This window comes from Actinomadura sp. NAK00032, from assembly GCF_013364275.1.
In the GTDB taxonomy this organism is placed as follows: Bacteria; Actinomycetota; Actinomycetes; order Streptosporangiales; family Streptosporangiaceae; genus Spirillospora.
In genome coordinates this window covers 7,698,990-7,753,779 of sequence record NZ_CP054932.1, presented here as the reverse complement: position 1 = coordinate 7,753,779, position 54,790 = coordinate 7,698,990, and the positions used below count along the sequence as shown (strand labels likewise).

At 71.3% G+C, this 54,790-nt stretch carries 60 protein-coding genes, 1 tRNA gene and 1 riboswitch (1 of these 62 running past the window's edge); of the genes, 34 read left to right on the top strand and 27 right to left on the bottom strand.

Annotation, left to right across the window (positions count from 1 at the left end; all coding sequences use genetic code 11):
* Positions 1-53, bottom strand: the start of a protein-coding gene (gene larE / locus HUT06_RS35515; protein WP_176199713.1) for an ATP-dependent sacrificial sulfur transferase LarE. Its footprint begins 766 nt before the window's first position; the window shows 53 of its 819 coding nt (coding positions 1-53); it begins with the start codon at positions 51-53; its stop codon lies off the left edge, out of view.
* Between the two features lie 142 nt (positions 54-195).
* Here larE and HUT06_RS35510 point away from each other — a divergent pair.
* A tRNA-Leu gene (locus HUT06_RS35510) sits at positions 196-280 on the top strand.
* 22 nt (positions 281-302) lie between these two features.
* Here the strand turns inward: HUT06_RS35510 and bcp are convergent.
* Complete coding sequence (gene bcp, locus HUT06_RS35505) at positions 303-770, bottom strand: thioredoxin-dependent thiol peroxidase (protein ID WP_217711592.1); 468 nt, start codon at positions 768-770, stop codon at positions 303-305.
* Positions 771-944: 174 nt separating this feature from the next.
* On the opposite strand from bcp, the gene HUT06_RS35500 reads away from it, so the two are divergent.
* Positions 945-1,259 carry a DUF3618 domain-containing protein gene (locus HUT06_RS35500; protein ID WP_176199711.1) on the top strand — a complete coding sequence of 105 codons (315 nt, stop codon included), beginning with the start codon at positions 945-947 and terminating at the stop codon, positions 1,257-1,259.
* On the opposite strand, the gene HUT06_RS35495 is transcribed toward HUT06_RS35500, so the two are convergent.
* From HUT06_RS35495 to HUT06_RS35475, 5 genes are all read right to left on the bottom strand, one after another.
* Positions 1,210-1,485, bottom strand: a complete 276-nt coding sequence (locus HUT06_RS35495; protein WP_176199710.1) for a zf-HC2 domain-containing protein — start codon at positions 1,483-1,485, stop codon at positions 1,210-1,212. The genes HUT06_RS35500 and HUT06_RS35495 overlap by 50 nt on opposite strands.
* A 33-nt stretch (positions 1,486-1,518) precedes the next feature.
* The gene (locus HUT06_RS35490; RefSeq protein ID WP_176199709.1) at positions 1,519-2,790 is read right to left on the bottom strand and encodes a glycoside hydrolase family 4; all 1,272 of its coding nucleotides are present in this window, start codon (positions 2,788-2,790) and stop codon (positions 1,519-1,521) included.
* Positions 2,787-3,461 carry an SIMPL domain-containing protein gene (locus HUT06_RS35485; protein ID WP_176199708.1) on the bottom strand — a complete coding sequence of 225 codons (675 nt, stop codon included), beginning with the start codon at positions 3,459-3,461 and terminating at the stop codon, positions 2,787-2,789. Before HUT06_RS35485 ends, HUT06_RS35490 begins: the two co-directional genes overlap by 4 nt.
* Before the next feature lie 134 nt (positions 3,462-3,595).
* A complete protein-coding gene (locus HUT06_RS35480) occupies positions 3,596-4,780 on the bottom strand; it encodes an amino acid deaminase/aldolase (protein WP_176201838.1) in 1,185 nt (394 codons plus the stop codon).
* Between the two features lie 58 nt (positions 4,781-4,838).
* The gene (locus HUT06_RS35475) at positions 4,839-5,768 is read right to left on the bottom strand and encodes a PHB depolymerase family esterase (RefSeq protein WP_176199707.1); all 930 of its coding nucleotides are present in this window, start codon (positions 5,766-5,768) and stop codon (positions 4,839-4,841) included.
* Positions 5,769-5,923: 155 nt separating this feature from the next.
* Here HUT06_RS35475 and purU point away from each other — a divergent pair, with 155 nt between their 5' ends.
* From purU to HUT06_RS35445, 6 genes are all read left to right on the top strand, one after another.
* The gene (gene purU, locus HUT06_RS35470) at positions 5,924-6,772 is read left to right on the top strand and encodes a formyltetrahydrofolate deformylase (protein ID WP_176199706.1); all 849 of its coding nucleotides are present in this window, start codon (positions 5,924-5,926) and stop codon (positions 6,770-6,772) included.
* Positions 6,773-6,910: 138 nt separating this feature from the next.
* The gene (locus HUT06_RS35465) at positions 6,911-7,525 is read left to right on the top strand and encodes a DUF6286 domain-containing protein (protein ID WP_176199705.1); all 615 of its coding nucleotides are present in this window, start codon (positions 6,911-6,913) and stop codon (positions 7,523-7,525) included.
* Position 7,526: 1 nt separating this feature from the next.
* Entirely contained in the window at positions 7,527-8,090 is a 564-nt protein-coding gene (locus tag HUT06_RS35460) for a hypothetical protein (protein WP_176199704.1), read from the top strand.
* Positions 8,091-8,438: 348 nt separating this feature from the next.
* Positions 8,439-10,040 (top strand): sensor histidine kinase, encoded by a 1,602-nt coding sequence (locus tag HUT06_RS35455; protein WP_176199703.1) that lies wholly within the window; start codon positions 8,439-8,441, stop codon positions 10,038-10,040.
* Complete coding sequence (locus HUT06_RS35450; protein WP_176199702.1) at positions 10,037-10,708, top strand: response regulator; 672 nt, start codon at positions 10,037-10,039, stop codon at positions 10,706-10,708. The genes HUT06_RS35455 and HUT06_RS35450 overlap by 4 nt, the downstream gene beginning before the upstream one ends.
* 47 nt (positions 10,709-10,755) lie before the next feature.
* Positions 10,756-10,908: a hypothetical protein gene (locus tag HUT06_RS35445; RefSeq protein WP_176199701.1), complete on the top strand. Its 153-nt coding sequence runs from the start codon at positions 10,756-10,758 to the stop codon at positions 10,906-10,908.
* 263 nt (positions 10,909-11,171) lie between these two features.
* Here the strand turns inward: HUT06_RS35445 and HUT06_RS35440 are convergent, their stop codons facing one another.
* Both HUT06_RS35440 and HUT06_RS35435 read right to left on the bottom strand, forming a co-directional pair.
* Positions 11,172-11,528, bottom strand: a complete 357-nt coding sequence (locus tag HUT06_RS35440; protein ID WP_176199700.1) for a hypothetical protein — start codon at positions 11,526-11,528, stop codon at positions 11,172-11,174.
* Between the two features lie 137 nt (positions 11,529-11,665).
* The gene (locus HUT06_RS35435) at positions 11,666-11,863 is read right to left on the bottom strand and encodes a hypothetical protein (RefSeq protein ID WP_217711591.1); all 198 of its coding nucleotides are present in this window, start codon (positions 11,861-11,863) and stop codon (positions 11,666-11,668) included.
* A 228-nt stretch (positions 11,864-12,091) separates the two neighbouring features.
* On the opposite strand from HUT06_RS35435, the gene HUT06_RS35430 reads away from it, so the two are divergent.
* A complete protein-coding gene (locus HUT06_RS35430; protein ID WP_176201837.1) occupies positions 12,092-13,255 on the top strand; it encodes a thiolase family protein in 1,164 nt (387 codons plus the stop codon).
* Between the two features lie 15 nt (positions 13,256-13,270).
* Complete coding sequence (locus tag HUT06_RS35425; RefSeq protein WP_176199698.1) at positions 13,271-13,717, top strand: helix-turn-helix domain-containing protein; 447 nt, start codon at positions 13,271-13,273, stop codon at positions 13,715-13,717.
* Here the strand turns inward: HUT06_RS35425 and HUT06_RS35420 are convergent.
* On the bottom strand, positions 13,685-14,269 hold the full coding sequence (locus HUT06_RS35420; RefSeq protein WP_176199697.1) for a TetR/AcrR family transcriptional regulator: 585 nt from the start codon (positions 14,267-14,269) through the stop codon (positions 13,685-13,687). The genes HUT06_RS35425 and HUT06_RS35420 overlap by 33 nt on opposite strands.
* 91 nt (positions 14,270-14,360) lie before the next feature.
* Here HUT06_RS35420 and HUT06_RS35415 point away from each other — a divergent pair, with 91 nt between their 5' ends.
* Positions 14,361-14,822 (top strand): nuclear transport factor 2 family protein, encoded by a 462-nt coding sequence (locus HUT06_RS35415; RefSeq protein ID WP_176199696.1) that lies wholly within the window; start codon positions 14,361-14,363, stop codon positions 14,820-14,822.
* 3 nt (positions 14,823-14,825) lie between these two features.
* On the opposite strand, the gene HUT06_RS35410 is transcribed toward HUT06_RS35415, so the two are convergent.
* From HUT06_RS35410 to HUT06_RS35370, 9 genes are all read right to left on the bottom strand, one after another.
* Complete coding sequence (locus tag HUT06_RS35410) at positions 14,826-15,185, bottom strand: MerR family transcriptional regulator (RefSeq protein WP_176199695.1); 360 nt, start codon at positions 15,183-15,185, stop codon at positions 14,826-14,828.
* Positions 15,186-15,206: 21 nt separating this feature from the next.
* Positions 15,207-15,956 (bottom strand): SDR family NAD(P)-dependent oxidoreductase, encoded by a 750-nt coding sequence (locus HUT06_RS35405; protein ID WP_176199694.1) that lies wholly within the window; start codon positions 15,954-15,956, stop codon positions 15,207-15,209.
* A 46-nt stretch (positions 15,957-16,002) separates the two neighbouring features.
* The gene (locus HUT06_RS35400; RefSeq protein ID WP_176199693.1) at positions 16,003-16,371 is read right to left on the bottom strand and encodes a type II toxin-antitoxin system death-on-curing family toxin; all 369 of its coding nucleotides are present in this window, start codon (positions 16,369-16,371) and stop codon (positions 16,003-16,005) included.
* Positions 16,368-16,571, bottom strand: a complete 204-nt coding sequence (locus HUT06_RS35395; RefSeq protein WP_176199692.1) for a hypothetical protein — start codon at positions 16,569-16,571, stop codon at positions 16,368-16,370. Before HUT06_RS35395 ends, HUT06_RS35400 begins: the two co-directional genes overlap by 4 nt.
* Positions 16,572-16,622: 51 nt before the next feature.
* Positions 16,623-17,993, bottom strand: a complete 1,371-nt coding sequence (locus HUT06_RS35390) for an L-serine ammonia-lyase (protein ID WP_176199691.1) — start codon at positions 17,991-17,993, stop codon at positions 16,623-16,625.
* Positions 17,994-18,044: 51 nt separating this feature from the next.
* Positions 18,045-19,301 (bottom strand): serine hydroxymethyltransferase, encoded by a 1,257-nt coding sequence (gene glyA / locus HUT06_RS35385; RefSeq protein ID WP_176199690.1) that lies wholly within the window; start codon positions 19,299-19,301, stop codon positions 18,045-18,047.
* Complete coding sequence (gene gcvH / locus HUT06_RS35380; protein ID WP_176199689.1) at positions 19,298-19,687, bottom strand: glycine cleavage system protein GcvH; 390 nt, start codon at positions 19,685-19,687, stop codon at positions 19,298-19,300. Before gcvH ends, glyA begins: the two co-directional genes overlap by 4 nt.
* A 15-nt stretch (positions 19,688-19,702) precedes the next feature.
* The gene (gene gcvT / locus HUT06_RS35375) at positions 19,703-20,806 is read right to left on the bottom strand and encodes a glycine cleavage system aminomethyltransferase GcvT (RefSeq protein ID WP_217711590.1); all 1,104 of its coding nucleotides are present in this window, start codon (positions 20,804-20,806) and stop codon (positions 19,703-19,705) included.
* Positions 20,807-20,972: 166 nt separating this feature from the next.
* A riboswitch (glycine riboswitch) is annotated at positions 20,973-21,068 on the bottom strand.
* Positions 21,069-21,129: 61 nt separating this feature from the next.
* Positions 21,130-21,501: a hypothetical protein gene (locus HUT06_RS35370; RefSeq protein ID WP_176199688.1), complete on the bottom strand. Its 372-nt coding sequence runs from the start codon at positions 21,499-21,501 to the stop codon at positions 21,130-21,132.
* Between the two features lie 239 nt (positions 21,502-21,740).
* Between HUT06_RS35370 and HUT06_RS35365 the strand changes: the two genes are divergently transcribed.
* Complete coding sequence (locus HUT06_RS35365; RefSeq protein ID WP_176199687.1) at positions 21,741-23,039, top strand: RIP metalloprotease; 1,299 nt, start codon at positions 21,741-21,743, stop codon at positions 23,037-23,039.
* Here HUT06_RS35365 and HUT06_RS35360 read toward each other — a convergent pair.
* Positions 23,029-24,126 (bottom strand): PLP-dependent cysteine synthase family protein, encoded by a 1,098-nt coding sequence (locus HUT06_RS35360; protein WP_254715553.1) that lies wholly within the window; start codon positions 24,124-24,126, stop codon positions 23,029-23,031. The two genes, HUT06_RS35365 and HUT06_RS35360, sit on opposite strands and share 11 nt — an antisense overlap.
* Positions 24,127-24,214: 88 nt before the next feature.
* Here HUT06_RS35360 and HUT06_RS35355 point away from each other — a divergent pair, with 88 nt between their 5' ends.
* Positions 24,215-25,354: a hypothetical protein gene (locus HUT06_RS35355; RefSeq protein ID WP_254715552.1), complete on the top strand. Its 1,140-nt coding sequence runs from the start codon at positions 24,215-24,217 to the stop codon at positions 25,352-25,354.
* Between the two features lie 16 nt (positions 25,355-25,370).
* Here HUT06_RS35355 and HUT06_RS35350 read toward each other — a convergent pair whose 3' ends face one another.
* Positions 25,371-27,005, bottom strand: a complete 1,635-nt coding sequence (locus tag HUT06_RS35350) for an ATP-dependent DNA ligase (RefSeq protein WP_176199685.1) — start codon at positions 27,003-27,005, stop codon at positions 25,371-25,373.
* A gap of 122 nt (positions 27,006-27,127) precedes the next feature.
* Between HUT06_RS35350 and HUT06_RS35345 the strand changes: the two genes are divergently transcribed.
* Positions 27,128-27,850 carry a hypothetical protein gene (locus HUT06_RS35345; protein ID WP_176199684.1) on the top strand — a complete coding sequence of 241 codons (723 nt, stop codon included), beginning with the start codon at positions 27,128-27,130 and terminating at the stop codon, positions 27,848-27,850.
* Positions 27,851-28,174: 324 nt separating this feature from the next.
* Here the strand turns inward: HUT06_RS35345 and HUT06_RS35340 are convergent, their stop codons facing one another.
* Genes HUT06_RS35340 through HUT06_RS35330 form a run of 3 tightly spaced genes read right to left on the bottom strand, consistent with a single transcriptional unit; the run spans position 28,175 to position 31,215 of the window.
* Positions 28,175-29,146, bottom strand: a complete 972-nt coding sequence (locus tag HUT06_RS35340; protein WP_176199683.1) for a diiron oxygenase — start codon at positions 29,144-29,146, stop codon at positions 28,175-28,177.
* A gap of 54 nt (positions 29,147-29,200) precedes the next feature.
* Entirely contained in the window at positions 29,201-30,055 is an 855-nt protein-coding gene (locus HUT06_RS35335) for an SDR family NAD(P)-dependent oxidoreductase (protein ID WP_176199682.1), read from the bottom strand.
* A gap of 53 nt (positions 30,056-30,108) precedes the next feature.
* Entirely contained in the window at positions 30,109-31,215 is a 1,107-nt protein-coding gene (locus HUT06_RS35330) for a ferritin-like domain-containing protein (protein ID WP_176199681.1), read from the bottom strand.
* Positions 31,216-31,322: 107 nt separating this feature from the next.
* Here HUT06_RS35330 and HUT06_RS35325 point away from each other — a divergent pair, with 107 nt between their 5' ends.
* Positions 31,323-32,015, top strand: a complete 693-nt coding sequence (locus HUT06_RS35325) for a TetR/AcrR family transcriptional regulator (protein WP_176199680.1) — start codon at positions 31,323-31,325, stop codon at positions 32,013-32,015.
* Here HUT06_RS35325 and HUT06_RS35320 read toward each other — a convergent pair.
* Positions 31,948-32,619 carry a TetR/AcrR family transcriptional regulator gene (locus tag HUT06_RS35320; RefSeq protein WP_254715551.1) on the bottom strand — a complete coding sequence of 224 codons (672 nt, stop codon included), beginning with the start codon at positions 32,617-32,619 and terminating at the stop codon, positions 31,948-31,950. The two genes, HUT06_RS35325 and HUT06_RS35320, sit on opposite strands and share 68 nt — an antisense overlap.
* A gap of 83 nt (positions 32,620-32,702) precedes the next feature.
* On the opposite strand from HUT06_RS35320, the gene HUT06_RS35315 reads away from it, so the two are divergent.
* A complete protein-coding gene (locus tag HUT06_RS35315) occupies positions 32,703-34,166 on the top strand; it encodes an NAD(P)/FAD-dependent oxidoreductase (RefSeq protein WP_176199679.1) in 1,464 nt (487 codons plus the stop codon).
* Positions 34,167-34,241: 75 nt separating this feature from the next.
* Entirely contained in the window at positions 34,242-34,622 is a 381-nt protein-coding gene (locus tag HUT06_RS35310) for a nitroreductase family deazaflavin-dependent oxidoreductase (RefSeq protein WP_217711589.1), read from the top strand.
* A 25-nt stretch (positions 34,623-34,647) separates the two neighbouring features.
* Here HUT06_RS35310 and HUT06_RS35305 read toward each other — a convergent pair whose 3' ends face one another.
* Positions 34,648-35,295, bottom strand: a complete 648-nt coding sequence (locus HUT06_RS35305) for a TetR/AcrR family transcriptional regulator (protein ID WP_176199678.1) — start codon at positions 35,293-35,295, stop codon at positions 34,648-34,650.
* Between the two features lie 131 nt (positions 35,296-35,426).
* The gene (locus HUT06_RS35300) at positions 35,427-36,644 is read right to left on the bottom strand and encodes a helix-turn-helix domain-containing protein (protein ID WP_176199677.1); all 1,218 of its coding nucleotides are present in this window, start codon (positions 36,642-36,644) and stop codon (positions 35,427-35,429) included.
* Positions 36,645-37,104: 460 nt separating this feature from the next.
* Between HUT06_RS35300 and HUT06_RS35295 the strand changes: the two genes are divergently transcribed.
* From HUT06_RS35295 to HUT06_RS35215, 17 genes are all read left to right on the top strand, one after another.
* The gene (locus HUT06_RS35295; protein ID WP_176199676.1) at positions 37,105-38,097 is read left to right on the top strand and encodes an ABC transporter ATP-binding protein; all 993 of its coding nucleotides are present in this window, start codon (positions 37,105-37,107) and stop codon (positions 38,095-38,097) included.
* Positions 38,098-38,150: 53 nt separating this feature from the next.
* A complete protein-coding gene (locus HUT06_RS35290) occupies positions 38,151-38,939 on the top strand; it encodes an ABC transporter permease (RefSeq protein WP_138638956.1) in 789 nt (262 codons plus the stop codon).
* A gap of 1 nt (position 38,940) precedes the next feature.
* Positions 38,941-39,777 carry an ABC transporter permease gene (locus HUT06_RS35285; RefSeq protein WP_138638957.1) on the top strand — a complete coding sequence of 279 codons (837 nt, stop codon included), beginning with the start codon at positions 38,941-38,943 and terminating at the stop codon, positions 39,775-39,777.
* A 1-nt stretch (position 39,778) separates the two neighbouring features.
* The gene (locus tag HUT06_RS35280; protein WP_176199675.1) at positions 39,779-41,056 is read left to right on the top strand and encodes an MCE family protein; all 1,278 of its coding nucleotides are present in this window, start codon (positions 39,779-39,781) and stop codon (positions 41,054-41,056) included.
* A complete protein-coding gene (locus HUT06_RS35275) occupies positions 41,053-42,117 on the top strand; it encodes an MCE family protein (RefSeq protein WP_217711588.1) in 1,065 nt (354 codons plus the stop codon). The genes HUT06_RS35280 and HUT06_RS35275 overlap by 4 nt, the downstream gene beginning before the upstream one ends.
* Entirely contained in the window at positions 42,114-43,310 is a 1,197-nt protein-coding gene (locus tag HUT06_RS35270) for an MCE family protein (protein ID WP_217711587.1), read from the top strand. The genes HUT06_RS35275 and HUT06_RS35270 overlap by 4 nt, the downstream gene beginning before the upstream one ends.
* A 1-nt stretch (position 43,311) precedes the next feature.
* Positions 43,312-44,553, top strand: a complete 1,242-nt coding sequence (locus tag HUT06_RS35265; protein ID WP_176199674.1) for an MCE family protein — start codon at positions 43,312-43,314, stop codon at positions 44,551-44,553.
* Entirely contained in the window at positions 44,553-45,824 is a 1,272-nt protein-coding gene (locus tag HUT06_RS35260; protein WP_176199673.1) for an MCE family protein, read from the top strand. Before HUT06_RS35265 ends, HUT06_RS35260 begins: the two co-directional genes overlap by 1 nt.
* A gap of 1 nt (position 45,825) precedes the next feature.
* Complete coding sequence (locus tag HUT06_RS35255) at positions 45,826-47,076, top strand: MCE family protein (protein ID WP_176199672.1); 1,251 nt, start codon at positions 45,826-45,828, stop codon at positions 47,074-47,076.
* Complete coding sequence (locus HUT06_RS35250) at positions 47,073-47,633, top strand: hypothetical protein (protein WP_176199671.1); 561 nt, start codon at positions 47,073-47,075, stop codon at positions 47,631-47,633. Before HUT06_RS35255 ends, HUT06_RS35250 begins: the two co-directional genes overlap by 4 nt.
* The gene (locus HUT06_RS35245) at positions 47,630-48,229 is read left to right on the top strand and encodes a hypothetical protein (protein ID WP_176199670.1); all 600 of its coding nucleotides are present in this window, start codon (positions 47,630-47,632) and stop codon (positions 48,227-48,229) included. Before HUT06_RS35250 ends, HUT06_RS35245 begins: the two co-directional genes overlap by 4 nt.
* Before the next feature lie 19 nt (positions 48,230-48,248).
* A complete protein-coding gene (locus tag HUT06_RS35240; RefSeq protein WP_217711586.1) occupies positions 48,249-48,971 on the top strand; it encodes a hypothetical protein in 723 nt (240 codons plus the stop codon).
* A gap of 18 nt (positions 48,972-48,989) precedes the next feature.
* Positions 48,990-49,541: a hypothetical protein gene (locus HUT06_RS35235; RefSeq protein WP_176199669.1), complete on the top strand. Its 552-nt coding sequence runs from the start codon at positions 48,990-48,992 to the stop codon at positions 49,539-49,541.
* A 344-nt stretch (positions 49,542-49,885) separates the two neighbouring features.
* Positions 49,886-50,563 (top strand): hypothetical protein, encoded by a 678-nt coding sequence (locus tag HUT06_RS35230; protein ID WP_176199668.1) that lies wholly within the window; start codon positions 49,886-49,888, stop codon positions 50,561-50,563.
* Positions 50,564-50,649: 86 nt separating this feature from the next.
* Positions 50,650-52,758: a hypothetical protein gene (locus HUT06_RS35225; RefSeq protein ID WP_176199667.1), complete on the top strand. Its 2,109-nt coding sequence runs from the start codon at positions 50,650-50,652 to the stop codon at positions 52,756-52,758.
* Between the two features lie 181 nt (positions 52,759-52,939).
* A complete protein-coding gene (locus HUT06_RS35220; protein WP_176199666.1) occupies positions 52,940-53,584 on the top strand; it encodes a hypothetical protein in 645 nt (214 codons plus the stop codon).
* Positions 53,585-53,880: 296 nt separating this feature from the next.
* A complete protein-coding gene (locus HUT06_RS35215; protein WP_176199665.1) occupies positions 53,881-54,693 on the top strand; it encodes a hypothetical protein in 813 nt (270 codons plus the stop codon).
* The last annotated feature ends 97 nt before the right edge of the window (positions 54,694-54,790 follow it).

The following is a 54,790-nucleotide window of genomic DNA, read 5'->3' as shown; positions in this document are numbered from 1 at the left end:
CCGGGCAGCGCGGCCAGCGCCCCGCGCAGGCGCGACAGAGCGTCGTCGGCCATGGGCATCTCCTTCCAGCGTCGTCTGCGCAGGACGCTAGAAGGCGCGCACGGACCGCGAATCCGTCAGATGACCGGCCGCGCTTTTCCCGTTGCCGCGCCGGGCGGGGAGGCCGCTAAGCTGAACGCGCCCCATCGGGGCCCGGCGGGCGTGGCGAAATCAGGTATACGCGGCAGGTTTAGGTCCTGTTGGTGGCGACACCGTGGGGGTTCGAATCCCCCCGCCCGCACCGGAGTGCCGCGTATGCGCCGCTAGACCCCCAGGTCGCGGCGGAGGCGCTCGACGTGGCCCGTGGCCTTCACGTTGTAGTAGGCCTTCTCGACCTTGCCGTCCGCGTCGATGACGAACGTCGACCGGATGACGCCGACGACGACCTTGCCGTACAGCTTCTTCTCCCCGTACGCGCCGTACGCCTTCAGGACCTCGGTGTCCGGGTCGGACAGGAGCGGGAACGTCAGCCCCTCCTTCTCGCGGAACTTCGCGAGCTTCGCCGGCTTGTCGGGGGAGACGCCGACCACGGTGACGCCGCCGGCCTCCAGCTCGGCCAGGCTGCCCTCGAAGTCCACGGACTCCTTGGTGCAGCCGGGCGTCATGGCGGCCGGGTAGAAGTAGAGGATCACGCGCCTGCCGCGCAGCGAGGCCAGCGAGACCGCGGCCCCGTCGGCGTCGGGAAGCTCGAAATCGGGGGCGACGTCGCCCGGCTGCAGCCGCTCGGACACCCTGTCCCGCCTTTCGCTCGGATCGTGGGAACCCACGGTACCGGCCGGGGTTGGCCGGACGCGCCCGGCCCGGACCTGCCACACTGTTCGGATCATGCTTCGCTCGCGGCCGCGCGCCGCCGCGCCCGCCGCGAGCTCGCCCGACAGGATGGCCCGACAGGATGAGGACACGGCATGGCTGACTGGAGCGGCAGCGACCCGGAGGAGGTCGAACGCTACATCGAGCGCACCCGCCGGGAGCTGGCGCGCAACGTCGACGAGCTCGCCGACCGGGTCAATCCGAGGAACGTCGCGAACCGCGGCGTCGAGCGGCTGAAGCAGGAGGCGGACAACGTCGCCAAAGCCGTCGGCGCGATGGTCCGGCCGGCCGGCGACGACGAGGACGGCGAGGGCGGCGGGATCGACAAGCGGGTGCTGCTCGCGGGCGTCGGGGCCGCGGTCACCGTGACCGCCCTGGTCCTCTGGCGCCGTAGGCGCAAGCGCCGCTGAGACCCATCCGGGAGGCGCCGGTCCGCGGTCCGCGGCCGGCGCCTTCGCGCGTCCGGGCCGAGTGGGCGAGCAGTTCCGCGACGTCGCGCAGCTCGGCCAGCTCGGCGCGGCACGGCGGGCAGCCGCGCAGGTGCGCCGACAGCGCGGCGGCCTCGGCGCCGGCGAGCCGCCCGAGGGCGTAGACGCCGAGGCCGAGGCGGTACGCCCCGCAGTCCGTTCGTGCCACGTCCTGCAGTACGGGACGGCGCACCCGCCGCGTTCAGGCGAACTGGGGCAGATGGTCGCGGTGGGCGGCGAGGCCCTCGTCCAGGATCTTCTCGGCGGTGTGCTTGCTCCGGACGAACGGGTGCGCCATGAGCGCCTGCAGCGCGGTGCGGCGGTCGCCGGTGACGGCGGCGTCGGCGGCGAGCCGCTCGTAGGCGTGGATCGCCTGGGTGAGGCCGCGCACCGGGCCGGGCAGCGGCCCCATCGTCAGCGGAACGGGCCCGGACCGTCCGACCAGGGCCGGGACTTCCACGATCGCGTCGTCGTCCAGCGACGAGACGGCCCCGTTGTTGCGGGTGTTGACGATCATCCGGCGGCCCTCGTCGCGGTGCATGGCGCAGATGACGTCCACCGCGAACTCGCCGTGCTCGCCGCCGCCGCGCTCCCGCGACGGGTCGGGGTCGGGCCTGCGCGACTCGGCGGCGACCTGCTCGTAGTAGCCGGGCAGCATGGCGAGGATGTCCTGCGCGCGGGTCGTGCCCTTCGCGCGCAGCTCGTCCACCACCTGGTCGTGGAAGAAGTAGTACTTGGCGTAGGAGTTCGGCAGGAAGCCGAGCGCCTTGGCGAGCTCCGCCATGCGGGACGGGTCGCGCCACGGCGTCGCGCCGCCGCCGGGGACCTCCAGGTCGTCCAGCAGGAGCGGGAGGTCGAGTTCGCGGCCGTCGAGCCGGACCCGCTGCGCCCAGGTCGCGTGGTTGAGGCCGATCCAGTCGGCCTCCAGCCCGTCGAACGGCAGCCCCAGCAGGTCGGCCCACATCTCGGTGTCGCCGATGAACTGGTCGCACAGCCCGATGATCCGCGCGCCGGTGTGCCGGGCGACGGCGTCGGTGACCACGTTCGTCGGGTTGGTGTAGTTGACGATCCACGCGCCCGGGTCGGCCTTGGCGGCGATGTCCAGCAGGACGGGCACCGACCGCAGCGCCATCAAGAACCCGCCGGGACCCGCGGTCTCCTGCCCCACGACGCCGTGCTTCAGCGGGATCGACTCGTCCAGGTGCCGCGCCGCCAGCCCGCCCGGACGGAACGTCGTGAACACGTAGGACGCGCCGTCCAGCGCCGACTTCAGAGCCGTATGCGACGACACGGTGAAGTCGGCGCCCCGCGCGGCGAACATGTTGCCCGCCAGCCGCGTCATGACGTCCAGGTGCGCGGCGTCGATGTCGTAGCAGGCCAGCTCCGTCCCGGCGAGGTCGTCGGCGCGGTGCAGCAGCCCCCGGACGACGCCCGGCATGTAGCCGCTGCCGGCGCCGACGATCGCGACCTTCACCGCGGCTCCAGGTCGGGCTGCGTCACGGTGAACCGGGCCTCCACGGCGGCGCGGACGACCTGCGTCTCCGGTTCCAGGTCGATCGGCTCGGGCTCCTCGGCGGCGCCGCCGACCCCGCCCCCGTACGCGGCGGCCAGCGCGACCGGCGCCTCGCGCATCGTCCGGCCGAGCCCCTCGTCCGACAGCTCGACCAGCCCGGTGAGCCGCGACCCCAGCGCCTCGGCGTAGCTGCGCGCGCGTGCCACGGCCTCGTGCGCCGCCTGCCGCGCGGCCCGCCCGTAGACCTCGCTGTCGCGCCGCAGCTCCCACTCGGGCCCGTTGACGTACGTCCGGTCCAGGTCCCCGAGCCGCGTGACCAGCTCGCCGAGCACCCCGAAGTCGGCCACCGTGATCTTGATCCAGACGGTGCCGCGGTAGGCCCGGATGTCGCCCTCGCGCCGCTTGTACTTCAGCAGCGGCGCGATCGACAGCCCGCCCGTCTCGACCTTCTCCACCGCGTCGCCGTAGGACTCGACCAGGTCGAGGCACCGCCGGTTCCGCTCGGTGAGCCGGTCGAGCGCGGCGCGCCGGTCGGACTCCTGCGACTGGACGTGCACCGACAACCGCGCGATCTCCGGCTCGGCCTCCACCACCGCCTCGCCGCGAACACTGATCAGGGGAGCGTCGCTCATCCCCCCAACCTACGCGCTACCGGCCTTCCCAGGGCTCCCCCAGCCCACCGGGCGGCGGGCTGTTTCACGAGACGCGCCAGCGGATCGGGAAACGGTCCGCCGACCGGGCGGGGATCGAAGGGGGTCGCCCCCCTTCATAGAAACGTTCGGTTCTCGCCTCTGTAGGTGGGGACGGTGCGGATGTGTCGGCCGTCCTCGATCAGGTGCAGGGCGTCGAAGCGTTCGCACAGTTCGCCGGCCTTGGTGTGGCGGAACCACACCCGGTCGCCTACCGACAGCAGGTCGGCGGCGTGGCCGAGCAGCGGTGTCTGCACTTCGCCCGCGCCCTCGTTCGGGTCGTAGGACAGCCCGGTCGGCAGGTACGGCTGCGGCAGGCGCACCGCGTCGGCCGGGCCGGACGCCAGGTAGCCGCCGCCGAGGCAGGTCGCGACGCCGCGCGCGGGGCGCCGCACGACGGGCAGCGCGAACAGCGCGGCGGGCCGTCCGCTGAAGTTGGAGTACTGGTCGAACAGGTGCGGCTGGTAGAGCCCGGAGCCCGCCGCGACCTCGGTGACGGCGCGCTCGGCGGCGGTCTTCTCGACGCTGCCGGTGCCGCCGCCGTTGACGAACTCCAGGTCGGTCAGCTCGCGGACGGCCCGCACGATCGCCGCGCGCCGCCGGGCCAGTTCCAGCCGCGACTGCCGCTGCATGGCGCGGATGACGCGGCCCCTCGCGGGACGTCCGGGCGGGACGTCCCCGACGCCGGCGATCTGCGACTCGTAGGCCATCAGCCCGACGAGGTCGAGCGAGGGCCGCTTGAGGATCCGCTCCGCGAACGCGCTCACCTCGGCGGGGGTGCGCAGCGCCGAGCGGAGCGCGCCGATCCGGACCCGGCCGCCGAGCGGCCGGTAGGAGGCGTCGATGTCGACGCAGACCCGGATCCGCCGGTCGCCGGCGGCGTCCTCGATCATCGCCAGGTGCTCGGGGGAGTCGACCATGAGCGTGATCGTGCGGGCCGCGGCCTCGTTCTCGGCGAGCGCCGCGATGGCGGTGCGGTCGGCGGTCGGGTAGGCGACGAGGATGTCGTCGCTGACGCCCTCGGCCGCGAGCCACAGCGCCTCCGGCAGGGTGAACGCCATGATCCCGGCGAACCCGTCCATCGCGAGGACGTCCTCCAGGAGCGCCCGGCAGCGCACCGACTTGCTCGCCACGCGGATCGGCTTGCCGCCGGCCCGGCGCAGCAGGCCCTCGGCGTTGGCGCGGAAGGCCGCCAGGTCGACGGCGGCGAACGGCGCCTCGATCCCGGCCGTCGCGGCGTCATAGCGGTCCCGGAGGTTCATGCTCGTCACACTGCCACACTACCGGCTAATGTGAAAAGCTCTCACGTACCGCTTTCGGTCAGCCCTTGCGCGGGTGGGAGTCGAAGAAGTCCCAGAGCATGGGGCTCGCCCCCTCGGGCCAGTTGTGGGTGCCGCCCTTGATCTTGCAGAACGTGACCGCGACGCCCTGGTCGCCCTTGCCGGTGCTCGTGCAGTCGGTGCCCGCGCTGCGCGCCTTGACCTGCTTGCTGGCCTCGGGGAGGCCGGCGCGCTGGCGCCAGAAGTCGACCGCCTTCGAGACGGGCGGGAACGGCCGCTTGTCGTTGAAGTCGCGGTCGCCGCCGCCGTTGAACGGGACGTTCCGGTCGGCCGTTCCGTGGAAGATCATCGCGGACACCGGGCGGCTCGGGTCGCACTCGGTCACCAGGGCGCCCTCGACCACCCCGATCGCGGCGACCTTGTCCGGCTTCTCGCAGGCCATCCGGTACGCCATGCCCGCGCCGTTGGAGAACCCGGTGACGTAGACGCGCTTCGGGTCGGCCAGGCCCGCGTCGGTGAGCTTGTCGATCAGCTTGGTGAGGAAGCCGACGTCGTCGATGTTCCCGACCTTCGCGGCGCCGCAGCAGTCGCCCGCGTTCCAGGTCGTCATGAACCCGTCCGGGTACGCGACGAGGAAGCCGTGCTCGTCGGAGAGGTCGTCGAAACCGGTCAGGTCCTCCATCTTGCTCATGTTGGCGAGCCCGCCGTGCAAGGCGATGACGAGCGGGGGTGCATCGGCGGGCCTGCCGTCCTCCCATTTGCCGCCCGTCACCTTGGACGGGACGTGCAGCAGGAACTCGCGGTGCCCGAACGTGCCCACGTCCATCTTCTGCTTGTGCGTGCCCGCCGAGGTGGGGATGCCGTCCACCTTGGCCGGGCGCTGCTCGTCCCCGCCCTTGTCGCCGGTCTGCTCCGTGCAGGCGGCGAGGACGAGGGCGACGGCGAGGACCAGGAGCGCGATGCGACGCATGGAGGCAAACGTAACCCCAAGGAAGCACCTCAAACTACTCATGAGTAGACGAGCCCGCTCCCGCCGATGCGAAAGGACGGCGGTGGGACGGGCAGGGGCCGCGTAAGCTCGTAGCGACCCGTTTGAGCTGCCGCGTCGCGATAAGAGTGAGACCGTTGAACGAATTCGTCCTGACCCTCTCCTGCCCGGACCGGCCCGGCATCGTCGCGGCCGTCTCGGGGCTGCTGGCCGAGCGCGGATGCAACATCGTGGAGAGCCAGCAGTTCGGCGACGGCGAGTCCGGCACGTTCTTCATGCGGGTCCAGTTCGCGGCCCTGGCCGACACCGACCCCGACGAGCTGCGCGGCGCGTTCGCCTCGCTGGTGCCCGAGCTGGCCCTGGAGTGGCGGCTGCACGCGCTGGCCGAGCGCCCGCGCGTGCTGATCATGGTGTCGAAGGGCGGGCACTGCCTGAACGACCTGCTCTACCGGACGCGCTCGGGCCTGCTCGACATCGACATCGTCGCGGTCGCGTCCAACCACCCCGACCTGCGGCCCCTCACCCAGTCGTACGGGATCGACTACCACCACCTGCCGGCCGGGCCCGGCGGCAAGCCCGCGCAGGAGGCCGAGATCCTGACGCTGGTCGAGCACTACCGCGCCGACCTCGTCGTCCTCGCCCGGTACATGCAGATCCTGTCCGACGACTTCTGCGCGAAGCTGCCGGGGCAGATCATCAACATCCACCACTCGTTCCTGCCGAGCTTCAAGGGCGCCCGCCCCTACCACCAGGCGCACGCGCGCGGCGTGAAGCTGATCGGCGCCACCGCCCACTACGTCACCGCCGATCTGGACGAGGGGCCGATCATCGAGCAGGAGGTCGCGCGCGTCGACCACACCCACAGCCCCGAGGAGCTGGTCGCGGTCGGCCGCGACGTCGAGTGCCTCGCGCTGGCCCGTGCGGTGCGGTGGCACGCCGAGCACCGCGTCCTGCTCAACGGCGACCGGACGGTCGTCTTCCGCTGACCCGCGCCCGGCCGCGCCGCGCTGATCTTCTGACCTGCGCTTTCCCGTGAGATGTCGGCATGGCGAGTTTCACTCCGCGTGATTTCGCGTCACCATGGGTGACGATGTCGGGCGTGCCGATGGCTCACGGGGGTGGCGATGGCCGAAGCGATGGTCAAGGACCTGATCGATGAGGCACGGGACAGGCGCGGCGCGCGCCGGCTCGCCGTCCGCGAGTTCCGGCCCCGCCGCGCGGTCGCCGGGGTCGCCGCCGCGCTGCTGGTGACGGCGGCGGGCGGGGTCGCCGCGATCGAGCTGCTGGCCGCCGCGCTCGGCTCCGCCGTCCACCCGGTGCCGGGCGTCGCCGCGCTGGCGGACGTCCTGCGCGGCCGCACCTGGGACGACCCGGACGTGATCGCGGTGGCGGCGGCCGCCGCCGTCCTCGGTGCCGCGCTCCTCGCCGCCGCGCTGCCCGGCCGGCTGCGCGGCGTCCCGCTGGACGGCACCGACCCCCGCCAGGCCGGCCTCATCGGACGTGCCGCGCTGCGCCGCACGATCGCCGAGGCGGTGCTGGACGTCCCCGGCATCGAGCGGGTCCGCGTCCGCGGGCTCGGGATCGTCCGGCGCGGGCTGGTCGTCCGGGCCGGCACCGACTACCGGAACCCGGCGAACCTGCCGGAGCTGGTGCGCGCCGCCGCCGAGGAGCGGCTGGACCGGATCGAGCCGATGCACCGGCCGCCGGTCGACGTCCGGCTCCGCTGGCGGAAGGACTGAGATGCGGATCGCGATCGCGATGACCGGGGCGGTGCTGCTGCTGGCCGGCGCGTCCGCCGCCGCGCTCGGGCTGGGCGCGTTCGACGCGTTCGGCGCCCTGTCGGCGGGGCCGCTGCTCGCCCCCGAGGTGATGCGCTTCGCCGGCGGCACCGACTGGTTCCTGCCGTCCGCCGCGGCCGCCGCCGAACTGCTGGCCCTCGCGGGGCAGCTGTGGCTCGTCCTGCAGCTGCGGACCCTCGTCCACCAGTGGTGGCCGGACCTCGACGCCGAGACCCGGGCCCGCGCGCGGGCCGCCGCCGGCGAGCTCCGGCGGGACGTGCGCGGGCTGCCCGGCGTCGAGGACGCCCGGATCCGCCTCACCGGCACGGCCGACCGGCCGCGCCTGCTGCTGAACGTCTCCTGCGCGGGCGACACGCTGGTCGGCGAGGTGTACGGGGAACTGGGCGCGGGCCCGGTCGAGCGGTACCGCCGCACGCTCGGGATGCCCGACCTGCCGGTGGTGATCCGCTTCCGCCCGCTGTCGGCGCGCCCCCGGCGCCGCCGCACGCAGCCCGAGACCGCCTGACACGCCCGGCCGGGGTGACCGGCGGCCGCCCGGTGCCGGGAGCGGGGCGTGGTCCGGGCACCGGGCGGCCGGCTTTCCGAGGCCCGTGCCCGGCCGCTGCCAACGGGGGGAGCGGCGCCCGTCCCGGTCGATGCGGGACGGGCGCCCGCTACCCGGCGGAGCGCCCATGCGCCTGGACGGCAGGCACATGCACACGGCGGGCGCGCCGCGGTGGGGGAGGCCGCACGGAAGCAGGGTCGGCGGGGGCTGCGGCCGCCGCATCCGTCACTATGCGCGGTCCCGTGGTAACGGTCACGCTTGTGTACATTTCGTTCACGGCGTGTTCCGCGAGGGAGGTGCGATCGTCCGATGCGGCGTCCCCGCTGGGCGGCTCCCGGCGACTGGAGCGTGGCCCGCCAGCTGCTGGTGCTGCAGGCCGCGATCGTCGGGCTGCTCGTCGCGGCCGGGGCCGTGCTCGCCTACTGGGACGCGGGCCGCGCCGCCGACGACGCCGCCGAGCAGACCGTCTCGGCCGTCGCGGCGAGCATCGCCGACGCGCACAACGTCCGGGAGGCGCTCGGCGCCCGCGACCCGAGCGCGCTGCTCCAGCCGTACGCCGAGCGCGTCCGGCGCGACACCGGCGTGGACTTCATCACGATCATGACGCCGGCCGGGATCCGCTACACGCACCCGAACCCGTCCCGGATCGGCGGGCACTTCGTCGGCAACACCGCGCCCGCCGTCGCGGGCCGCACGTTCACCGAGACCTACACCGGCACGCTCGGCCCGTCCGTGCGGACCGTCGCGCCCGTCTTCGACGACCGGCACCGCGTCGTGGCGCTGGTCGCGGTCGGCATCACGGTCCGGGTGATCAGCGCGGAGCTGCGGCAGCGGCTGCTGGCCCTCGGCGCCGTCGCCGGCGTGGTGCTCGCGGCCGGGATGGCGGGCAGCTACCTCGTCTCCGCCCGGCTGCGCCGCCAGACGCGCGGGACCGCGCCCGGCGAGCTGCGCGAGATGTTCGAGTACTACGAGGCGATCCTGCACGCCGTCCGCGAGGGCCTGCTCATCCTCGACCGGTCGGGCCGGGTCGTGCTGTGCAACGACGCGGCCCTCGAACTGCTGGACCTGCGCGAGCATCCGCGCGGCCGCCCGGTCGCCGACCTCGGCCTGCCGGGCGAGCTGGTCGCCACGCTGAAGTCCCCGAAGCCGCGCTCGGACGAGATCCACGTCGGCGACACCCGCGTCCTCGTCGTGAACACCTCGCCCGTCCGGTCCCGCGACCGGGCGAGGGGCAACGTCGTGACGTTCCGCGACCACACCGAGCTGCAGAGCCTGACCGGCGAGCTGGACACCGTCCGCGGCTTCGCCGAGTCGCTGCGCTCCCAGGCGCACGAGGCCGCGAACCGCCTGCACACGGTGGTGTCGCTGGTGGAGCTGGGCCGTCCCGACCAGGCCGTCGCGTTCGCGACCGCCGAGCTGGCGACCGCGCAGCGCCTCACCGACCGGGTCGTGGGCTCGGTCACCGAACCCGTCCTGGCGGCCCTGCTGCTGGGCAAGTCGACCGAGGCCGCCGAGCGCGGCGTCGAGCTCGTCATCAGCGAGGACACCGCGATCGAGGGCACGGTGGAGGCCCGCGACCTCGTCACGATCCTCGGCAACCTGATCGACAACGCGGTGGACGCGGCGATCGAGAACGCCTCCGTCCGGCCGCCGCGCGTCACCGTCAGCGCCCGCGAGGACGCCGGCGCCCTCCTGCTGGAGGTGGCCGACAGCGGGCCGGGCGTGGACCCGTCGGCGGTGCCCGAGATGTTCCGGCGCGGCTGGACGACCAAGTCGTCCGGGGGCCCGGTCGGGCACGGGCTCGGCCTCGCGCTGGTCGGCCAGGCCGTCCGGCGGCACGGCGGCGACGTCCGGGTGGGACGCGACGCCGGCGCCGTGTTCACCGTCCGGCTGCCCCTGGAGCGGCGATGATCGAGGTGCTGATCGTCGAGGACGACCCGGTCGCCGCCGAGGCGCACCGCACCTACGTCGAGCGCGTCGCCGGGTTCACCGTCGCCGGGGTCGTCCACTCGGGGGCGGACGCCCTGCGCTTCTGCGAGCGCACGCCCGTGGACGTCGTCCTCCTCGACTTCTACCTGCCCGACACGCACGGCCTCACCGTCTGCCGCGCGCTGCGCGCCGGCGGCCACGACATCGACGTCATCGCCGTCACCTCCGCCCGGGACCTGGCGGTGATCCGCTCGGCGGTCTCGGTCGGGGTCGTCCAGTACCTGCTGAAGCCGTTCACGTTCGCGTCCCTGCGCGACAAGCTCGACCGCTACGCCCGCTTCCGCGCGCAGACCGTCGGCACCGGCGAGGTCAGCGGCCAGGCCGACGTGGACGGCATGCTCGCCACCCTCCGCACGCCCGACCACCGCGCGCTGCCGAAGGGCATGAGCGGCGAGACGCTGCAGGCCGTCACCGAGGTGCTGTCCCGCGCGTCCGACGGCCTGTCCGCCGCCGCCGCGGCCGACCTGACCGGCGTCTCCCGCGTCACCGCGCGCCGCTACCTGGAGTACCTGGCCAAGAACGGCCTGGCGCACCGCAAACCCCACTACGGACAGGTAGGCCGCCCCGAAGTGCGCTTCTACCCGGGCTAGACGGGGTACCTAGGGGACGACAGTGAAGCGACATCGGGGGAGTTGTCGTGACGGACAAGCCTGGCAAGCCCAAGGGCACGGAGAACGAGCGCGAGCGCGAGAAGGACCAGCCTCGCGCGGAGGAGGCGAAGGCCGCGCCCCAGAAGAAGAAACCGGGCGACGCGGCCCGCAAGATGCGCGCCATGTTCAAGGGCGGCTAGCTTTGACGACACCTTTGAGCCCCATTGAGAGGAAAAACCTCCCTATGGGGCTAATGTCCGTAGTGAACGCAACGTCGAGGGGATGAAGGAGGAATGCTTGTCCGACCGTAATGTCGCGGGCGGCTCCACCACGGGGCCCTTCGACGCATGGAGGGAACGGACGTACCACGGCATGGGCCCCTCCCGCTGAGCGGCCCGACGGGCCCGGGGACCGCAAGCGCGGCCCCCGGGCCCGCTCCATGCCGCCCTGTCCCCCCCCACCGCTAACCCCGCACCAGAAGTGCCGCCAATGGAGGCCCAAGCGCCAGCGAGTAGGCGAACCCCCAGACGTAGACGGCCAGCAGAGGGCTGGTGACGTCCTTGCGATCCCGCTGCCCGGCGCGCAACCGGGGTGGTGCCGCGTTGCTCCGGGACAGCTGCCCGGTCGGCCCGGACGGCGCGTAGACCAGCTCCGCCGGCTCGTCCGTCCCGGCGGAGCCGGAGTGCACCACCGCCAGCGGCCCCGCGATCTCCTCCGAAGACCCGCCGCCCTGCACCGCGCGCACCGTGTACGAGGCGTCGCGGAGCACGAGGATGCTCGTCCCCCACTCCACCGGCACGGACTCACCGTTCACCGTCACTTCGGGCAGATACTCCTCCCGGTACGCCCGAGAGTTCCGCCGGCCGAACGGCCAGGCATAGCGCAGTACGAGCTGCTGCCCGCCATCCGCCCGCACGGTGGGCCCGAACCAACCGTTCTTAGCAGCCATCGACCCGCCTATCCCGTCACTTCGTTCGCCATGACCAGCAGGACGAACGCGGCCACCAGGACGAGCGCCAGCCGCACATTCCAGTTCCGAAGCCCCGTCGCGGGCGGCGGCACGGGCGCGGAGACAACGATCGGCACCGCCGCACCAGGCCGCACCCACACGTTGAGGACCCGGACGCGGCCCTTCACCACCGTGGTGCTGAACACCGCGGTGGCGTCGCCGCCACCAATTCCCGCACCACGCGACCATCCGTTCTGAGGGAGCACGGACACCCTGCCATCCGGTGCCGTGCTTGCGTTCTCCGTGCTGGAACCTGGCCGGAACTCGCCAGGCGCGTGAGTGTGAGGTGGGGCACGGGGTGGGGTGGGTTGTGTTTTCCAACTTGGTGTGGGGATACTTCGGGTTAGTTGGAGAACACAACGGAGGTGGTGGACGTGCGGGACGCGGTGATCGTGGAGGCGGTGCGGACTCCGGTCGGGAAGGGGAAGGCGAGCGGGGGGCTGCATGATGACCATCCGGCCGACCTGCTGGCTCGCACGCTCAAGGCGCTCGTCCAGCGGGCCGGGGTCGAGCCCGGGGAGGTGGACGACGTCATCGGGGGCGTCGTCACGCAGGTCGGGGACCAGGCGCTCAACCTCACCCGGACGGCCGTGCTCGCCGCCGGGTTCCCCGAGAGCGTCCCGGCGATGACCGTGGACCGGCAGTGCGGGTCGTCCCAGCAGGCGCTGCACCTGGCGGCGCAGGGCGTGCAGAGCGGCGCGTACGACATCGCGATCGCGTGCGGCGTCGAGTCGATGTCGCGGGTGCCGATGGGGTCGAACGTGCTGCCCGGCAGCAACCCGTTCGGGGAGATGCTCGGCGAGCGGTACCCGGACGGGCTCGTCGGGCAGGGCATCAGCGCCGAGCTGATCGCCGACCGGTGGGACCTGGCGCGGGAGGAGCTGGACGCGTTCGCCTACGAGTCGCACCGCCGCGCCTCCGAGGCGTGGAAGAACGGCGAGTTCGACCGGGAGGTCGTCTGGACGGGGCAGTGGGACGAGACCGTCCGTCCCGGGACGTCCCCGGAGATCCTCGCCGGGCTCAAGCCGGCCTACTACGACGAGCGGACGGCCGAGCGGTTCCCGCAGATCGGGTGGAAGGTCACCGCGGGCAACGCCTCACCGGTCAACGACGGCGCCGCGGCCGTGCTGGTCATGGGGGCGGACGTCGCCGAGCGGCTCGGGCTGCGGCCCCGGGCGCGGTTCCACGCGCTCGCGGTGACCGGCGACGACCCGCTGCTGATGCTCACCGCGATCATCCCGGCGACCGAGAAGGTGCTCAAGCGGGCCGGCCTGGGGCTGGACGACATCGACCTGTTCGAGGTGAACGAGGCGTTCGCGCCGGTCGTCCTCGCGTGGCAGCGGGAGACGGGCGCCGACCTGGCGAAGGTCAACGTGCGGGGCGGCGCGATCGCGATCGGGCATCCGCTGGGGGCCAGCGGCGCGCGGATCATGACGACCCTGCTGCACGCCCTGGAGGACCGCGGCGGGCGGTTCGGCCTGCAGACCATGTGCGAGGGCGGCGGCCAGGCCAACGCCACCATCGTCGAGCGGCTCTGACATAGGCTGCGACGTATGCCGAAGGACGCCGCTCCCCGCGAGTGCTCGGTCGCCGACACCCTGGACCTGGTCGGCGAGCGCTGGAGCTTGCTCGTGATCAGGGAGCTGTCCTACGGGGTGCGGCGCTTCGACCAGATCGTCCGCAACACGGGCGCGCCCCGCGACATCCTGACGTCGCGGCTCCGCAAGCTGGAGGCGAACGGCATCGTCCGGCGGGAGCGCTACAGCGACCGTCCGGCGCGCTTCGAGTACCACCTGACGCCGTCGGGCCTGGAGTTGTGCGACGTCCTGCTGGTGCTGATGGCGTGGGGTGACCGGCACCTGCACCCGGACGACCCGCCCGTCCAGTGGCGGCACTCGTGCGGCGAGACGGTCACCCCGGTGGTCGTGTGCCGGCACTGCGGCAATGAGGCCCGTGCCGGCGCGCACTCACCGACGGGCCGCGGCGCCCTGACCTCCTAGCAGGGCCTGGGCGCCGGCCCGGGCCCGCTCGGCGGCCGACGGGTCGCCCTGGACGCCCGCCACCACGATCGCGCCTTCGGCGAGCAGGTAGACCGCCTCGGCAAGCGACGCGTCGACGGCCGAGACCAGCTCGACCACCTGGTCGTGGAAGGCGTCCTTGTGCGCGCGCGCCACGGCCGTGATGGCAGGCGCGGACGGTCCAAGCTCCCCGTGGGCGTTCACCCACGCGCACCCGCGAAACCCCGGCTCGGCGAACCACGCGCCGAGCCAGTCGAACATCGCCAGGACCCGCTCGCGAGGATCGGGCACCGCCCCCACATACTCGGCCAGGCTCCCGCGCCAGCGCCGGTCGCGCCGCTCCAGCATCGCGACGACTAGGGCCTCCTTGGTGGGGAACAGCCGGTACATGCGCTTGAGGGGCAGCGCTGAGGCGGCGCGCAGTTCGTCCATGCCGACCGCTTGGACGCCCTGCCGGTAGAAGAGGTCCTCGGCGACGTCCAGCAGCCGCCGGCGGTCGGACTCCTGCTGCTCCTCGGTGATCGCGGCCGGCATTCGACGCTCCTGGCTTGACGTTGAGAACGGTCGTTCCCTAGATTAGTGGACGCCGATAGAGAACGTACGTTCTCAACACGAGGAGGATCCGATGGCCGACGACCGCCCGCCCTACCCGCCGTTCACCGAGGAGACCGCGCTGCAGAAGGTCCAGGCGGCCGAGGATGCCTGGAACACCCGCGACCCTGAGCGCGTCGCCGCCGCCTACACGCCCGACTCCGTCTGGCGGAACCGCGACCGGTTCGTCACCGGCCGGGACGAGATCATCGCCTTCCTCACCGGGAAGTGGGAGCGCGAGCAGGACTACGCGCTCCGCAAGAGCCTGTGGGGCTTCCGCGGCAACCGGATCGCCGTCCGCTTCCAGTACGAATGGCACGACGCCGCCGGCCAGTGGTGGCGCAGCTACGGCAACGAGCTGTGGGAGTTCGACGACCGCGGCCTGATGCGCCGCCGCGAGGCCAGCATCAACGACGTGCCGATCACCGAGGCCGACCGCCGCATCCACGGCCCCCGCCCCGCCGCCGAGCACGGCCAGGACATACCGCTCCAATAACAGTCAGACGCGACGCCCGGTCGCCTCCCGCAGCACGGCGGCGAGGCGGTCGCGGGCCTCGGTCTGGGCGGCGATGCGCGCGTCCAGCACCGCGAGCCGGTCGAACGCGATCCGCAGGTTCTTCTCGGCCGGCGGTGCGGCGGCCACATCGCCGTCCAGGCACGCGGAGAACGCCCGGACGTCGTCGAGCGTGAGCCCCGCCGCCAGCAGGTGCCGGATGTTGCGCACGCGCACGACCGCGCCCTCGTCGTACATCCGGTACCCGTTGGACGCCCGCCGCGACGAGATCAGTCCCGCCTCCTCGTAGTGCCGCAGCGCGCGCGGCGTCGTCCCCGCGGCCCGGGCCAGCTCCCCGATGCGCATGGCACGATCATCACATGCCGGTCACCCCACGACGGCGCCGCCGTCCACCGGGAACACGACGCCCGTCACGAACGACGCCTCCGGCGCGGCCAGCCGCGTGATCGCCCACGCCACCTCCTCGGGACGCCCGATCCGCCCGAGCGGCGTGTGCTCGACCTGCCATTTCCGGACGGCGGCGAGCTGCTCGTCCGACAGCCCCTGGTGCCTCCCGATCGGGGTGCCGATCGCGCCGGGCGCCACCGCCACGACGCGGACGCCGCGCGGCGCGAGCTCCACCGCCCAGCTCCGGGTGAGCACCTCCAGCGCCGCCTTCGTCGCCGCGTAGAACGCGTTCCCCGGCCACGCCCGCTGCCCGACGGACGTGCTGACGTTGACGATGACCCCGCCGTCGCCCAGCACCTTCAGCGCCGCCTGAGCCAGCAGCACGGGCGCCACGAGGTTCGTCGCGAGCTGCGCGTCCATCGCCTCGGGCGTCGTCGCCTCCAGCGCCCCGCTCCGCACGATCGCGGCATTGTTGACCAGGACGTCCAGCCGTCCGTGGACGTCCCTCACCTGCCGCACGATCTCCTCGGCGGCACCCTCCCCGGTGATGTCGGCGGCCAGCGGGTGGATCAGGCCGTACCCCTCCGCGGTCTCCGCGAGCGGCTCGGCCCGCCGCCCGACGGCCACCACCCGCGTCCCCTCGGCCGCGAACATCCGCGCCGTGGCACGCCCGATCCCCGTCCCGGCTCCGGTAACGAGGGCAACTCTCTCCTGCGAACGCATCTCCATGCGCCCAAGGCTCGAACCCTGCCCCCAACGTCAAGGTCAAGCCGGGTCAGCCCGGCACAACGTTCAGCGCCGCCGCCAACTCCGCGATGGTCGTGTCGGCGCCGGACGCGGCGACGCGGACGACGAGGTCGAACGCCTCGTCCTCGGACAGGCCGGGGCGCTCGCCGTGCAGTGCGAGCAGGACCCGTGCCGCCGTCCAGCCGACGCGCTTGTTCCCGTCCACGAACGGATGGTTGCCGAGCACCGCGTGCAGCAGCGCCGCCGCCTTCTCCGCGGTGGTCGGGAACGCCTCGACCCCGAACGTGACGGTCGACGGCCGGGCGGCGGCGGCCGCGACAAGCCCGGCGTCCCGCACCTGCGCCTCACCGCCGTGCAGGGCCGCGTTGATGGCGACGAGGTCGGACGGGGTGATCACGCGTCCCCCAGCCGGGCGAGCAGCCGCGCGTCCTCGGCCATGACCTCCTGGATCAGCTCCCCGACGCGGGCGCGGTGCGCCTCGTGCCGCTCGAGCCACTCGGTCACCGCGCGGGCGGCCGCCTCCTCCACGGGGATGCCCTCCGCGCCGGCGGCGTCCGCCAGCGCGGTGGTCAGCGCAGCGGGCAGTCTCAGGTCCATGCGGCGAATGCTACGGAGGCGCGGCCCGCGGCTCGACGCGTTTTCAGCGGGTCAGCATTCGATGACGTTCACGGCCAGGCCGCCCCGGCTTGTCTCCTTGTACTTGTCGAGCATGTCGCGGCCGGTGTCGCGCATGGTCTTGATGGCCTTGTCGAGGGTGACGAAGTGGCGGCCGTCCCCGCGCAGAGAGATGCGGGCGGCGCTGATGGCCTTGATGGCGCCGACCGCGTTGCGTTCGATGCAGGGGACCTGGACGAGGCCGCCGACCGGGTCGCAGGTGAGGCCGAGGTTGTGCTCGATGCCGATCTCGGCGGCGTTCTCGACCTGCTCGGGGGTGCCGCCGAGGACCTCGGTGAGGCCGGCGGCGGCCATGGAGCAGGCGGAGCCGACCTCGCCCTGGCAGCCGACCTCGGCGCCGGAGATGGAGGCGTTCTGCTTGAACAGGACGCCGATCGCGCCGGCGGTCAGCAGGAAGCGGACGACGCCCTCGTCGTCGCTCGGGAGGAACCGGTCGCAGTAGTGCAGGACGGCCGGGATGATGCCGGCGGCGCCGTTGGTCGGGGCGGTGACGATGCGGCCGCCGGCGGCGTTCTCCTCGTTGACGGCGAGGGCGAACAGGGTGACCCAGTCCATCGCGTGGAGGGGGTCGGCGGGCTTCTCGGTGGAGAGCTGGCGGTGCAACTGGGGGGCGCGGCGGCGGACCTTCAGGCCGCCGGGGAGCAGGCCCTCGCGGGTGCAGCCGCGGGTGACGCAGGCCCGCATGACCTGCCAGAGGTCGAGGAGGCCCGCGCGGATCTCGGCGGGGGTGCGGCCGAACGCCGTCTCGTTCTCCAGCATGAGCGCGGAGATCGACAGGCCCGTCTCGCGGCAGCGGTCGAGGAGTTCGGCGGCCGTGTCGAACGGGTGCGGGAGGACGGTGTCGTCGGGTTTGATGCGGTCGGCGCCGGTGGCGTTCTCGTCCAGGATGAAGCCGCCGCCGACGGAGTAGTAGACCTTCGCGCGCAGTTCGGCGCCGGTCTCGCCGAGGGCCGTGAAGCGCATGCCGTTGGGGTGGCCGGGGAGCGACTTCTTGCGTTCGAAGTGCAGGTGCTCGTTGACGACGAACGGGATGTCGTGGTCGCCGAACAGGCGCAGGGCGCCGCGTTCGCGGATGGACGCCAGGCGCTCGTCCACGGTGTCGACGTCGACCAGTTCGGGCTTGTCGCCCTCCAGGCCGAGGATGACGGCCTTGTCGCTGCCGTGGCCCTTGCCGGTGAGGCCGAGCGAGCCGTAGAGGACGACCTGGACAGACGCCGTCTTCTCCAACAGCCCGTCGCGTTCCAGGCCGCGGGCGAAGCGGTGCGCGGCGGCCATCGGGCCGCCGGTGTGGGACGAGGACGGGCCGATACCGATCTTGAACAGGTCGAACACGCTGATGGCCATTGCTACCTCGTTGTAGCTGCGCCCCCTCCCGGGGGAGGGGGCGCGGGGACGTCACAGGTTCGGATACAGGGGGTGCTTCTCGGCGAGGGCCGTCACGCGGGCCGCCAGGGCGTCCCGGTCGAAGGACGGCTGCAGGGCCAGCGCGATGACGTCGGCGACCTCGGCGAAGTCCGCGGCGGTGAAGCCGCGGGTGGCGAGGGCCGGGGTGCCGATGCGCAGCCCGGAGGTGACCATCGGCGGGCGCGGGTCGTTCGGCACCGCGTTCCGGTTCACCGTGATGCCGATCTCGTGCAGCCGGTCCTCGGCGTCGCGCCCGGTGAGCTCGGAGTCGACCAGGTCGACCAAGACGAGGTGGACGTCCGTGCCGCCGGTCAGCACCTTCACGCCGGCCTTGGCGGAGTCCTCGGCGAGGAGGCGGTCGGCGAGCAGCTTCGCGCCCTCGACGGTGGCCGCCTGCCGGGCCTTGAACTCCTGCGACGCGGCGATCTTCAGCGCGACGGCCTTGGCGGCGATCACGTGCTCCAGCGGGCCGCCCTGCATGCCCGGGAACACCGCCGAGTTGATCTTCTTGCCGTACTCCTCGCGGGCGAGGATCAGCCCGCCGCGCGGGCCGCCGAGCGTCTTGTGCGTCGTCGTGGTGACGATGTCGGCGTGCGGGACGGGCGAGGGGTGCAGCCCCGCCGCGACGAGCCCCGCGAAGTGCGCCATGTCGACCATGAGCAGCGCGCCGACCGAGTCGGCGATCTTGCGGAACTCGGGGAAGTCGAGCTGGCGCGGGTACGCCGACCAGCCCGCGACGATCATCTTCGGCCGGTGCTCGGCCGCGAGCGCGGCGACCTCGTCCATGTCGACCAGGCCGTCCTCGGCGCGGACGTGGTACGGCACGACGTTCAGCGTCTTGCCGGAGTAGTTCAGCCGCATCCCGTGCGTGAGGTGGCCGCCGTGCGCGAGGTCCAGCCCGAGGATGGTGTCGCCGTGCTGCAGCAGCGCGAAGTACACGGCCGTGTTGGCCTGCGCCCCGCTGTGCGGCTGGACGTTCGCGTGCTCGGCCCCGAACAGCGCCTTGGCGCGGTCGATCGCGAGCTGCTCGGTGACGTCGACGAACTCGCAGCCGCCGTAGTAGCGGCGGCCGGGGTAGCCCTCGGCGTACTTGTTGGTCAGGACGGAGCCCTGCGCCTCCAGCACCGAGACCGGCGCGAAGTTCTCCGACGCGATCATCTCCAGCGTGGACTGCTGGCGGCGCAGCTCCGCGCCGACGGCCTCGGCGACCTCGGGGTCGGCGGCGGCCAGCGACTCGTAGAGGCTCATGACTCCTCGATCAGCTTCTCGTAGGCGGCGGAGTCGAGCAGGTCGCCGGGCTCGTCGGAGATCCGGACCTTGAAGATCCAGCCCTCGCCGTACGGGTCGTCGTTGATGACCTTCGGCTCGTCCACCACGGCGGAGTTGATCGCGGTGATCTCGCCGCTGACCGGAGAGTAGAGGTCGCTGACGGACTTGGTGGACTCGACCTCGCCACAGGGCTCGCCCGCCTCGACGGCGTCGCCCTCGGAGGGCTGCAGCTCGAGGTAGACGATCTCCCCGAGGGCGTCGGCGGCGTGCGCGGTGATGCCGACGGTGACGATGCCGTCCTCACCCCCGATGCCGGACACCCACTCGTGCTCTTCGCTGTAGCGGAGCTGCTCCGGAACGCTCACGATCTCTTCTCTCTCTCAGGAACGCTTGTAGAAGGGCAGGGCCACCACGTCCACCGGCTCGGGCCGGCCGCGGACGTCCACGGCCAGGTCCGTCTCCTCGACGCCGCTGTCGAGGTACGCCAGGGCGATCGGCCTGCCCAGTGTGGGGGAAGGGGCCCCGCTCGTCACGACCCCGCACGGCGTGCCGCCGGACGTGACGACCTGGTACCCCTTCCGCGGCGCGCGACGCCCGCGCGCGACCAGCCCCACGAGCCTACGGCCCGGAGGCGTCGCGGCCTGCGCCGCCAGGGTGGTCTTGCCCACGAAATCGACCGTCTTGTCCAGCTTCACGACCCGGCCGAGGCCCGCCTCGAACGGCGTCGTCTCGGCGGTCAGCTCGTTGCCGTACAGCGGCATGCCCGCTTCGAGGCGCAGCGAGTCGCGCGCGGCGAGGCCCGCCGGGACGACCCCGTCGACCGCGGCGAGCGCCCGCCACAGCGCGACGGCGTCGGCGGCGTCCACGAACAGCTCGAAGCCGTCCTCGCCGGTGTAGCCGGTGCGGGCGATCAGCGCGTCGACGCCCGCGACGCGTCCGGCGAGGATCGCGTAGTACTTGAGGCCGCCCACCGGCGCGTCGGTGAACTCTTCGAGAATTCCCTGCGAGCGCGGGCCCTGCAGCGCGATCAGCGCGTACGCGGCCGAACGGTCGTCGACGGCCGCCTCGAAGCCGGTGGCGCGCTCGGCCAGGGCGTCCCGGACGACGTCGGAATTGGCCGCGTTCGCGACGACCATCCAGGTCTCGTCCGCCAGCCGGTAGACGATCAGGTCGTCGAGGACGCCGCCGTCCGGCGCGCAGATCATCGTGTAGCGGGCCTTGCCGACCGCCATCGGCGACAGGTTCCCGACCAGCGCGTAGTCGAGCGCGGCTCCCGCGTCCGGCCCGGAGAGGAAGATCTCCCCCATGTGCGACAGGTCGAACAGGCCGGCCCCGGTGCGGACGGCCTGGTGCTCGGCGGTCTCGCTCTTGTAGCGCAGCGGCATCAGATAGCCGGCGAAGTCGACGAGGTTCGCGCCGAGGTCCTGGTGGACGTCGTGCAGCGGAGTGGTCTTCGGTTCGGCGGACATGGGTTCGGCGGACATGGGTTCGGCTCCTTCGTCACGGGCGCGCGTGGTCCATCGTCCCACTCGCGCACCGGGCGTTTCGGTGCCTCCCCCTCTGTCATCGGCGCCTGAGAGCTTCACCCGCCGCCGGGCGGCGGGTTTTCACCTTCGGCGGGGGACCGGGTCCCCGCTTTCCAGAGGTCGCCTTGCCCGTGCGGTCCGTGGGCCTGAGAGGTTCCGGGGAGGATTTGCTCCTTCGGCGTCCCACACCGGCTGCGTGGGACTCTCCCGCACGGGGTCAACGGCTTTCCGCCAAATCTAGCAGCGGCCCCGCCCGGCGACCACCCGGCGACCGCCCGCCCTCACTCCGTCGGCGGCGGCGACGCCGACATCGACTTCACGCAGGTCCGCAGCGCCGCCTTGATCTTCTCCAGGTCCTTCTTCGCGGGGGTGTACGTCGGGTTCGGCGACGGCAGCTCCACGCCCTGCTCGTGCATGCAGTCGTTGAACGCCTTGGTCGCCTTCGACACCCCCGGCGGGACGGGCGTGGCCGTGGCGTTTCCCTTGTCGGACGCCGTCCCGGACGGCGCCGAAGCCGGTGCCGAGGCCGCCGGCGTGGGCGGCGCCGACGCCCCCGCGTCCCCGCCGCCGTCGTCGGAGCCTCCGCACCCGCTGAGCGCCAGACCCAGCGCCAGCACCGCTACAAGACCGCGCTTCAAGGTGACTACCTCCATGGACCGGGGTGAGATCGCTCATCATGCGCGCGTCGGCCGCCCCGCCGCTATCAAGGCGCATGCCAATGCCGCCGCCGCGACTTAGCACCTCTCCTCAAATCGGGCGCCCCGATCGGACGTCCCCGCGGCACCGGTTCGTTGATTGTCTTAAACCAGGACAGGACGGGTCGCGTACTCTGAGTTGGTCGTTGGAGATCACCCGCGGTGGGCGCGGGCGGACGAGCTGAGGGGCATGCCGGATGGTCTACCTGGCAGGGATGCTGATCCTGTTCTTCGGCCTGCTGGTGTCCATCGCGCTGCACGAACTCGGGCACTTCTCGTTCGCCAAGCTGTTCAAGGTGCGGACCACCCAGTTCATGGTCGGGTTCGGCCCGACGATGTGGTCCAAGCGCAAGGGCGAGACCGAGTACGGGGTGAAGTGGATCCCGCTCGGCGGCTACATCCGCATGATCGGGATGCTGCCGCCGCGCAAGGGCGACGCGCCCGGGCAGGTGCGGCAGGTCAGCACCGGGCCGTGGCAGGGCCTCATCGAGTCGGCGCGCGGCGCCGCGCTGGAGGAGATCCGCCCCGGCGACGAGGACCGCGTGTTCTACGCCAAGAAGTGGTGGCAGAAGCTGCTCATCATGTTCGGCGGGCCCGCGATGAACCTGCTGCTGTCGGTGATGTTCTTCGCCATCCTGCTGATGGGCATCGGCACCATGCGGGCGCAGCCGGTGATCGGCGAGGTCCTCGAATGCATGGTGCCCGCCAGCCAGTCCCAGACGAAGGAGTGCCCGGCGAACGCCACGCCGACCCCGGCCGCGCAGGCGGGGCTCAAGCCCGGCGACGAGATCGTCGCGTTCGGCGGCAAGAAGATCGACGACTACGACGAGCTGCGGGTGCTGATCCGCGACAACGGCGGCAAGACCGTCCCGATGACCGTCGAGCGGGACGGGCGGGACGTCCAGCTGAACGTGCCGGTCACCCGCAACCAGATGTACGACCTGGAGGACCAGGACAAGATCGTCAACGTCGGGTTCCTCGGCATCACCCCGACCAGCGCGATCGAGCGGCAGGGCCCCGGCGCGGTCGCGAGCACGATGGTCGACCTGACCAGCCGCACCGCGGGCGCCCTGGTGCGGATGCCGCAGAAGATGGTCGGCGTCTGGAACGCCGCCTTCAGCGACGAGAAGCGCGACCCGAACGGCCCGGTCGGCGTCGTCGGCGTCAGCCGGATCGGCGGCGAGGTCGCCGCCTCCGACGACTACACCAACGCGGAGAAGGTGTCCTTCTTCGTGATGCTGCTCGGCTCGCTGAACCTCGCGGTCGGGCTGTTCAACCTCGTCCCGCTGCTGCCGCTGGATGGCGGCCACATCGCCGGCGCGCTGCTGGAGGCGGTGAAGAAGGCGTTCGCGAAGGTCTTCCGCCGCCCCGACCCCGGCTACGTGGACGTCGCCAAGGCGCTGCCGGTGACGTACGTGATGGCGGTCGTGCTGATCGTCATGGGCGGCCTGCTGATCTACGCCGACCTGGTGAACCCGGTCACCGTCACGGGGTAGCGGGCAGCTCGCCGGTCTTCAGGAACGCGTTCAGCGCGGCCAGGTAGGGCGCTATGTCGAGGCCCTGCCCGGCCAGCCACGCGTCCGACCCGTAGGTGCCCGCGTAGCGCTCGCCGCCGTCGCAGATCAGCGTGACGACGCTGCCGCGCTCGCCGCGCGCCCGCATCTGCGCGATCAGCTCCGCCGCGCCCCACATGTTCGTGCCGGTCGAGCCGCCGACGCTGCGGCCGCTGACCTCGCTCGTCCAGCGCATCGCCGCGACGGACGCCGCGTCCGGCACCTGGATCATCCGGTCGATGACGGTCGGCAGGAACGACGGCTCGACGCGCGGCCGGCCGATGCCCTCGATCCGCGAGCCCGCCGCCGTCCGCTCCGGGTCGCCGTCGGCGAACGAGCCGTGGAACGCCGAGCCCTCCGGGTCGACGACGGCGAGCCGCGTCTGGAACATCCGGTACCGGGCGTACCGGCCGATCGTCGCGGACGTCCCGCCGGTGCCCGCGCCGACCACCACCCAGGACGGCTCCGGGAACCGCTCCAGCCGCATCTGCTCGAAGATCGACTCGGCGATGTTGTTGTTGCCGCGCCAGTCCGTCGCGCGCTCGGCGTAGGTGAACTGGTCCATGAAGTGGCCGTTGCACTCGGCCGCGAGCCGCCGCGACTCGTCGTAGATCGAGGACGGGTCGTCCACCAGATGGCAGCGGCCGCCCTGGAACTCGATCAGCTGGATCTTCTCCGGGCTGGTCGAGGCGGGCATCACCGCGATGAACGGCAGCCCGAGCAGCCGCGCGAAGTACGCCTCCGACACCGCCGTGGACCCGCTGGACGCCTCGATGACCGTCGTGTCCTGCCGGATCCAGCCGTTCGCGAGCCCGTACAGGAACAGCGACCGGGCGAGCCGGTGCTTCAGCGAACCGGTCGGGTGGACGGACTCGTCCTTCAGATAGAGGTCGATGCCCCATTCCGGCGGCAGCGGGAACACGTGCAGGTGCGTGTCGGCGCTGCGGTTGGCGTCGGCGTCGACGAGCCGGATCGCCTCGGCGATCCACGCCCGGTATCCGGGATCGCAGCGGTCCACGGTACGGCTCACGGCGGCCTTCCCCTCGATCGTCGCTGATCGGCCGGGTCCCACGATATCCGTGCATGTCGCGGTGCATGATGGAGGCATCGGGGGGCAGATGATCGAGATGTTCGACGAGCGGATCACGGCGGCCGGGCGGCTGCCGCTGTTCGGCTTCTTCGTCGCGTTCCTCGTCACGTTCGTGCTGACGCGGATCAACGTGCGGCTCATCCGCGCGGACGTGCGCTGGTGGTTCCGCAACATCACCGCGGGCGACCTGCACATCCACCACGTCGTGTTCGGCGTGGTGCTGATGCTGGCGGGCGGCGTGGGGAGCCTCGCCGTCCCGGACGCCTACACCGGCCTCAACGTGGCGGCCGCCGTCGTCTTCGGCATGGGCTCCGCCCTCGTGCTGGACGAGTTCGCCCTGATCCTGCACCTCAGCGACGTGTACTGGACGGAGAAGGGCCGCGCGTCCGTCGACGCGGTGTTCGTCGCGATCGCCGTCACGGGCCTGCTCCTGCTCGGCATCCGCCCGCTGGGCTACGAGGGCATCGCGCCCGACCCCGGCACCGGCATCCTCACCCGCGTCTACGTCGCGTCCCTCGTCGTGAACCTGGTGTTCGCGGTGATCACCCTGCTCAAGGGCAAGATCTGGACGGGCCTCATCGGCCTGTTCATGCCCGCCCTGCTGATCGTCGGCGCGATCCGGGTGGCGCGGCCGGGCTCACCCTGGGCGCGCTGGCGCTACGCCCCCGACTCGCGCCGCCACCAGCGGGCCGTCCGGCGCGAGCGGCAGTTCCGCCGCCCGCTGATCCGCGGCAAGATCTGGGTGCAGGAGTTCATCGCGGGACGGCACGACCTCCTTCCGCCCGAGCTGCTGCAGCGCGGCGCCGACGCCGCCGAGCGCGCCCGGCTGCGCCGCCTCGAACGGGCGGAGCGCCGCGCCGGCGCCCGCGCCCAGCGCAAGGCCAGGGCCCGCGCCGACCGCCGGGCCGAGCGCCGCGCCGCCCGCCGCGCGGCCCGCGGCGTCCGCCGCCAGTTCGCCGCGCGCGGCGGCGCCGCCGCCCGCCGCGAGACGACCCGCACCCTGCCCGGCGTGGGCAGCCGCGCCGCGTCCCGCATGCGCGCCCGCGCCGCCGCCCGCCGCGCCCGCCGCCCGCGCGACGACTTCGCGGGGCGCCTGCGCCCCGGCGGCCGCGTCCCGCCGCCCCCGGAGAAGCCCGCCGCCCCGACCCCGGGCAAGCGCGACGCCTAGTCCATGACGGGAACGCCTAGTCCATGACGGGGGCGACGGCGCGCACGGTCTCGATCGTGTCGGCCTCGCCGGCGCTCTTGTCGGGCCGGTACCGCAGCACCCGCGCGAACCGCAGCGCGATGCCGCCCGGGTAGCGCGGGCTGTGCTGCACGCCGTCGAACGCGATCTCCACGACCAGCTCGGGCCGGACGTGCACGACCCAGTCGTCCTCCCGCACGGCCAACTCGCGGAGCTTCTTCGTCTGCCACGCGAGCAGCTCGTCCGTGAGCCCCTTGAACGTCTTCCCGAGCATCACGAACCCGCCGGTCTCGGGATCCCGCGCACCCAGATGCAGATTGGACAGCAACCCCTGCCGCCGCCCGTGCCCCCACTCCACGGCCAGCACCACGAGATCGAGGGTGTGCCGGGGCTTCACCTTGATCCACCCGGCCCCGCGCCGCCCGGCCGTGTACGGCGTGCCGAGCGACTTGACCACAACCCCCTCATGCCCCCGCGCCACAGCCTCGTCGAACACTTCCTTGGCCCGCACAGGATCCCCGGTGACGACCCGCGGCATCCGCAACCCCTCCGGCACGACCCGCGCCAGCGCCGCGTTCCGCTCAACCCCCGGCGCATCCAGCAAATCCCCGCCGGCCACAGACTCCCCGCCGACGTCGTCGGCAGCACCGTCGGCCACCTCACCCGTGCTGCTTGTGCTGCCTGGAGTGCTTGGGGCGGGTTCGGTGGGGGTGGGGGTCTCCTCCAGGTAGAGGACGTCGAAGATGTAGATGCTCAGGGGGACCTGGTCGGTGGTCTTCGTGGTGCGGGTGGCGGTGCGGGCGGCGGTCACTTGGAAGGGGTGGGGGGTGCCGTCCGGGCGTAGGGCTATCAGTTCGCCGTCGAAGACGGCCTTGTGGACGGGGAGTGCCTTCACCGCCTCCACCACCTCGGGGAGGCGGGTGGTGATCTCGTCCAGAGTGCGGGTGAAGATGTGTACTTCGCCGTCGGCTATGTGGATCTGGGCTCGGATGCCGTCGAGCTTCCATTCGACCGCCGCTTCGGCCTTGAGCTTGGCGAACGCCTCGTCGGTGGACGGGGCCGAGGCGGCCAGCATGGGTTTGACCGGGCGGCCCACCTCCAACGTGAAGGCGCGGAGGGCGGCGACGCCGTCGGCCAGGGCGGCGGTGGCCACTGGGCCCAGGGAGCCGCGCAGCATGAAGGCGCGCCGGACCTCGGCGGACGGCACCTCGGCCGCCGCTGCGATCGCTTCGGCCATCACGCCGTCCAGGGCGCCCTGGCGGAGTTCGCCTGCCAGGAGGCGGACGAGGAAGTTCTGCTCGGCTCGGGTGGCGCGGGCGAAGAGGGCGGCGACCAGGTCGCGGCGGCGGGCGACGGAGCCGGGGCCGGAGACGGCGCCGATCTCGGTGAAGGACGCGTCGACCTCGGGGACGGTCAGCGACGGCTCGGCGGCGGGCGGTGGGAGATCCCGCAGGGCGGCGTAGCCGACGCCGATCTGGCGTTGCGGCAGCTCACCCGACAGGTAGGCGACCACGGTGGCGGCCTCGCCGGCGTCGGCCCGGCGCAGGCACCCGGCGAGCGCCGTTACCTTGGCCTTGCGGCCCGAGGTGCCCGCCACCGCCTCCGACGTCCGGGCGATCTCCGCTATCAGCACCCTCCCAGTGTGACTCCGGGGTCTGACAATCGGCACCGCCGGGGGGCCTGGTCAGCGGCGGCGCGCCTGACTACGTTGACGGGAGGCGGGCCATGACGCGACGGGGGAGTGAGGAGCGGGACGTGGGGCTGCACCCTCCGGCCGAACCGTTCCACCGGCCGTACGCGGGGCCGGAGCCGCCGTCTCCGGCGCGGCGGCCCAAGCGGCTGATCGTGCTGCTGGTGGCGGCCGTCGCGTTCGCGGGTGCGGCCGTGGCGGTGTTCCTCGTGGTGCCCGGCGGGAAGACGGAACGGGCCGCGGTGACGCCCAGTACGGCCGCGCCCTCGCCTGCTGAGACGGTGCCGGGAGTCGTCCGGGCGCTGCCGCCGGCGTGCGGGACGGTGGCGGCGCAGACCGTGGCCAAGGCGGTCCCGAAGGCGGCGCAGCGGCAGAGCGCGAACTCGACGCTCACCACGTGCACGTACACCTCGAAGGAGTCGGCGTTCCGCTGGCTGCGGGTGGAGGCGCGGCTGTACGCGCCCGCGCACACCGCGACGCCGGTGCGGGACGCCGAGAGCTACTACGACGCGCAGTGGACGCAGGCGCACGACGCCCCGCTCGTCCGGACGATCGCGCTGGAGCGGGAGCAGGGCGTGGGGGACGAGGCGTACCGCTGGTTCATGGCCGACCAGGGGCAGCCGACGCTGGTCGGCCAGGTCACGGCCCGGGTCCGGAACGCGGTAGTCACGGTCAGCTACAGCGAGGAGGCGCCGCGCGGCGGCGGCCAGGCGGCGCGGGAGCGGGCGGTGCTCGGCACGGCCACGGGCGTGGCCCGCGAAGTGCTCACCGCGCTAAACGATTTCTGACCTGATTTGGCCGATCATGGCATATTTACTGTCAGCACCTTCTAAGGTGATTCGGTAATGGGGAGGCAGTATGCCGATCATGCTCCCGCGCCAGGCATGTGATCGGGGTGCTGAGACGCCTGGGAGGAGGAGGTCGACGACGTGAACGCGCGATCGGATGGAGTGTCCTGGGTGAGATAACCCCAGGCAGATGGCCGTGTTCGTCGATGGGCCGCGGAGTGGACCCCGCTCCGCGGCCCTTTTGTCGCTCTTGTCTGGACCATTGGCCGGTATTCACGAACCGCTTTCTAATAAGCGTTTCGATGTCAAGATAAATGGGGTGGGTCAGGCGTGCAGGAGGCCGGCGTTGATCCACACCTCGCGCGCCCGGCCGTCCAGGAACCCGACCTCGTCGAAGAAAGCGGTGCATTTCCGGAACGACCACGCCAGCGTGGCGCGGCGGTGCGGGCTGCGCGCCGCCACGCGGCGTGCGAGCTTCGGGTCCAGCCCCACCGCCGTGTAGCAGGACGGGTGGATCATCTGCGTGGCCAGCAGCCGGGTCGCCTGCGCCATCCAGTAGGCCGCCGCCCGCCGCTGGAGCGCCGAGGCCTTGACGACCAGCCGCTTCAGCTCCTCGCGCGCGTACTTGATGTGCCGCGCCTCCTCGATCACGTGGATCCGGGTGACCTGCCGGATCAGCGGCTGCATGTCCTCGTCCGGGAACGTCAGCCGCTGGAACGCGTCGGTCAGCTCCTCCACGACGAGAGTCCCGGCGAACATCGGCATCGGGTCGTACACGGCCCCGAACAGCTTCGCGGCGTGGTACTCCAGGGCGCGCGGCCGGTGCGTGCGCAGCCCGCAGGTCCGCACCATGCGGCCGAACATCTTCGAGTGCCGGCACTCGTCGGCGATCTCCGTCAGCGCGTACGCGAAGTGGCCGCTGTCGTAGCGGTGCCGGTAGGCGTGCATGAGCAGCGACTGCATCAGCATCATCTCCGACCAGATGCCGAAGGAGGCGATGCTGCACATCTCCCGCTTGCTGAGCTCCACGCGCTGCCGGTGCGTGAGGCCGTCCCACAGCGGCGTCTCGTAGAGCGACACGAGCTGCGGCGGGATGTAGAAGACGTCCGGGTCCTGGGGCGCGGCCCAGTCGACGTCCGCGTCCGGATCGAACGAGTGCTTGCGGGACGTCCGCAGCAGCCGTTCGGCGACGACCTCGCGGTCGGTCAGCTCCAGCGTGTGGTCGCCGTCCTTGCAGCGGATCTGGGCCGTCCACGTGCGCGGACGGCCGTCGACCAGCAGTGCGTCGGGGGGCATGGATCCTTCTCCTCTTACGGCATGGAGGGTCGGGGGCCGCGCCCGGCGCGGACGTCAGCCCTGGGGGGTGGGGATTCTGGCCAGCAGGCGCAGGGACGCGGGGGACACCCGGGACAGGGTGTGCAGGAGGTGGCCCTCGAAGTTCACGGGGACCACGGCCTTGTTCTTGACGATGGCGTTGACGACCCGCTCGGCGACCTTCTCCGGCGGGTAGTTGCGCAGCTGGATGGCCTTCTGGCCGCGCTGCCGCAGCTTCTCGGGGGACCCGTCGACGTAGGTCCCGTTCTTGACGAGGTCGGTGCTGACGAAGCCGGGGCAGACGGCGGTGACGCCGATCCGCGACCCCGCCAGCTCCGCGCGCAGCGACTCGCTGAGCATCAGCACGGCGGCCTTCGTCGTGCAGTAGGCGGGCATGCCGCGCCACGGCGCGAACGCGGAGGCGGACGCGATGTTGACGATGTGGCCGCCGAGGTTCGGCTTGTCGGGCTTGTTGGGCAGGGCGTTGACGCGGTCGCGCATCTGCCGGCCGAACAGCCGGCAGCCGTGGATGACGCCCCACAGGTTGACGCCGAGGATGCGGTCCCAGTCCTCCGGCTCGGTGTCCAGGAACGGCCCGGCCAGCGCGATGCCCGCGTTGTTGACCACGATGTCGGGGACGCGGTGCGCCTCCTTCACCTCGGCGGCGAACGCCTCCATCGCGGCGGCGTCGGAGACGTCCACCCGGTAGGCGGTGCCGCCGGCGCCGACGGCCTTCGCGCGGGCGGCGGTGCGCTCCGCCGCGGCCAGGTCGATGTCGGCCGCGATGACGCTCGCGCCGCCCTCGGCCAGGGCGAGCGCGGTGGCGCGGCCGATGCCGCTGCCGGCTCCGGTGACGACGGCGAGCGCGCCGTCGAAGTGCGCGAGTGGCATCCAGACCTCCGTGTGCGGACGAGTAGCTCTCGGATCGAGTGATCCAAACGTACTCAGCCCGCCGCCGCGTCGGCGATGACGGCGTCCACCTCGGCCTTGCGGTCGGCCTCCTCGGCGGCGAACCGCTCGGTGTCGAGCTTCTCGGCGATCTCCTCGTCCTGCCTCATGAGCGCGTCGAGGTCGGCCTTGGACATGTCGAGGACGCCCATGTCGTCGTAGGTCTCCTGGACGCGCTCGCTCCACAGCCCGATGTCCTTCACGCACGGGACGATCCGGCTGAACAGCAGGCTCTGGAACATCCGCATGTAGGGCGAGTTCTCCACCAGCTCGTCGACCTCGGCGGGGTCGATCCCGAAGTTGGTGTAGATCTCCCGGCCGCGGATGCGGTCGCGCATCAGGTAGCAGCCCTCGATGACGAAGTCCTCGCGCTCGCGCAGCTCGGCGGCCGAGAGCTGCTTGTAGTAGTCGCGCAGCGCGAGGCGGCCGAACGCGACGTGGCGCGCCTCGTCCTGCATGACGTAGGCGAGGATCTGCTTGGGCAGCGGCTTGGTGGTGATGTCGCGGATGACGCCGAACGCGGCGAGCGCGAGGCCCTCGATGAGCACCTGCATGCCGAGGTAGGGCATGTCCCAGCGGGAGTCGCTGAGCGTCTCGTCGAGCAGGTCCTGGAGCTGGGTGTTGATCGGGTAGACCATCCCGATCTTCTCGTGCAGGAACCGGGTGAACAGCTCGACGTGGCGCGCCTCGTCCATGGTCTGGGTGGCGGAGTAGAACTTGGAGTCGAGGTCGGGCACCGACTCCACGATGCGGGCGGCGGTGACCATCGCGCCCTGCTCGCCGTGCATGAACTGGGAGAACTGCCAGGACGTGTAGTGCCGCCGCAGCTCGCCGCGCTCCTTGACCGAGAGCTTGTCCCAGTGCTTCGTCCCGTAGATGGCGAGCGACTGGTCGGGGACGCCGAGGACGTCGTGCGGGTCGACCTCAAGGTCCCAGTCGATGCGCTTGACGGAGTCCCACTGCTTGTCCTTGCCCTTCTGGTAGAGGGCGAGGAGGCGGTCGCGCCCGTCGTCGTACTCCCAGGTGAACCGGGCGTCGCCGGCCATGGGCACGGTCCAGTTCCCGGTGGGGACGGGGTCGGTGTAGAGGTCGTGGGTCGACATGGTGCACTCCTCCCCGAGCGCGGACGTACGATGTACGTCTACGTACAATGTACGTACCGTGTCATGGGACACTTATCGGTGTCAACGGCGGGAAAGGGGCGGGTTGCATGACCAAGGGCGTGACCCCCGACACACCGCGCCCCGCGCTGACCCGCGACCGCATCGTCCGGGCGGCGGTCGCGCTGATCGAGCGGGAGGGCGCGGACGCGCTGTCGATGCGCCGCGTCGCGGCCGAGCTGGACGTCGCCGTGATGTCGCTCTACAACCACGTCCCGAACAAGACCGCCCTGCTGGAGGGCGTCGCGGAGCAGGTCGTCGCCGGCCTGGAGCTGACCGACGACCCCGCCGAGCCCTGGCAGCAGCGGGCGCGGGCGCTCGTCCGCGCGTTCCGCAAGGTCGCGCACGACAACCCGCGCTGCATGACGATCGTCTTCACCCACAAGGTCGACACGGCGGCGGGCCTGCGGCCGATGGAGCGGGCGCTCGCGCTGGCGGACGCGGCCGGGTTCGACGGCGGCACCGCCGTGCGGATCATGCGCGCCCTGCTGGCCTACGCGATTGGCGCGCAGATGCGCGAGATCGGCATGGAGAAGATGCTCGGGCACCTCGCCGAGACCGGCGCCGAGTCGTGGAACCACCTCGACCCGGAGGAGTTCCGGCACGTCATCGCCTACGGCCCCGAGCTGGCCGAGCACGACCCCGAGAGTGACTTCGAGTTCGGCCTCGACCTGCTCATCGCGGCGCTGGAGGCACTTGCCCGCCGCCGGCCTCCTCGGGACGAGGGTCCAGGTACGGGCTGAGGCCCTGCCGGCAGAAGTCGGTCATGTAGCGGGCGGCGTCCTGCGCCGACACGTCGGGACGGGTGGCCTGCCACAGCGCGACCCGCTCGCTCGCGCCCATGATGATCTGCGTGTACGCCTCGATCGCGGCGTCCGGCGCGCCCGGCGCGAACATCGCGAGCACGCCCGCGATCAGCGTGCTCTGCTGCCGCCGGGTCGCCTCGACGGCCTCGGCGGTCTCCGGGGACGGGACGACCGGCTCGCGCAGCAGCATCGCGAAAGAGCCGCTGTGCGCGTCCACGAAGGAGAAGTAGGCGAGCATGCCGCGCCACAGGATGTCCTCGGGGGTGGTGGCGCCCGCCATGGCCTTCTGGGTGACGTCGAGCAGTTCGGCCTTGGACCGGCTCACGCACGCCACGAGCAGGCCGTCCTTGGAGCCGAAGTACTCGTAGAGCATCGGCTTGGAGACCCCGCAGCGGTCGGCGATCTCGTCCATGGAGGTGCCCTGGTAGCCGCGCTCGCCGAACACCCCCTCCGCCACGTCGAGCATCTGCTGCTCCCGTTCGGCCCGCGACATCCGCCGTCGGCGGGCCGGAGGTCGGGGCTGCGGTGTGGCGCCACTCACAGGAGAATCCTATCTGTTGGACCTACCGTCAGTAACCTACTCGCGGTAACTTACCCGGAGTAGGTTATCCGAGAGGAGGGGTCATGAGCGAGCGCGCCCCCGCGATCGTCATCATCGGCTCCGGCTTCGCCGGCCTCGGCATGGCGATCCGGCTCAAGCAGTCCGGCTTCCACGACTTCACCGTCCTGGAGAAGAGCGACGCGCTCGGCGGGACGTGGCACGACAACACCTATCCCGGGTGCGCCTGCGACGTGCCCTCGCACATGTACTCCTTCTCCTTCGAGCTGAACCCCGGCTGGTCGCGGATGTTCGCGCCGCAGCCGGAGATCCGCGCGTACATGGAGCGGACCGCCGACAAGTACCGGGTGCGCGACCACATCCGGTTCGGCGCGCGGGTCGACTCCATGGAGTACGACGACGAGGCCAGGCGCTGGAACGTCACCCTCACCGACGGGACGGTCCTCACCCCCCGCGCCATCGTGTCGGGCATCGGCGCGCTGCACGTCCCGTCCTTCCCGGACCTGCCGGGCATGGAGCGGTTCCAGGGCACCGCGTTCCACTCCGCCGAGTGGGACCACGGCTACGACCTCGCCGGCAAGCGCGTCGCCGTCATCGGGACGGGCGCGTCCGCGATCCAGTTCGTCCCGAAGGTCGCCAAGCAGGCCGGTGACCTGGTCGTCTTCCAGCGGACGCCGCCGTGGATCCAGCCGAAGCCGGACGTGCCGATCCCCGCGCCGGTGCGCAAGGCGTTCGAGAAGGTGCCGGGCGCCGCCCGCGCGTTCCGCAACGGCATCTACTGGGCGCTGGAGGCCCGCGCGGTCGGCTTCACGGTCGACCCGCGCCTGTCGGGCCCGCAGGAGCGCGTCGCCCGGCGGCACATCGCGAAGCAGATCGCCGACCCGGAGCTGCGCGCCAAGGTGACGCCCGACTACACGATCGGGTGCAAGCGGATCCTGCTGTCCAACGACTACTATCCGGCGCTCGCCCGCCCCAACGTGCACGTGGAGACCTCCGGCGTCGCCGAGGTGCGGGAGAACTCGGTCGTCACCGCCGACGGCCGCGAGTACGAGGTCGACTGCATCATCTACGGCACCGGCTTCAAGGTGGTCGACGCCCTCAACGACCTGCGCGTCACCGGCCGCGGCGGCACCAAGCTCCAGGAGATCTGGGCGGACGGCATCGAGGCGCACCGCGGCACCACGATCCCCGGCATGCCGAACTTCTTCATGCTGCTCGGCCCGAACACCGGCCTCGGCCACAACTCGGTCGTGTTCATGATCGAGGTGCAGATCCAGCACGTGCTGAACTGCCTGCGCCTCCTCCAGGACGCCGGCGGCGAGGTCATCGAGCCGAGGCCGGAGGCCGCGCGCCGGTTCAACGACCGGCTGCAGAAGCGGCTGCGCCGCGCCGTCTGGAACGAGGGCGGCTGCGACAGCTGGTACCTGGACGACAAGGGCGTCAACCGCACCCTGTGGCCGGGCTTCACGTTCGAGTACTGGGCGGGCTCCCGCAAGGCCGACCCCGCCGAGTACATCGTCACCCGCTGACTCACCCGCTGATAAGCGCGGCCACGTCCGGGCGCTCGCCATGCGGTGGGCGCCCGGACGTGTTACTCATGGGGCATGCCGAAGCCGCTGATGCCGAGCTGGCTCCCCAGCTTCAACAAGAAGGTCACGAACCGGATCCAGGGCGTCTACGCGCCCTACCTGCCGCCGCTCGCCGTGGTCGTGCACCGGGGGCGCCGGTCGGGCCGCGAGTACCGGACGCCCGTCACCGCGTTCCGCAGCGGCTCCCGGCTGATCATCGGGCTGCCGTACGGGCGCGACACCGACTGGGTCCGCAACCTGCTGACCGAGGGGCACGGCGGCGTGGAGCGGTTCGGCCGCGCCCGGCGCATCGCGCACCCGCGCGTGGTGACGGCCGCCGAGGCCGACGTCCTGCCGCTGCCGGCCCGCTCCGCGACCCGCTTCATGGACGTCCTGGTGGCCGACATCGAGGACTGATCCGCCCCGCGACGGCTCCTCAGCGCTACTTCTCGGGTGCGAACATGGGCCGGAACCCCGCGAGGAGCTGCCGGATCACGGGCCGCTGCTCGGCCGGGCTGCGGCCCCGCAGCTCGTGGATCGGGTCGAGGCCGTCGTAGTACGGCGCGAGCGCGAGGAACGGCAGCAGGGTCATCAGCCAGGTGGCGAGGACGGCGGGGTCGGCGTCCTCGCGGATGGCGCCCTCGGCCTTCCACAGCTCCAGCGTCGGGTGGATGACCTGGAGGTAGTGCTGGTTCGCGGTGTCGCGGACGACGGACCGCACGCTGTTGTCGAGCTCGAAGTTGGTGGCCGCCGTGACGCCGCGCTCCAGCGGGTGGTCGGCCATGTACTCGGTCCAGTCGCACAGGACGTCGAAGAGCCACTCGTCGAAGGACTGGTCGAAGGAGACGCGCTCGATGCGGCGCTCCATCTCCTCGCGGATGCGGCGGGACGTCTCGTCGCAGACGAACGCGAAGAACTCCAGCTTGTCGCTGAAGTACTGGAACAGCGACCCCTTGGCGATCCCGGCCTCGCGCGCGATGGTGTTGAGGCTGCCGGTCGAGTACCCGTGCTCCCCGAACTCGCGCATCGCCACCTCGAGCACGCGCTCGCGCTTGGCGACGTTGAGGCGGAACCAGGTCGAGGTCGGCATGGACTCCTTCGACTTCCCGTCAGGAGGCGGTAACCAGAAGGTCAGGATAACGGCCCCTGCCGTCCCGTGTGACCCAAAACGTCACCGGCGTTCCGCGGAAAGTCACAACAGCGCCGCAACCGCCGCTCGCGTCACGGTTTCCGGCGGCCGAGCCGGCGGCGCCGGTACAGGCTCGCGGCGCGCAGGGTGGCGTCGAGCGAGAACCGGGTGTCGGCGTCGTCCAGGCTGTCGCCGAGGTAGCCCTCCAGCTGGCGGAGCCGGTACCGGACGGTCTGCGGGTGGATCTTGAGCCGCTCGCCGATGTCGACCGCGGTGGAGCGGGTGGTGACGGACTCGGCGAGGGTCTCCACCAGGCGCTTGCGCTGCCCGTCGGAGACGTCCTGCAGCGGCTCCAGGTGCCGCCTGGTGAGTTCCTCGATGAGCGGCGGATCCGACAGCAGCCACATGGTCATCAGGTGGTTCTGGCACGGGATGAGGGAGCCGTCCGGGATGATCCCCTCCTCCGCGAGCGAGAGGACGCGGCGCGCCCAGCGCAGCGAGTGCGTGGCCCGTTCCAGCGGGAGGGTGAGGCCGAGGACGCAGCTGGCGTCCGACAGGGCGGCGCGCAGCATGCTCTTGCGGTCGGCGGTGAGCGGCCCGGGGACGAGCAGGCACGGCTCGGCCGAGTCGAAGTCGGTGAGGACGTCGGTGTCGAGCGCGGAGCGCGTGCAGGGCGCCTCGGGGTGGACGGCGATGAGCGTGGCCTCGGCGGGCAGCGGCCACCAGCCGGTGGACTTGGCGAGGTCCTCGATGGCCTCGGGGACGACGGCGGGCCGCTGCAGGATGAGGTGCAGCAGCCGGCGCCGCTCCTCGCGGCGGCGCATGTCGGCGTGCCCGGTGGCCTGCTGGTAGCCGAGGCGGGCCTGGGCGACCGATTCCTCCAGGTAGACGAGCATGGCGTCGACGGCGGCGGCCACGACGGAGGTGGGCACCTGCTCGCGCTCGGCGAGGACGGCCGTCCGGCGCCAGGCGACGTGGAAGGCGATCCGGGCGGCGGCCTGGAGGTGGTCCAGGGACCGTCCCTCGATGGCCTCGAAGCGCCCGAGGGTGCGGCAGGTCTCGTCGCGCTGGGCGGTGGAGGCGCCGGGGTCGGAGACGCGTTCCAGGAACGTCGGCAGCAGCATGTCCGAGCAGAGCCGGAGCGTCTGGTCGTAGGACGGGTCGGGCCGGTCGTACTCGGGGATGTTCTGCTTGATCTCCGCGACGATCTCGCTCGTCACATCGGCCAGTTCGGTCCGCAGCAGCTCGAGGAAATTCCGGAAGTCGATCTGACTCCTGCCGTGTTCGGACAATTCCAATGCCTGGGACATGGAAAGGAAACCTCCGCATCGAGCCGGCCGGTACGGGGTGGCCGTCCCGGCGGGACGACGGCTCCGGACGGGGGTGTGCCGGACGGGAAGCGAGCACCGTGGGCGAGTTCGAGAACACCGCGAACATAAAGTCGCCAGTCCCGGCTGGCAAGGGGCTGCGCCATGATCGGCCGTAGCGGGCCCCCGCTTTGCGCGCGATGTGACAAGAATGACGTTCGGTTGCTGGATCGGTGACAACCACAGCGGCCGGCTGTGCGTCGCCGCGCGGCCCGCCGACACCATGTTACCCGGTGGTAGTCACTCGCGACGGGTTCCCGGAGATCGAACACTAAGTCGGTGACAAATTCCGGCGGCCATTTACCGAATTGTGCCGAAGATACCGCGAGCCCCTATTGAATTCCGTGTCTACTGGGCCGTAACGTCCTCGCAACCTCCTGCCCTATCGCGAGTGGTGGTGTCGTTGGGAATTGAAGTCGTCGTCGAGGGGCTGACGAAAGTGTTCGGCCGGCAGACGATCTGGCGGGATGTCACCCTCACCCTCCCGCCGGGAGAGGTCAGCGTGCTGCTCGGGCCGTCCGGCACCGGCAAGACGGTGTTCCTCAAGTCGCTCGTCGGTCTGCTCAAGCCCGAGGAGGGCCGGGTCATGATCGACGGTGTCGACATGGTCAACGACCGCGACCGCGAGGTCTTCGAGGCCCGCAAGCGGTTCGGCCTGATGTTCCAGGACGGCGCCCTGTTCGGGTCCCTGCCCCTGTACGACAACATCGCGTTCCCGCTCCGCGAGCACACCCGCAAGAAGGAGTCGGAGATCCGGCGGATCGTGCTGGAGCGGATGGAGATGGTCGGCCTCGCCGGCGAGGAGCGCAAGCTGCCCGGCCAGATCTCCGGCGGCATGCGCAAGCGCGCCGGCCTGGCCCGCGCGCTCGTCCTCGACCCGGAGATCATCCTGTGCGACGAGCCGGACTCCGGCCTCGACCCGGTCCGCACCGCGCACATCTCGCAGCTGCTCATCGACGTCAACGCGCGGATCGACGCGACGATGCTGATCGTCACGCACAACATCGACATCGCCGCGACCGTCCCCGACAACATCGGCATGCTGTACCGCCGCGACCTCGTGGCGTTCGGTCCCCGCGAGGCGCTGCTGACCAGCGAGGAGCCGGCCGTCCTGCAGTTCCTGCACGGCGACACCCACGGCCCGATCGGCATGTCGGAGGAGAAGGACGCGGCGCTGCTCGCCGCCGAGGCCGCGGCCCCGGCGCGCACCCACCGCACCCTGGAGATCCCGCCGCAGCTGCGGCCCACGCCCGGGATGCCGCCGCGGCAGGGCGAGCAGCGGCATGCGATGGCGGTCGACGCGATGATGCCGCGGCTGTCCTACGCGGCGCAGCAGGCGATCCGCGCCAACCGCGCCCACCAGCAGCAAGAAGGCGGCTTCCATGGCGCGAACTGAGCACCTGACCGCACGGCGCGGTGACGCGCGCGTGCCCCTGGAAGGAGACGCGCGTGGCCGCACCTGACGCCGCGGTCCCCGGCGCCGGCGCGCTGCGCCAGACCGGGCGGCTGTTCGCGCTGGCCGGGACGGTGCTGGCGCTGTCGTTCCGGCGCCCGTTCCAGCTCCGCGAGCTGGTCCAGCAGTTCTGGTTCATCGCGTCGGTGTCGATCCTGCCGACCGCGCTGGTGTCGATCCCGTTCGGCGCGGTCATCTCGCTGCAGGTCGGGTCGCTGGCCAAGCAGCTCGGCGCGCAGTCGCTCACCGGCGGCGCGAGCGTCCTCGCGGTCGTGCAGCAGGCGAGCCCGCTGATCGTGGCGCTGCTGATCTCCGGCGCGGCCGGGTCGGCGATCTGCGCCGACCTCGGCTCCCGGACGATCCGGGAGGAGATGGACGCGATGGAGGTGATGGGCGTCTCGCCCATCCAGCGCCTCGTCGTCCCCCGGGTGCTCGCCTGCATGGCGGTCGCGGTGCTGCTGAACGGCCTGGTCTCGGTGGTCGGCGTCGCCGGCGGCTACTTCTTCAACGTGCTGCTGCAGGACGGGACGCCCGGCGCCTACCTCGCCTCGTTCTCCGCGCTCGCGCAGCTCCCCGACCTCTACATCGGCGAGTTCAAGGCGCTGATCTTCGGGTTCATCGCCGGGGTCGTGGCCGCCTACCGCGGCCTGAACCCGAGCCCCGGCCCGAAGGGCGTCGGAGACGCGGTCAACCAGTCGGTCGTCATCACGTTCCTGATGCTGTTCTTCGTCAACGTCGTGCTGACCGCCATCTACCTGCAGGTCGTCCCCCCGAAGGGAGCGTGACATGGCGGTTCCCGGGGCCCGCCGGCTCAAGCCGGTGAAGCTGGTCTCCTGGCTGGACCAGCCCGGCGACCAGCTCGGCTTCTACATCCGGGCGCTGCTGTGGACGCCGCGCGCGATCCGCCGCTACCTGGGCGAGTCGCTGCGGCTGCTCAGCGAGGTCGCGTTCGGCAGCGGCGCGCTCGCCGTCATCGGCGGCACCGTCGGCGTGATGATCGGTATGACGATCTTCACCGGCGTCGTCGTCGGCCTGTCCGGCTACGCCGCGCTCGACCAGATCGGGTCGGCGGCGTTCACCGGGTTCATCTCGGCGTACTTCAACACCCGCGAGATCGCGCCGCTGGCGTCCGGGCTGGCGCTGTCGGCGACGGTCGGCGCCGGGTTCACCGCGCAGCTCGGCGCGATGCGGATCAACGACGAGATCGACGCCCTGGAGGGCATGGGCATCCAGTCGGTGCCCTACCTGGTGACCACGCGCATCATCGCGGGCACGGTCGCGATCATCCCGCTGTACGGCATCGGGCTGCTCAGCTCGTATCTGGCGTCCAGACAGGTGACGATCTGGTTCAACGGGCAGTCGGCCGGCACCTACGACCACTATTTCAACCTCTTCCTCGCCCCCGAGGACGTGCTGCTCTCGTTCGCGAAAGTGCTGATCTTCAGCGTGATGGTGGTGCTGGCGCACTGCTACTACGGCTACCGCGCGGTCGGCGGCCCCGCCGGCGTGGGCGTCGCCGTCGGCCGCGCGGTCCGCACCGCGATCGTGCTGATCAGCGTGACGGACTTCTTCGCCAGCCTCGCCATCTGGGGCGCCACGACGACGGTGAAGGTGACGGGCTGACATGGCGAGACGAACGACCCGGCACGTGGTCGGGCAGCGCCTCACCGGGGTGGTGTTCCTGCTCGTCCCGGCGCTGCTGATCTGGCTGTCGATCGCGATCTACGACAAGCAGTTCACCGACGCGACGCGGGTGACGCTGCGCACCTCGACGGCCGGGCACGAGATGCACCCGATGGCGGACGTGAAGGTCCGCGGCGTGGTCGTCGGCGAGGTCCGCTCCATCAAGGCGGACGGCGCGGGCGCGAAGCTGGAGCTGGCGCTGAAACCGGGGATGACCGACCGGATCCCGGCGGACGTCCAGGCGCGGCTGCTGCCGACGACGGTGTTCGGCGCGCGGTTCGTCTCGCTCGTCCCGCCGCCCGGGTCGGCGGGCCGGCCGATCGCCGACGGCGACGTCATCTCCGAGGACCGCAGCAAGAACGCGGTGGAGCTGTCGGAGGTCCTGAACCACACGATGGACCTGCTGAACACGCTCCAGCCCGCGAAGCTGTCGGCGACGCTGAACGCCATGTCGCGGGCGCTGGAGGGGCGCGGCGACCAGATCGGCCGCAACTTCGAGCAGCTCGACGCGTTCCTGACCAAGATGAACCCCGAGGTCCCGGCGCTCACCCGCAACCTCCAGGAGCTGGCGGAGTTCAGCCGGCACGCCTCGGACGCGGCGCCCGACCTGCTCCAGGCGCTCACCGACTTCACCGTGACGAGCCGGACGATCGCCGAGCAGCGCACCGCGCTCGCGACCCTGTACGACGCGGTGTCGGGGTCGTCGGCCGACCTCCAGGACTTCCTGGACGCCAACTCCGGCAACATCATCGCGCTGGCGACCGAGAGCCGGGGGAGCCTGGAGCTGATGCGCCGCTACGCCCCGGCCGCGCCCTGCACGTTCCGCACCCTCGCCGACTTCATCCCGACGATGAACAAGGTCCTCGGCAAGGGCACCGACAAGCACGGCGTGCACGGCGTGGTGGTGCCGCTCAAGAGCAAGGGCCGCTACGTGCCGGGCAAGGACGCGCCGCGCTACGACGGCGGCAGCGGGCCGCACTGCCCGAGCGTCCCGTACCTGGCGACCGGGAACGGCGTGCGGGTGCTGCCCGCCGGCGGCGCCCCCGGCAAGGCGGGCGCGGCCGGCAGCGGCCTCGGCCCGGCGAACTCGGCGTCGGAGAACGACCTGGTCAACGAGCTCGCCGGCCCGCCGCTGGACGAGGTCCCCGAGGAACTGCCGGACTGGTCGAGCGTGCTGGTCGGGCCGATCTACCGGGGCACGGAGGTGACGGTCAAGTGAGGCTCACCGGCCAGGGGATCAAGGGCATGGGCTTCCCGCTCGTCAGCTCGCTGATCTTCATCGTGGTGACGGTGCTGGCGACGGCCCTGCTGGCGTCCAGCATCACCGGCGCCACCAGCGGCGACCGCGTCACCTACTACGCCAAATTCACCGACGTCGCCGGGCTGCACCCGGGGCACGGGGTGCGGATCGCGGGCGTCGAGGTCGGCCAGGTCGAGGAGATCAAGGTCAGCGACCGGCGGCTCGCCCGGGTGAAGATCTCCGTCGACCGGGACCGGCAGATCCCGGCGTCGGCGACCGCCGCCGTGAAGTACCTGAACCTGGTCGGCGGGCGGTACATCGCGCTCGGCCAGGGCACCGGCTCGCCCGGCCAGGCGCTGAAGCCCGGCGGGACGATCCCCGTCGAGCACACCGCCGGGACGCTCAACCTCACGCAGCTGTTCCAGGGCTTCCAGCCGCTGATGCAGGCGCTCTCGCCCGGCGAGGCGAACAAGCTGTCGGAGTCGATCGTCAAGGTGCTCCAGGGCGAGAGCGGCACCGTCGAGAGCCTGCTGCGCACCGTCGGGCAGCTGACGAGCACGCTGGCCGCCAAGGACCAGGTGATCGGCCAGCTGATCACGAACCTGGACAGCGTCGTCCGGACCATCAACGGCCGGGACCGGCAGCTCGTCGACCTGGTCACCACGCTGCGCCGGTTCACCTCCGGCCTCGCCACCGACCGCAAGCCGATCGGCGAGGCGCTCGGGTCGATCGCCGACCTGACCACCGCCACCGCCGGGCTGCTCCAGGTCACGCGGGACCCGCTGAAGGACGACATCGTCCAGCTCGGCCGGCTCAGCGACAACCTCAACCGCGACGAGCCGCTGCTGACGCGCTTCCTCCAGCGCTCGCCCGGGAAGATGGCGGCCTTCGGGCGCCTGGCCTCCTACGGCTCGTGGGTGAACTTCTACCAGTGCGAGGTGAAGTTGATCGGCGTCAGCTACGCGGGCTCCGACCTGTCGAACCAGCCGCCGCCGACCGGCCTCCCCATCAAGAAGGATGACTCGAGGTGCCGCGGATGACGCCCCCGACCCCGCCGCCCGGCGGCCCGCCCTCCCTCCCCCCGGTGGGCGGGCCGCCTCCCGGCGGACCTCCCGCAGGCGGCCCCCCGGCCGGTGGGCCGCCCGCGGGCGGGCCGCCGCCCCGGCCGCTGCCGCGCGCCCTGCCGCGTCCGAAGAAGGGCCGGCCGCGACTGAAGCCGCTGCGCGAGCGCAACCCGATCGTGGTCGCCGTCGTCGGCGTCGTGATCCTGCTCGTCCTCGGCACGCTCGCCTACCGCGCCGACCGGCTGCCGGTCATCGGCGGCGGGACGACCTACAGCGCCTACTTCTCCGAGGCCGCCGGGCTGAAGGAGGGCCAGGAGGTCCGCGTCGCCGGGGTGAAGGTCGGGAAGGTCACCGACGTCTCGCTCAAGGGCAACCGGGTCAAGGTGACGTTCCGGGTCAAGGACACCTGGATCGGGAACGCCACCCGCGCCACCATCATGATCAAGACGCTGCTGGGGTCGAAGTACCTCCAGCTCGACCCGCTCGGCTACCGGAAGCAGAACCCGGAGCAGACGATCCCGCTCGACCGGACCGTGGCCCCCTACGACGTCACGACGGCGTTCCAGGACCTCGGGCGGACGTTCCAGGACCTCGACACCGCCAAGCTCGCGCAGAGCCTGGAGACGATCTCCACGACGTTCGAGGACACGCCGCCGAGCGTCCGGGTCGCGCTGCACGGCCTGTCGTCGCTGTCGAACACGATCGCGTCGCGGGACGCCGAGCTGTCCCGGCTGCTCGCCGGGACCAAGCAGCTGTCGGGCACGATCGCCGCGCAGAACTCCCAGTTCGAGACGCTGTTCAAGGACGGCAACCTGCTGCTCGGCGAACTGCGCCGGCGCCGCGACGCCATCCACGCGCTGCTCGTCGGCACCAACCGCCTCTCCAACGAGCTGGTCGGCCTGGTGAACGACAACCGCCGCACCCTCGGGCCGACGCTGGCGTCCCTGGAGCGGGTCACCACCACCCTCGAACGCAACCAGAAGAACCTGGAGCGCGTGCTGGAGACCGCGGCGCCCTACGTCCGCGTCCTCGGCAACGCGACCGGCAACGGCCGCTGGGTGGACGGCTACCTGTGCGGGACCGTCCCCAAGGAGTACTTGGTGAACGGCAGGTGGCAACCGGAGAACCCGGACCACTGCAAGCCGCCGCACCTGACGGGAGGCCGGTGACATGGCGTCCTCCACGACGCGCACGGCGAAGCTGCCGAAGCTCGGCTCACCGATCCGCGACCATCGGACGCGGGTGGTGCAGGCGCTGATCGCGGTGTTCGTGCTGCTGGTCGCGATCGCGCTCGTCCCGCTGCTGAGCGGCGGACCGACCCACAAGATCACCGCGTACTTCGCCACCGCGATCGGCGTCTACCCGGGCTCCGACGTCCGTGTCCTCGGCGTGAAGGTCGGGGCGATCGACTCCATCGAACCGCTCGGCGACAAGGTCAAGGTCGAGATGCGGGTGGACGACGAGATCGACGTCCCCGCCGCCGCCCGCGCCGTCGTCATCGCGCCGAACCTGGTGTCGGACCGGTACGTCCAGCTCGACCCCGCCTACAGCGGCGGCCCGAAGATGGCCGACGGCGCCTCGATCGACGTGAACAACACCGCGACGCCGCTGGAGCTCGACCAGCTCTACACCGCCGTCCGGAAGATCTCCGGCGACCTCGGCCCGCAGGGGCTGAACGCCCAGGGCGCCCTGTCGGACGTCATCCGGGTCGGCGCCGCCAACCTCGGCGGCAACGGCCAGGCGCTCAACACGATGATCTCCGACCTCGGCAAGGCGTCGCAGACCCTCGCCGACAACAGCGGCGACCTGTACGCCACCATCGCCAACCTCAACAAGTTCAGCAAGATGCTCCGCGCCAACGACGGGCAGATCCGGCTGGCCGAGAACCAGCTCGCCGAGGTGAGCCGGTTCCTCGCCGCCGACCGCGACGAACTGGGCGCGGCGCTGCGCACCCTCGCGCGGGCGCTCGCCGAGGTGAAGGGGTTCGTCCAGGACAACCGGGCGGCGCTGAAGACGAACGTCGGCAAGCTCGCCAAGGTCACCCAGGTGCTCGTCGATGAGCGGGCGTCCCTCGCCGAACTCGTCGACACCGCGCCGCTGGTGACGCAGAACGCGCTGAACGCCTACGACCCGAAGACCCGCACGCTGATGGCGCGCGGCAACCTCCTGGAGATCACCAAGGCGTTCGGCAGCCTGGACCAGCCGGGCGTCGACCCGGTCGCCGCCGACCAGCGGCCGCTGTGCGCCGCGGCGGCGTCCGCGACCGCGACGCTCCGCGAGCAGTGCGACCGGCTGGACAAGGGCGGGCTGGTCGCCGTGGCGCCCACCCAGCAGACCGGCCTCCCGGCGTTGCCGCTGCCGCCCGCGGGCAAGATCTACGCCGGCTCCACCGGGAAGAAGGGGGACCGCTGATGCGCGTGCCCAAGCTCGTCGCGGCCCTCACCGCCGGCGCCGTGCTGGCGACGGGCTGCTCGGTGCAGCTGGAGGACGTCCCGCTGCCCGGCGGCGCCGACCTCGGCGACCACCCGTACACGGTCAAGGTGCAGTTCGAGGACGTGCTGAACCTCGTCCCGCAGGCGGCCGTCCGCGTCAACGACGTGCCGGTCGGCCGGGTGAAGAAGGTGTCGCTGCCGAAGGGCGCATGGCAGGCCGAGGTCACGCTGATCATCAACGGCGACGTGCACCTGCCCGCCAACTCCGTCGCGAACCTGGAGCAGTCGAGCCTGCTGGGGGAGAAGTACGTCAAGCTGGCGGCGCCCACGACGGCACCGTCCCCGCAGCGGCTCACCGACGGCGCCGTGATCCCGGCGTCCCGCACGACGCGCAACGCCGACACCGAGGAGGTGTTCGGCGCGCTGTCGCTGCTGCTGTCGGGCGGCGGGCTCCCGCAGATCCGCACGATCAACCGGGAGCTGAACCAGGCGCTCAACGGGCGCGAGGACAAGGTCCGCTCCGCGCTGGAGAACCTCAACACCTTCACCTCGACGCTGAACCGCAACAGGCAGTCGATTGTGAACGCGCTCGACGGCCTGAACCGGCTGTCGTCCACGGTCGCCTCCCGCAACGGCCAGGTGTCGACCGTGCTGACCGACCTGTCGCCCGGCCTGAAGGTGCTGGAGGAGCAGCGCGGCCGGCTCGTCGAGATGCTGCGCCGGCTGGAGAAGCTGTCGGACGTCGCCGTCAAGACGATCAACGCCAGCAAGGACGACACGGCCGCGAACCTGCGGGCGCTGTCGGTCATCCTGCGCAAGCTCGCCGACTCCGGCCGCGACCTGCCGAAGTCGCTGGAGATCCTGCTGACGTACCCGTTCACCGACGAGGCGCTCAAGGCCATCAAGGGCGACTACCTCAACGGCTACGTCACCGTCATCGCGGCGAAGGGCTTCGACTGCGTCATCCCGCCGGTCGAGGAGAAGGGCCCGAAGGACGGCCTCGACGACGAGGAGGCGAAGGCGCGCGCCCTCGCCGCGACGCCCACGGTCGTCGGCCCGCAGCCGGCGCCCTGCCCCGACACCGCGACCCGGCCCGGCACCAGGGCCGCCGTCCCCGGGGCGGGCACCCCCACTACGCAGGCTCCCGCCTCGCGGGCGCCGCAGCCGGTGGCCCCGAGCCAGGCGCCCCGGAACGAAGGCCCGAGCAGCGAGCCCGCCCTTCCGCTGCCGACGCTCGGGGAGGGAAACTGACATGCTGACCGCGGTCACCCGTATCAAGATCGCCGTGTTCGCCGTCCTCGCGGTACTGGTCATCGCCTACATCGGTGTCAACTACGCCGACGTAGGACGCTACGTCGGGCTGCGCGGCTACTACACCGTCCGGCTCGACCTGCCCAGCACCGGCGGCCTCTTCGAGGGGTCGGCGGTGTCGTACCGGGGCGTCACCGTCGGCAAGGTCGGCAAGCTCGACCTCACCTCGGACGGCGTCGTCGCCGAACTCCACATCGACAACTCCTCACCCGACATCCCGCGCAGCCTTGAGGCCGTCGTGGCGAACCGCTCCGCCGTCGGCGAGCAGTACGTCGACCTGCGGCCCCGCGCCGACGCCGGGCCCTACCTCGCGCAGGGCGCCACCATTCCGCGGAGCGTCACCACCGTCCCGGCGCCGGTGAACGAGACGCTCAAGAGCGTCAACGACCTCGCCGCCTCGCTGCCGCTGAACGACACCAAGACGCTCATCGACGAGCTGGGGCTGGCCTTCGCCGGGCAGGGTCCGCACCTCCAGCAGCTCCTCGACACCAGCGCCCGGTTCGTCTCGGCGTCCGACGCGGCGTTCCCCGACACCCGCGCGCTGATCCACAACGGTCAGGTGGTGCTGCGGACGCAGAACGAGATGTCGGGGGCGTTCAAGTCGTTCGCGTCCGACTCCCGGCTGCTCGCGCGCCAGTTCCGCGACTCCGACACCGACCTGCGCGAGGTCATCGCGGCGGGGCCCGGCGCGGCGAGTCAGGTGTCGGCCCTGCTCCGCGACCTGGACCCGAGCCTCAGCGTCCTGCTGGCGAACCTGCTCACGACCGCGCGCATCGGCGCGCCGCGCCAGGCCGCGATCGAGGAGATGCTCGACAACCTCCCGAAGGTGGCGGGGATCGGTCCCAGCATCGTCGACGACGGTCTGCTCCGCATGGGCCTGGTCAACACGTTCTTCAACCCGCAGCCCTGTACGCGCGGCTACGGCAAGACCCGCTACCGCGAAGGGGAGGACTTGTCGCCCGCGCCCCCGTTCAACACCGGCGCGCACTGCGCGGAGAGCCCGAGCACCGGCATCAACGTGCGCGGCTCCGCCAACGCGCCGCACAAGGGCGTCCCGGCACCGGTCAAGCCGGGCACGCTGAGCGGTACGCGGTCGACCGGCCTGATCGACTCGCTGGGGCTGTCCGCCGGAGCGCGGCCGCCGACGTCCGGCGACCTCGCCGCGCTCCTCGGGCTCGGAGGCACGCGATGACGGAGGAGGCGGCGGCGGTGCCGCGCGGATTCGCCCACCTGATCCGGTGGATCCGCCCGGCCGGCTACGTCCTCGTGGCCGCCGCCACCGTCCTCCTCGGCCTGTCGTTCTGGTCGCTGATCCAGTCGGGCCGGGGCGCCGACCACGACCTCGCCTCCGCGCGCGACGACGTGACGCGGACCGCCGTCCGCGACCTCGCGCTGGTCAACAGCATCGACCCCAAGGTGGCCGACCTGGACATGACGCACTGGATGGACGTCGCCACCGGCCCGTTCGCCGACGCCCTGAAACGCGACATGCCCAACGCGCGCGCGAAGTTCGCGAAGCAGAAGACCCCCTCGCACGGCCGGGTCACCGCACTCGCCGTCACCGCGCTCGACCGGTCGGCGGGCGAGGCCACCGTCCTCGCCTCGGTGCGGATCTTCACCGAGCCCGCCGGTGACGCCGCGCAGGGGACCGAGCAGCGCAAGCGCTACGAGGTCGGGATGCAGCGCGTCGGCGGCATCTGGAAGATCAGCTCCCTGAAACCGCTGGCACCCGGGGGGAGCGGGCCATGAGCATCACCGAGGAGCGCCCCGCGCGCCGCGAGCCGGCCCCGCGGAAGAAGCGCAAGAAGAAGACCGCCCGGCGCCCGCTTGTCTCCCGACTCAAGCGGGCCGCCGGGCTGGGGTGGCCGGTGGCCCTCGCCGTGGCGCTGTGCCTGTCCGCCTTCGCCATCGACGGCTGGGCCGACAGGAGAAGCGAGCGGTCACCGGCCGCCAACCGCGCACTCGTCGACAAGACCCGTACGGGTGCCGTTGTCGCCGACGTCTCGGCGAAGGTCGCGCGGATCTTCACCTACACCTACACCGACCCGGCGGCCACCGAGCGCGCCGCGAACGACGTCCTCACCGGCCGCGCCGTCGGCGACTACCGCAAGCTGTTCGGCCTGGTGAAGCAGAACGCACCGGTCATGAAGCTGGCCCTCACCACGAAGGTGACGAAGGCCGGGCTTATCAAACTCAGCCGTGACGGGACGGCGGTCCTGCTGGTGCTGCTCGACCAGCGGACCACCCGGGCCGGGAAGGCGACCGGTCCACCGGTCGCCGCCCAGCTCATCGTCACGGCCCGCGACGACCACGGCTGGCGCATCAGCGACCTCCGGGCCGCCTGAAGGAAAGGGGTGGATTCAGGTGTCCAAGACGAAGACCGCCGAAACGGCGGCTGAGGAGCCCGAGGTTCAGGCCGAGGAGCCCGAGGACCTCGACGTCGGCGGCGAGCCCGCCGAGCAGGAACCGGTCGCGGATGAGAGCGGAGAGACCGCTGAGCCGGCCGGGAAGAAGACCGACGAGACGCCGGAAGCCGAGCCGCCGGAGAAGGACGCGGACGTGAAGCCCCGGCGCAGGCTCTCCAAGGACCCGCTCATCCGGATCGCGTCTCTGGTGACGCTGGTCGCGGCGGCCGCCGCCGCCTGGTTCGGCTGGTCGTACCACTCGGTGTCCGGCGACGACTCGCTGGCCTACGCCGCCGAACGGGACCGGGTGCTCGCCGTCGCCGGGCAGGAGATCGTCAACCTCAACACCCTCGACTACCGCCAGGTGGACGCGGGCCTCAAGGTGTGGCAGGACTCGGCGACGGCGCAGCTCTACGACCAGATCGTTCAGGGCCGGGAGCGGTTGAAGACCGAGGTGCGGAAGGCGAAGACGACCAGCACCGCGAAGATCCTCGAATCCGGGCTGACCGAACTCGACACCCGCGCGGGCAAGGCGGCCGTGATCGCCGCCGTCCGCATCACCATCACCGGCGCCGACGGCAAGCCGGTCGACAACACCCGGCGCATGGCCGGCCAGCTCACCCGGACCTCGGACGGCTGGAAACTGTCGGCGCTCGGCCAGGCCCCGACCGGAACGCCCTGAGCGGGAAGGAGAAAGCGAATGGCAGCGATCACTTCGGTCGGCCGGTTCGTCCCCGGCACCGCGCGCACCCGCCTGGTCGTCCTCCTCGGCGCGCTGACAATAGCGCTCGGTGGAGTCGCCGCCTGGTCTAACACCCAGGAACGCGACCTGACGGGCGCGGCATCCGCACAGAACGACGCGCTCAGTGACAATGGACGGACCGCCGAGGTCAAAGGCCAGGTGACCACGGTGGTCAACACGGTGTTCTCCTACAACTACGCCGACACGGCCAAGACGGAGAAGGCGGCGCAGGAACTGCTCACCGGAAAGGCCGTTCAGCAGTACAACCAGCTATTCGCCCTGGTGCGCAAGCAGGCACCGCAGCAGAAGCAGGTACTCACCACGTCGGTCACCGACTCGGCGGTGAAGTCGCTGACCGGCGACCGGGCCCGCCTGCTGGTCTTCGCCGACCAGCGCAACACCCGCACTGACACGAACAAGACGAGCTACTCCGCGGCCGTCTTCGCCGTCGACGCCCTGTACGCCGACGGCAAATGGAAGATCGCCGCCATTGATACCCTCGGTAACTGATCCCTCGCGAGGCATCTGACCGTCGCCCCGAACGGCACCGCTCGCTGGTGAAACGCCTAAGGCGATGACAATCGAAGCTGATCGAATACTAAAGTGGTGACAATCACAAGGGTGGCCACTGGAATGATTGAGAGAAGTCTTCACAATCTCTTGAAATGCCCGTTACCGGTAGGTATCTTCTGATAAGAGAACGGCAGGGCTGGGTGGTCGTGTGCTGGAGCCGGCGGGTTCGGTTCCAAGGGTTCTGCTCCCATCGACCCTGAAGGAGTTGCTTCTGCATAACGCGGTCAGTGTCCCTATCAATTGAGAACGAAGCACCCCCCGCGAAGGGAAACAGGACTGACATGCGAAAGCTCACTCAGAAGGCTCTGACCGCCGGCGCGGTCGCGGCCACCACTCTTGCCCTCACCGCCATGCCCGCCTCCGCGGCCGGCGGCTGGACGGCTTCTCCCGGTGGCGCCGTCACCGGGACCAACGCCGGCGCGATCCAGGCCGTCGACCTGAACACCGGGTCGCCCCTGGTCTGCACGAACTCGACGGCCACCGGCACCGTGGCGACCAGCGACGCCGACGGGATCGGCATCGCCTCGCTGAGCAGTGTGAACTTCTCGACGCCCGGCAACCCCAACAACTGGTGCGACGGCCCGACGGGGATCGTCGTCAAGGTGACCGCGATGGGCCTGCCGTGGTCCTTCGACGCCGACCCGGGCGGCTACGACGCGCTCACCGGAAAGACGACCGGCAAGCTGACGGGCGTCAAGGTCAAGCTCGAGAGCAACATCAACTGCACGGCGGAGATCACCGCGGCCGACGGCTCGGGCGCGTACATCTCCGGCGAGCACACGAATCCCACGAACCCCGGCGACCCCAGCACGCTCACCGTGTCGGGCGCCAACAACCTCGTCGTGACCAGCGTGACCGAGGCGACCTGCCCCGACACTCTGATCAACGTGGGCGACACGGCCGCCCTCATGGGCACCTACAACCTGTCCCCGGGCCAGACCATCTCGTACACCCCCTGACGAGGTGACGGCACCGTCCTGAACCGAAGCCGCACCCGGGCCTCCCGCCCGGGTGCGGCTCCGCCCCTGTCGATCAAGGATGTGAAATGCAGCGGATGTCCAGAACCGTCGCGCGGATCGCGGCGGTCGCGATCGTCGCCGTGGGCGGCGGCGCGTTGACGGCCGTCCCGCCGGCCATGGCGGACATCGGCGCGGACGTCCGGCTCACATGCTCTGGGAAGTCCGGAACGCACGAGGTGCGACTTCGGGTCGACTCGAACGTTCCGTCGACCGCGACCGTCGGCCAGCCGGTTCAACTGGGCACCATCAAGGTCGATGTAACCGTCCCCGCCGAGCTGGTGAAGGGCGTGCTGGCGACCGCGCCCGGCGGGGCACCGGCACCGCCGGTGACGGGGGCGCCCTCCACCGACGCGCCTTCCCCGGCGATCGGGGGCGTCGCAGAGATGCAGGTCGCCCTTCGGCAGCCCGGTGGTGACGGGCGCGGCGGATGGCCCGCCTTCGCCCTGGCGGCCACTTCGGCGCGCGACGGCGGGAACGTTCACCTGACCGGTAGCGGGGTGGCGCCGCCGGTGGTCCCCCAGGCGCCGGGCGGGCTCTCATGGACCACTCATGGCCTGGATCTGTCGCTGGTACCGGAGGACGTGGCGACGGGCGCCGGCGCGGCGGGGCTGGCGCTGCGATGCGCGGCGGAGAAGGAGACGGTGCTGGGTACGGTACGGGTCGGATCAGAGACCCGTTCTCCGACGCGCAGTGCTTTGACCGCGCCATCCACGCAGGCCGCCGCAGCGCCGGAGGAGAATCTGTGCGAAGTGCTCCCCGCCCCGGGAGAGGACCCTCGGTACGGCATCAATAATGATGCCGCGCTGCATGAGATCTTTGACAACCCGGAACGTCCCGATGGTCTGCGTGGTGTCGATGGCGAGGGGATACCGCAATGCGTCAAAGCGGTGGGGTTCGTGAACATCAAGAAAGCGGGCAACGCTGTCCCGGTGGCCGTCGAGAATCTGATACGGGCGCCGACCACCGATTACAAGCCCGCCAGCGTCTTCGGGCCTAACTACAGGGAACTGTGGGGTTACTTTATCAATCGCTCATACCCGACCCCTGGCACCGTTCTCGGTTTCGGGTTCATGCCGACGCGTGCGGTCGCGGAGACCATTCAGATCGGTGCCTCCGGGAAAGACGGCCCGATCACCGGTAACCTGCGAATTCGTGCTTTGAATAACCAGCGGTATGCCGCCAATGTCCTCAAGGATTCGGAGTTGCGGGCCAGATCGTACGTTCGCATCAAGGCGGGCGAGGTGGAAGTCAACGGACTGCCGATCGATCTCGGCGACAAATGCATGACCAGCCCGACCCTGTTCACCGGTGACGCTTTTCTGGGTAATCACCGGACGGGCGTGGCCTCCTACGATTTCGGTCAGACGCTCATCGTGCAGGATCTGAAGATCCCAGCCTTCTCCGGCTGCGGAGTGACCGAGGACCTCAGTCCCCTCCTGACTGCGAGCGTTTCAGGTTCGGGTAACTATGTGAATGCTGAAGCGGGGTTGTGGTGCAACCCCGTCACCGGACAAAACTGCGTGGACGGCGTGGCTCCCCCTCCTGAGACCTGGACCGTCAACCCGGGTGGAGAGATCGTCGCGACCACGAAGCCCGGGAAGCCGTTCGTCCTTGAGCGAAAGATCGGCACGCGGCGCAACGAGTTCCGCTGCAAGTCGATGGCCATGCGCTTCGATATGGAAGCTCGGCACTGGCAGTCGCGCTACAGGCTGGCCAAGGGCAGCCTGTCCGCTGAAGGCTGCACCGTGACGGACTACAACGGGATCGTCCACCCGATCAAGGTCACCCAGGAAGGTTCCCTGTGGCTGAATGTCGCAACCGATAAAGGTGGCGGCCAGGTGGCGCTGACCGTGAACGGTGTGGTGCTCAACGGCCGTGTCGACGACGCGAACTGCTCGCTGCGGATCAGTGGTGGCCTGACCGAGCGATTCTTCGGCCCCACTGTGGAGGGCCCCGGCACGATCAGCGGGATCTACGACAACGCGACCCATACCCTGTCCCTGGCAGGCTTGACCAGCCTGATTCCTTCACCCAAGTCGACCTGCAGATTCCCAGGGTTCGATTACGGGACGGTGTTCAGCGGCCAGGAAGGCGACTTCGTCTTCCCGCCGGGGCAGAAGATCACCCACCCCTAGCCGGCCGCGCTTCTCCGACCCGGGCTCCGCCGGGCCGAAGATTCCGCGCCGAGAATTCAGGGACCGGCCGCACTTGCCTGCACCACCCCAGCGCAGGTGCGGCTCGGCCGCCTCACCGCGGGCCGCTCCAGGCCCGCGGTGAGTGCGGAGGCGTCCCGGCTCCCGTATGAAAGGCGTTGACGTGAAAGGTCTGAAGTCGGTTCGAGCGTGGCGGTCCGTCCTCGCGGTGGTCGTCGCGGCGGGCACCGTCGGTGCCGCCGCGGTTCAGGCGGCGGCGGCGCCCGCGGACACGTGGACCGTCACGCCCGGCGGTGCCCTGACGGCGACCGCTCCGTTGCGGATCAGCAACGTGACCAGGGGATGGAACATCGACTGCGGCAGTGCGACGTTCACCGGTGCGGCGAAGACCGGTTCCGGGCTCTCGGGGAGCCAGCTCGTCGAGTTCGACAGCGTCTCCTTCGACGGCTGCTCCGGGCCGGATGGCGTCCAGTACACGGTCACCATGACCAGCGAAGTCCAACTGGACATGACCGCCGCCTCCTATGACCCCGCTACGGGCAAGACGAGCGGCGACCTGTTCGGCTTCCAGCTCAACCTGGTGGGGACGAACAGATGCCAGGCCGATATCGCCGATCCTGCCGGCGACCTCGGAAAGGCTGATGCCACGTTCACCAACAACGGGAGCGTGCTGGCCCTCGGTGGCGGGAACATGGGTGTGACCTTTGTGAATTTCGCCTGCCCGGGCGGCTTCATCGCGATCGGCGACCAGGTGGTGGTCACGACGCAACTGAGCGTGTCGCCGAGTCAGATCATTACCAGCCCTTAGCCGGATCGGGAAGAGTGGCCGCCGGTGGAAGAAGGTCGCTCGCCGGACTGCGGCGGGTGACAATATAAGGCATCTGTAAGGTGCCGCTTCTGGCAGCCGCTAACAAGGTCAAAAAATTGTTCACATTAGCGCGCTCGGGCGTATTGAACAGTCAATGTCCTGGTCCTATTCTCCGGTTAGGAATCAAGGATCTTCCCGTAGTGAAGTCCGTCTCACGGTTCCGCGTCAGTGGCGGTCAAGCCAGATCGTCCGGCGCTGCGATTCCGTTTCTGCCGGCACGAAGAAAGGACCGACCGGTGAAGTCCACCCGTTTCCGCAGGCGCAAGGCCCGGCTTGCGCTTCCCACCGCCGCCGCTGCCGCGGCGACGCTCGTCTTCGGCCTGGGCGCCTCGGCCGAGGCGGCGCCCGCCGCCAACCCGGACCCGATCCCGGCAAGCTTCGACTTCGCCGACTGCCCGCCCCTCCCGGAGGGGTCGGACCCGCACCTGTCGCGGTGCATCGTGGCCGTCATCACCAGCGGGAAGTTCCAGATCGGCAATTTCGATCAGGCGATCGAGAAGCCGATGCAGATCACGTACGCGAGCGCCTTCAACCCCTCGACCTTCAAGTTCACGACGGTCTTCGGGAAGCTCCGCGCGGAGAAGATGCTCGTCCAGGGCGGGCTGTTCGGTGACCCGCTCCTGACGGCCGTGTACGCCAGGCCGGAGTACGCCGGCACCTTCGAGACGCCGCCGAGCCTGGACTTCAGGATCAACGTCGGGCTGAAGGTCCGGCTCATCAACCCGTTCCTCGGATCCCACTGCACGGTCGGGACCGACAGCAACCCGATCAAGCTGAGCTTCACCACCGGGACCACGAACCCGCCGGCGCCCAACACCCCGATCAGCGGTGAGGCGGCGTCGATCGCGCGGCAGGACCCGCCGCCCGAGGTGCTGCAGGCCAAGCACGTCGACAACGCCTTCGCGGTGCCCGGTGCCAAGGGGTGCGTGTTCGGCGGCGGCGTCGCCGACTGGCTGATCAACCAGGTCGGCGGGTTCCCGGCGGCGGCCGGGACGAGCACCGTGATCCAGAACGAGTACATCGTCCAGAAGCTCTACGACCAGCTCTGACCCGGAGCGCCTGACCGGTCCGTGCCCGCGGGGACCCCGCGGGCACGGGTCCTTCACGCGACGGGAAGCCGACCACCCGGTCGGGTACGCCCCTCGA

Excerpts from the sequence above, each read along its gene's own strand:
- HUT06_RS35460 (WP_176199704.1), top strand. The coding sequence starts at position 7,527 with ATGCGGATCGCGATCGCGATGACCGGGGCGGTGCTGCTGCTGGCCGGC.
- HUT06_RS35420 (WP_176199697.1), bottom strand. The coding sequence starts at position 14,269 with ATGCCGGCCGCGATCACCGAGGAGCAGCAGGAGTCCGACCGCCGGCGG.
- HUT06_RS35260 (WP_176199673.1), top strand. The coding sequence starts at position 44,553 with ATGCGCGTGCCCAAGCTCGTCGCGGCCCTCACCGCCGGCGCCGTGCTG.
- HUT06_RS35285 (WP_138638957.1), top strand. The coding sequence starts at position 38,941 with ATGGCGGTTCCCGGGGCCCGCCGGCTCAAGCCGGTGAAGCTGGTCTCC.
- HUT06_RS35325 (WP_176199680.1), top strand. The coding sequence starts at position 31,323 with ATGACCAAGGGCGTGACCCCCGACACACCGCGCCCCGCGCTGACCCGC.
- HUT06_RS35265 (WP_176199674.1), top strand. The coding sequence starts at position 43,312 with ATGGCGTCCTCCACGACGCGCACGGCGAAGCTGCCGAAGCTCGGCTCA.
- HUT06_RS35315 (WP_176199679.1), top strand. The coding sequence starts at position 32,703 with ATGAGCGAGCGCGCCCCCGCGATCGTCATCATCGGCTCCGGCTTCGCC.
- HUT06_RS35365 (WP_176199687.1), top strand. The coding sequence starts at position 21,741 with ATGGTCTACCTGGCAGGGATGCTGATCCTGTTCTTCGGCCTGCTGGTG.
- glyA (WP_176199690.1), bottom strand. The coding sequence starts at position 19,301 with ATGAGCCTCTACGAGTCGCTGGCCGCCGCCGACCCCGAGGTCGCCGAG.
- HUT06_RS35310 (WP_217711589.1), top strand. The coding sequence starts at position 34,242 with ATGCCGAAGCCGCTGATGCCGAGCTGGCTCCCCAGCTTCAACAAGAAG.
- HUT06_RS35305 (WP_176199678.1), bottom strand. The coding sequence starts at position 35,295 with ATGCCGACCTCGACCTGGTTCCGCCTCAACGTCGCCAAGCGCGAGCGC.
- HUT06_RS35250 (WP_176199671.1), top strand. The coding sequence starts at position 47,073 with ATGACGGAGGAGGCGGCGGCGGTGCCGCGCGGATTCGCCCACCTGATC.
- HUT06_RS35425 (WP_176199698.1), top strand. The coding sequence starts at position 13,271 with ATGCCGAAGGACGCCGCTCCCCGCGAGTGCTCGGTCGCCGACACCCTG.
- HUT06_RS35300 (WP_176199677.1), bottom strand. The coding sequence starts at position 36,644 with ATGTCCCAGGCATTGGAATTGTCCGAACACGGCAGGAGTCAGATCGAC.
- HUT06_RS35405 (WP_176199694.1), bottom strand. The coding sequence starts at position 15,956 with ATGGAGATGCGTTCGCAGGAGAGAGTTGCCCTCGTTACCGGAGCCGGG.
- gcvT (WP_217711590.1), bottom strand. The coding sequence starts at position 20,806 with ATGTCCGCCGAACCCATGTCCGCCGAACCGAAGACCACTCCGCTGCAC.
- HUT06_RS35225 (WP_176199667.1), top strand. The coding sequence starts at position 50,650 with ATGCAGCGGATGTCCAGAACCGTCGCGCGGATCGCGGCGGTCGCGATC.
- HUT06_RS35410 (WP_176199695.1), bottom strand. The coding sequence starts at position 15,185 with ATGCGCATCGGGGAGCTGGCCCGGGCCGCGGGGACGACGCCGCGCGCG.
- HUT06_RS35335 (WP_176199682.1), bottom strand. The coding sequence starts at position 30,055 with ATGCCACTCGCGCACTTCGACGGCGCGCTCGCCGTCGTCACCGGAGCC.
- HUT06_RS35255 (WP_176199672.1), top strand. The coding sequence starts at position 45,826 with ATGCTGACCGCGGTCACCCGTATCAAGATCGCCGTGTTCGCCGTCCTC.
- HUT06_RS35415 (WP_176199696.1), top strand. The coding sequence starts at position 14,361 with ATGGCCGACGACCGCCCGCCCTACCCGCCGTTCACCGAGGAGACCGCG.
- HUT06_RS35245 (WP_176199670.1), top strand. The coding sequence starts at position 47,630 with ATGAGCATCACCGAGGAGCGCCCCGCGCGCCGCGAGCCGGCCCCGCGG.
- HUT06_RS35280 (WP_176199675.1), top strand. The coding sequence starts at position 39,779 with ATGGCGAGACGAACGACCCGGCACGTGGTCGGGCAGCGCCTCACCGGG.
- HUT06_RS35270 (WP_217711587.1), top strand. The coding sequence starts at position 42,114 with ATGACGCCCCCGACCCCGCCGCCCGGCGGCCCGCCCTCCCTCCCCCCG.
- HUT06_RS35340 (WP_176199683.1), bottom strand. The coding sequence starts at position 29,146 with ATGCCCCCCGACGCACTGCTGGTCGACGGCCGTCCGCGCACGTGGACG.
- HUT06_RS35355 (WP_254715552.1), top strand. The coding sequence starts at position 24,215 with ATGATCGAGATGTTCGACGAGCGGATCACGGCGGCCGGGCGGCTGCCG.
- HUT06_RS35450 (WP_176199702.1), top strand. The coding sequence starts at position 10,037 with ATGATCGAGGTGCTGATCGTCGAGGACGACCCGGTCGCCGCCGAGGCG.
- HUT06_RS35370 (WP_176199688.1), bottom strand. The coding sequence starts at position 21,501 with ATGGAGGTAGTCACCTTGAAGCGCGGTCTTGTAGCGGTGCTGGCGCTG.
- HUT06_RS35480 (WP_176201838.1), bottom strand. The coding sequence starts at position 4,780 with ATGAACCTCCGGGACCGCTATGACGCCGCGACGGCCGGGATCGAGGCG.
- HUT06_RS35330 (WP_176199681.1), bottom strand. The coding sequence starts at position 31,215 with ATGTCGACCCACGACCTCTACACCGACCCCGTCCCCACCGGGAACTGG.
- HUT06_RS35395 (WP_176199692.1), bottom strand. The coding sequence starts at position 16,571 with ATGGACCTGAGACTGCCCGCTGCGCTGACCACCGCGCTGGCGGACGCC.
- HUT06_RS35230 (WP_176199668.1), top strand. The coding sequence starts at position 49,886 with ATGCGAAAGCTCACTCAGAAGGCTCTGACCGCCGGCGCGGTCGCGGCC.
- HUT06_RS35390 (WP_176199691.1), bottom strand. The coding sequence starts at position 17,993 with ATGGCCATCAGCGTGTTCGACCTGTTCAAGATCGGTATCGGCCCGTCC.
- HUT06_RS35485 (WP_176199708.1), bottom strand. The coding sequence starts at position 3,461 with ATGAGCGACGCTCCCCTGATCAGTGTTCGCGGCGAGGCGGTGGTGGAG.
- HUT06_RS35500 (WP_176199711.1), top strand. The coding sequence starts at position 945 with ATGGCTGACTGGAGCGGCAGCGACCCGGAGGAGGTCGAACGCTACATC.
- HUT06_RS35455 (WP_176199703.1), top strand. The coding sequence starts at position 8,439 with ATGCGGCGTCCCCGCTGGGCGGCTCCCGGCGACTGGAGCGTGGCCCGC.
- HUT06_RS35235 (WP_176199669.1), top strand. The coding sequence starts at position 48,990 with ATGGCAGCGATCACTTCGGTCGGCCGGTTCGTCCCCGGCACCGCGCGC.
- HUT06_RS35475 (WP_176199707.1), bottom strand. The coding sequence starts at position 5,768 with ATGCGTCGCATCGCGCTCCTGGTCCTCGCCGTCGCCCTCGTCCTCGCC.
- HUT06_RS35465 (WP_176199705.1), top strand. The coding sequence starts at position 6,911 with ATGGCCGAAGCGATGGTCAAGGACCTGATCGATGAGGCACGGGACAGG.